This window comes from Dokdonella sp., from assembly GCF_041395345.1.
Classification (GTDB): domain Bacteria; phylum Pseudomonadota; class Gammaproteobacteria; order Xanthomonadales; family Rhodanobacteraceae; genus Dokdonella.
The window spans coordinates 57672-113879 of record NZ_JAWLAR010000008.1; the positions used below are offsets into that span (position 1 = coordinate 57672).

Sequence of the window (56208 nt, forward strand, 5' to 3'; positions counted from 1 at the left end):
TTGTACGGTTCATGGCAGGTCTTCTCCCGACTTGTGCCCGGCCGGCAAGGGCCCGATACCCGACAGCTGCTCAACCAGCCGCTGCAGCAACTCGATCTGGCGGTTCTGGGCGTCGACCAGGGAGGCCCAGTCGCGCTCGCGCATCTCGTCGAGCTTCTCATGCACTTGCATGATTTCGAGTTCGGATTTCACGTTGACTTCGTAGTCATGCTGCGCCTGCATCCGGTCCGCGGCACTCGCGCGATTCTGGCTCATCATGATGATCGGCGCCTGGACCGCGGCAACGCAGGAAAGACACAGATTGAGCAGGATGTAGGGGTACGGATCAAATGCCTTGCCTGCCAGCAGCCAGGTGTTGAGCAGCATCCACAGGACCAGGACCGAGAGAAAGACAATGATGAAGGTCCAGGTGCCGCCGACCGCCGCAACTTGATCGGAGAGGCGTTCGCCGAAGCTGAGGCTTGCATCGAATTCCCTCGCGATATTCCGCGAAACGCTACGACGCGCAATGAATCGTTCAATGACCGCACGCTCGTCGGCAGGCAGCTTCTCTATTTCCGCCTGCAGCAACTTGTGCGCGGTCTGCCGCCGATCGATTCTTGCGGCGCTGAAGCTAGCGCCGGAACGTGGCTTGTTCATCGTTGCTGGATCGCATTGCGGATGACCGTGGATCTTGGCATTGGCTCAGCTTTTCTTCGCGAACAGTTCATCGAGGTGTTGTTCAAACTCGTGATAGCCGATGCGCTCATACAGCTCTTCTCGCGTCTGCATCGTGTCGATCACGTTCTTCTGGTGGCCGTCACGTCGAATCGCCTCGTAGACGTGTTCGGCGGCCTTGTTCATGGCCCGGAATGCCGACAGCGGGTAGAGCTGGATGGCAACGCCCGCCGAGGCGAGTTCCTCGCGCGTGAACAGGGGCGTCTTGCCAAACTCGGTGATGTTGGCCAGGACGGGCACCTTCACTGCATCGACAAAGCGCTTGTAGGTCGGCAAATCATAGGCGGCCTCGGCGAAGATGCCGTCGGCTCCTGCCTCGACGCAGGCGACTGCGCGCTCGATGGCGGCATCGACGCCCTCGACCTGGATCGCATCGGTGCGCGCGATCAGGAAAAAGCCGGGATCCGTTTTGGCATCGGCGGCCGCCTTGACGCGATCAGCCATCTCCCCGGCAGTGACGATTTCCTTGCCGGGGCGGTGGCCGCAGCGCTTGGCGCCAATCTGGTCTTCGATATGACAGGCGGCCGCGCCGGCCTTGATCAACGACTTGACCGTTCGTGCGATGTTGAAGGCGCTGGGACCGAATCCGGTATCGATGTCGACCATCAATGGCAGGTCGCAGACGTCGGTGATCCGACGCACGTCGATCAACACGTCGTCCAGCGTATTGATGCCAAGGTCGGGCATGCCGAGTGAACCCGCCGCTACGCCCCCACCCGACAGGTAGATCGCGCGGTATCCGGCACGACGGGCCAGCAAGGCATGATTGGCATTGATCGCGCCGATCACCTGCAAGGGTGTTTCCTGCGAGAGGGCAGCGCGGAAACGCGTGCCGGCGGACTCGAGACTGGCCATGGAATCTCCCGGAAAACGATCATTTTAACCCACCGAAGGTCGTTGCATGGCCTGTCCTGGCCACTTCCGCTTCGCGGCGGCCGCCTGAAGCCGCCAGCGGACGGACTGCTCCGGCGTCAGACCCTGTCGGGTTCGAGCAACAGGCGAAGGGGCTCAAGCCAGGTCGCGTACGGCCGCCAGCGACCGACGCTGCGGGTATTGATCGAACTGCGCACCTGGACCGTACTCAGGGTATTGACTGCCTTGCCTGCATTCGCCGACATGTCGATGGCCTGCGGCGACCAGTCGAGGCCGCAAAATTCGTACAGCCGTTTCGATTCGGCGGCCGGATCGCTGACCAGGTCCTCGTAATTCACGTCGAGCACGAAACCCGGGTAGCAGGCATGCCAATGCCGCATCAGGCGCCGATACTGGGCGTGGAAATGCGCGACATCCTCCATCGAGTTGCTGTAGCGGACGCCATCGACGAAGTATTCGCGCAGGTTGGCAAAGCACAGGTCCATCGGATCCCGGCAGACATGAATCACCCTGGCCTGCGGCAGCGCATTGCGGATGAATCCGATGAGCTGGAAATTGCCGGGCATCTTCTCGGTCACGTAGCGGGCCGAGCCAAAGCGGGTGCGGCCTTCGGACAGGAAATTCCTGGCCACGCTCGAGTGATCCAGGCGATTGACACTGGCTACCAGCTCCGCGTCGAGCAGTTGGGAACAATAATGGTTGGCGCCGAGCCGCAATGCATTGCTCAGTCGCTGTGATTCCCCGTAGTCGAAGACTTCGGCATGCGCACCAAGGATGCGCTCGACGAGGGTCGTCCCGGAGCGATGCATGCCCACAATGAAAATGGGCACGGGCCCGTCCTCGACGCTCGCTTGCGCTTCGCGCATCGTCGGAAAGCGCTGAATGATCGCGTCGTACAGGCGCTGACGTGCCAGGCGGTTGTAGGGCAGGCGATTGCGCGTCGTCTGGCATCCCTGCGCCAGCGCCGCCCAGGCGCCGTCGACATCCCCCAGGTCGTCCATCTCCTTGAACAGCGCGAATTCGAGAAAGGCACGATCACGTGCGTCGGCGCAATGGCGCAGGCGCTCACGCAATCGGTCCACATGGTTGGATTCGACGGTCTGGCGACCCAGTTGGCTCAGTTGCCAGTGAGCCATGGCCAGCCCATGCGGCTTCCGTGCAATGGGTTCAAGCTCGTCCCGGGCAGCGCCGAAATCACCGCCGAAACCGAGCACAAGGGCGTGCGTACTTCGGCACGAGTCATTGCCGGGCGCCTTGGCGACAGCCTCGCGAGCCCAGTCGAGGGCCAGTTCCTGCGCTCCGATGGCACTCAGCATCTTTGCCGCCTCGGCCTGATCGACCGCAGCGATGGCAGGCCGATCCGGGTACTTGCCTGCCCACTCGATCATTGCGTCATGCGCAACGAACAAGCGCAGGTGGCGGAGGGTCTCGGCGACCAGCCGAGCCGGGCATTCAGCCGTACCTGCCGCCTCGACGAGGCGTCGTCGGGCTTCGCGAAACTGGCCATTGCCCAGTTCGATTCGCGCATGCAACAGCTCGGGTTCGATCTGACCCGGACTCTGCAATCGCCACTCGTCCAGAACAATCAGGGCCTCTCGCTGGCGCCCAGCCGCCAGATGGCTATCGACCCGGTTTCGGAAATCTGCGGATGTCATCGAGATGAAGTGTCTGCGTCGCCTGGCCAACCCGGCAACCCGCTTCCAGGTCTCGGGGCTCGAATGCTGCATGTTACGTGTTTGGCATGAATTTCGTTGCAGCAAGGGCCGTTGCCGGACAGCCCTCGTCGCGGGCTGCGAAAAACCGGAAGCGGGCGTTTCATGCTTCGTGCAATACTTCCGACCCGAGCTCGTTGCGCCGCAAGTCGACGGGGACGCTGCGCGAAGTCATGGCTGCCTTCCAGCACGGACATACCGGGAGTGGCACGGGGTTTTCATTGGCCAGCGAACCTGCATCCATTACGCCGTTGATCGTCGGCGTCACCAGCCATCGAAACCTTGCCGGCGGCGAGGTGGCCGCACTTCGCGAGCGCGTTCGGCACTTCTTCCTGCAACTTCGCGAAACCTTTCCCGACCTGCCGCTGGTCGTGCTGTCCGCGCTGGCCGAAGGCGGCGACCAGCTGGTCGCCCGCGAAGCGCTCGAAGCGGGCGCCCGCCTGATAGCTCCCCTGCCCCTGTCGCGTCAGTCCTACATGGAAGATTTCGACGATAGCGCAAGTCGCGATGAGTTCGTCCGTCTGTGCGAGCGCGCCGAAGTTGTCCAGCTGCCCTTGCTGGCGCGAAACTCGGCTTCAGGCGTTTCCGTACGTGGCGCCCAGCGCGATGCGCAGTATGCCGAAGCCGGGGTTTTCGTCGCCAGCCACAGTCACATCCTGCTGGCGATCTGGGACGGCCGCGATTCCGATCTGGTGGGAGGTACCGCGCAAATCGTCCGCTACTACCTCGATGGCGTTCTTCCCGGCGTCATCGAACGGCGCAGCGGTGCGAGAAGACTGCTTGATCGTGGGGACGAGAGCCTGCTCTATCACATCGCCTGTTCGCGCTCGGACAACGGGAGTCCGGTCAGGCCACCCTTGGAGACCTTGCAGGCCCTTGAAGCGCGCTGGCTGACCCAGAGTTCGATCCGCCCCTCCGCCGAAGGCATGCCAACGGAATTCCGCCAGGTCTTTCGTCGCATGGTCCAGTTCAACGCCGATGCAGACAAGTATTGCGAAGACCTGATAGGCAGGGCTGCCGATCCGGCCTCGGCAGCCAAGCAGGAAAAGCCCGCGTCGATTGATCGGCTGTTTGCCGCTGCGGACCGGCTGGCCATGCATTTCCAGCGCCGGGTGCTGCTGGTGATGCGCGGCATCCACGTGCTGGCCGCGCTGATGGGCATTGCCTTTGTCTGCTACTCCGACCTGCCGAGCGGCCTGGTCAATCAGGCAGACATGATCTACCTGTTCATCCTGCTGTTCAGTGCGGGCGTCATTCTCGACCGCCTGGCTCGCCGCCGCGAATGGCATCGCAAGTACATCGATTACCGCGCCCTTGCCGAAGGTCTGCGCGTGCAACGCTACTGGTACCGCGCCGGCGTTGCCGCGGCCGACTCGATCGCGTTCGCCCACGACAACTTCATGCAGAAGCAGGACGTGGAGCTGGGCTGGATCCGCAACGTGATGCGTGCGGCAGGGGTCACTGCACCCGATCGCGAAGGCGTCAGCGAACCCGAACTGAAAGCCGTGATCGAGGAGTGGATCGGATCACCCGATCGCGATGGTCAGCTTGGCTACTACGCGAAGCGATCGGAGGCCCGCATGCGCGTGCATCGGACCACCCACCTGATAGCGCGATTGTGCCTGTGGACCGGCATGACGCTCGCTGTCGGCCTCGCGCTTTTCCACGGACGCCTCGATGACGACCTCACCACTGCGCTCATCGCGGCGATGGGCGTGCTGGCAATCATCGCCGCTGCGCGCGAGTCGTACTCCTATCGCAAGGCCGACAAGGAGCTGATCAAGCAGTACGTATTCATGCGCAACATTTTTTCGGGCGCACGCCAGGCACTGGCCGAAGAAAAGGACAGGCGCGGACAACAGGAAATCCTGCGTGCCCTGGGCGAAGCCGCCCTTGCCGAACACGCCGAATGGGCGTTGACCCATCGCGAGCGCCCGCTCGAACACGGAAAGCTCTAGTCGACCCCCGAATTCCGATTCCCTTCCCTGTAAAAGGGCACTATCCGGCGTCGTGCCTGCTCAGGAAGGCTCGGGCCTCGAGCAGTCCCGGCAATTGCGGGTCGGCCGAATGCCAGATCGCTACCAGCTTCGAGTAGGTTTTCGCAGCCGCTTCTGCATAACCACCCGCCACTTGCGCTCGTGCCAGCCCGAGCAAGGAGAGCGCTCGGAGTGGCGCCATTTCCAGCGAGGCGCTGAATGCGGCCGCGGCTTCATCAGGCTTGTCCCGGGCCAGCAGCAATTCACCGAGCAACTCCTGCGGCGGCTTTACCGAAGGCGGCGGTCCGAAATCGAAGGCCATGCCTTGCAAGCGCTCGACCGCGGCGCGAACCCGCGCCAGCGCCACCTCGTGCTTGCCGCGCTTGAATGCTATCAGCGCCGTAAGATTGTCACGGAATATGTCCAGGTAGCCCGGCAAGGCGAGGAACTCGGGGTCAGGCTGGCTCGATGCAATGAGTTTCTCGAGGGATGCCAACGCGGACTCTGCCGCATCGAGGTCGCCACGCTGGGCCGCGGCATAACCGCTGACGAACAAGGTTTCCGCCTGTGCGTAGACATCCTGCATCTCAGGCATGGCCAGCTTGACCGCTGCTCCGTCCCAGTCGCCCGACTCGATGATGGCAGTCGCCCGCATCGTCGGCAGGGATCCAGCGTAGCGTTCGGCGAGCCGGGCTTCGCCGGCCTTGCCTTTCAGTTCGGCCAGGGCAGCCTTGCCGGTTTTCTCGCAGGAAAGCAGCATCTGGCCTGCTTCGAGGTATCGACCCTGCTGGAAGTAGCCGTATTCCAGCCACTCGCTGTAATGGCCGCAGCGCAGGACCGGTTTGCCAGTCGCTCGCGCATGCGCATAGACGACCCGTGTCGCTTCCTCGTTGGCCTGGACAAGATCATCCCAGAGGCCAAGCGCAATGAAGATATGCGAAGTCATGTGCTGGGCATGACCGGCGTCCGGTGCAATCTTCGACAGCGCGCGCGCCGCCTCGATCGCACCGTTGGCATGCTCGGGATCGTCCATGCCATGGATCCAGTAGTGCGCGGCGCCCGGATTCAGCGGGTTCTTTGCAAAGACGCGCTTCGAAATCTCGGCCGCGCGCAGGTAGTCGGGCACGTTGCGCACGCCCTGACTGCGGCCCTCCAGCGCCAGCGCGTAGAAGAGCTGGGCTTCGTTGTCTTCGGGCCAGGCCTCGGCGAGCGCCTTCATCGCCTCGTAGTAGCGGGCATCCCGGGATGGCTTGTCGCCTTCTCCCGAATACAGGATCTCGACCGCCTCCAGGTAGGCTCGCTCTCGTTCCGTCGCGGCCTTGGCGGATCTTTCCGCAGGCGTGTTGCCGAGTTTGGCAAGCGCCTTGCGGCCGGCTTCCTCATCAAGCTGGTTCCAGAGCGGATGATTGTGCGTCATCGCCTCGCCCCAGACCGCCATCACGAAATCGGGTTGCAGCGATTGCGCTTCGACGAATGCGAGAGCCGCATCCTCATATTCGAACAGATGCAGCAGCAGGGCGGCGCGCTCGAATGCTGCCTGGGCCTGTGCGGATTTCGCTGAGGTCGGAAACTCCACGGTGCCAAGGCCGGCCGTCGGTGCGTGGCCCTCCACTTCGTGCGCAGCAAGCGGTGCGATTCCGAGGCCGATCGTGATGAGAAACCAGAGCATTGCAGACCGATAGGCGTTTCCCATGATCAATCCCTCCACATGATGGACAGGCGAAATCCCGGGCCTGGCGACAGGTCGATCAACACGTCCGGCCTTCAATGCGGCGACGCCTCAGCCGCAGGCCCGCCTTGCACACCTGCTGTCGAATCAATCGGACGATTCGGTTTTCGATTCGGATCGCGAGCCGGCCAGGCGCAGGACGATGAAACCGAGGATCCCCGCAACCAGCGAACCGCCAAGGATGCCGACCTTGACTTCGCTCTGCAGCGTCGGATGGTTCGCAAACGCCAGCAAACCGATGAAAAGGCTCATCGTGAAGCCGATGCCGCAGAGCAACGCCACGCCGCACAGCTGGCTCCAGCTCGCTTCCTGCGGCAACCGCGCAAAGCCGAGCCCGATCGCAACGCTGGAAAATCCGAACACACCGATGATCTTTCCGAGCAAGAGACCGAGGGCGACACCGAGGGTCAACGGGTCGACGAGGTTGCTCACGCTGAGCCCCTCGAAGGACAGGCCGGCATTGGCAAAGCCGAACAACGGAATGATCAGGAACGGAACCACGTTGTGCAGTGAATTCTCGAGCGTGATCAGAGGCGGATCATTGAGCTCGTTCTTCATGCGCAGCGGAATCGTGAGCGCCAGCGCAACACCGGCGAGGGTGGCATGAACGCCCGAACGAAGAACCAGGAACCAGAGCAAGGCGCCGAGCAACATGTAGGGCCACAGGTTGCGCACACCGCTGCGATTCAGGACGACGAGCACGGCCAGGACACCCGCAGCCATGAGCAGGTATTGGGTGGACAACTCGTTCGTATAGAACAGCGCGATGATGATGACCGCACCGAGGTCGTCGATGATGGCCAACGCGGTCAGGAATACCTTGATCGATACCGGAACCCGCTTTCCGAGCAGGGACAGCACGCCAAGGGCGAAGGCGATATCGGTCGCGGTCGGTATGGCCCAGCCGCGCAAGGCCTCCGGATCATTGCGATTGAACGCGAAGTAGATCAATGCCGGCACGAGCATGCCACCGAGGGCGCCGATCCCCGGCAGAACACGTCGCGGCCAGCTCGACAGCTGTCCGACCAGGATTTCTCGCTTGATCTCGAGTCCGACGAGCAGGAAGAAGACGACCATCAGGCCGTCGTTGATCCAGTGCAGGACGCTCATGCCGGCGACATAGGCATGCAGGGATTCGAAGTAAAGCTCGGAAACCGGCGAATTCGCCACGATCAGGGCCAGCGCGGCAGCGGCCATCAGCACGAAGCCGCCCGCGGCTTCGCCCCGCATGAAGTCGGTCACAAGCGCTATGGGTTTGCGGATGATCGGTGTTCGAAGCATCTATCCGTGGTCCGTGGCTGGGAAATCCGGGCAGTTGTCGTACGCGCCAGCACGTCAACAGGAAGTTGAAGACTCCGGCACCGCCCACGCCCGAAGTCTCGCACAGCAGGATCCGGCCTGACGAGCCGCATCCTGCTCAAGGCGAGCGATGCTAGCTCGCGAACAACTTTTCGACGGCGGCACGCTCTTCGCGCAATTCCTTCTCTGTGGCCTCGATGCGGGCCCTGGAGAATTCATTGACGTCGATTCCCTGCACGATCGAATACTTGCCGTCCTTGATCGTGACCGGATAGCCGAAGATCACGCCCGGTTCCACACCGTAGGAGCCGTCCGACGGAATACCCATCGACACCCAATCGCCCTCGGCCGTACCGTGCGTCCAGTCGCGCATGTGGTCGATGGCAGCCGAAGCGGCCGACGCTGCGGACGATGCGCCGCGCGCCTTGATGATGGCCGCGCCACGCTGCTGCACCAGCGGAATGAACTCGTCCGCGTACCAGGACTGGTCGACGAGACTCAGAGCCGCCTTGCCCTTGACCATGGTCTGGTGGATATCCGGATACTGGGTCGAACTGTGGTTGCCCCAGATCGTGACCCTGGAGATGTCGGTATTCAGCGCGCCGGTCTTTTCCGCGAGCTGGCTGATGGCGCGGTTGTGGTCGAGTCGCACCATCGCGGTGAAGCGACCGGGATCGAGATCCGGTGCGTTCTGTTGCGCGATCAGCGCATTGGTGTTGGCCGGATTGCCGACCACAAGCACGCGCACGTCGCGCTTTGCGTGGTCGTTGATCGCCTTGCCCTGCGGGCCGAAGATCGCGCCATTGGCTTCGAGCAGGTCCTTGCGCTCCATGCCCGGTCCACGCGGGCGCGCACCAACCAGCAGGGCATAGTCGACATCCTTGAATGCGACATTTGCATCGTCGGTCGCGACGACGCCGTGAAGGGTCGGGAATGCACAGTCATTGAGTTCCATGACCACGCCATTCAGCGCCGGCAGCGCGGGCGTGATTTCGAGCAGGTGCAGGATCACCGGCTGATCCGGGCCCAGCATGTCGCCAGCGGCAATACGGAACAGAAGTGCATAGCCGATTTGACCGGCAGCACCGGTAACGGCAACTCGGACAGGAGCTTTCATTGCATCAACCTCGCAGTATGTGGGGTGGTTACTGTTTGCTGGGTGTCGGAATCAGGTCGGCGGCGGTGAGCAGTGCGCGTGCCCGTTCCGGAGAGTATCCATGCACGGTCCTGTCGCCGACCAGCAGAATCGGTACGCCGCGACCCTCAAGCATTTCGTAGGCGTACTGGCCCAAGCGGCTCGACTCGACATCGATATCGCGGAATTCGACGTTCCAGTCGGCCAGGTCAGCGCGCAACCTCTTGCAGTAGCCGCAGGTCGATGTCGACAGCATGATCACCGGATCATCTCCAATCTGCTCGCGCAGGCCGACCATGTCGACTTCCTGCGTACAGGCCGAAAGCAGGCCCAGGATCAATCCCAATGCAAGCGCGCGAATCATGCAGGACCTCGCATTCATTTCAGTTCGGCGAAGAATTCCTGGAAACGCTGCATGCCAGGCGCCAGCTGTTCGGCCGGACAGGTATAGGAAATGCGCAACGCCAACGGATCGCCGAAGGCGCTGCCCGGCACGCAGGCCAGACCCTTCGCCTCCAGCAGGACACTGCAGAAATCCACGTCGTTGTTGATCTTGATGCCGTTGTGCGACTTGCCAAAGGCACAGGAAATATTCGGGAAAGCGTAGAAGGCGCCCTGGGGACGCGGGCAGATGACCCCGGGAATGGCGGTCAGCGCGTCATAGACCTGGTCGCGCCGGGCGGAGAACTCTGCATTCTTTTCGACCGGCACATCCTGGGGACCTTCCAGGGCCGCACGCGCGGCTGCATTGACCACTTCGGGAACGTTCGTGATGTGGTTGGAGTTGAGCGTGACCACGGCATTGGCCACCGATTCCGGCCCCGCGATGAAGCCGACGCGCCAGCCCGGCATGCCGTAGGTCTTGGAAATCGAGTCGACGTGGATGACGCGATCGCGCAACTCGGGGCGCGCGTTGACGAAGTTGTGGTAGCCGACGCCGTCAAAGACCATGCGGTTGTAGATGTCGTCGCAGATCACCCAGACATCCGGGTGGCGAACCAGCACATCGGCCAGCGCGGCGATTTCCTCCTTCGTGTAGACCATGCCGGTCGGGTTCGAGGGATTGTTGAACAGGAATACCTTGGCCCCGGGCAGTGCTGCATCGAGTTGTTCCGGCGTGAGCTTGTAGTTCTGCCCGGACGGACACGGCAGCATGCGTGCCTTGGCATCGAGGATTTCGGCCAGGTCGAGATAGGTGGTCCAGTACGGCACCGGGAACACGATCACATCGCCGGCGTCGAGCAAGGCTTCGCCGAGGTTGTAGAGCATGTGCTTGGCACCGATGCCCGTCGCCAGGTTGGAACGCTGGTAACCGGTCAGGCCGCCTTCCTCGAGATGCTTGAGAAACGCGTCAAGCAGGCCATCCGGGCCGCGGTTCGAACCGTACTGCCCACTGTCCTTCTCCAGCGCATCGCGGGCCGCCTGGTAGACATGCGGGCCGGGCAGGAAATTGGGTACACCGATCGAGAAACTGATGATGTCCCGACCTGCAGCCTTGAGTTGCTTGGCTTTTTCGGCAATCAGCATGATTGCGCTGGGCTTGGCTCGACTCATTCGGGCGGCTAGACGCGGCATGAAAACCTCTTGAGCTGGATGTGGGGGGGCGATAAAAAGCACGCGATTTTAGCACAGGGATCGCAGCGGTTCGGCTGTCATCCCGACCATCCCGGGCGCGACGCCCGCCCTGCCTGCAAACAATCCTGAAATTCGATCCCGAGTGCAGCAAGCGGGTGCAATCGGTTGTAGAGTGCGCCTGATCTTCACCAGCAGAGGGCAACCCGGATGGAAATATTTGGCGGCACCAATGGCATCTTGATGACCATCATCATCGGCTTTCTGGTCGGTATCGTGGCAAAGATCCTCAAACCCGGGAAAGATCCGGGCGGGTTCATTGTCACCATCCTGCTCGGTATTGCCGGTTCCTTCATCGCCACCTTTCTCGGCAAGACGCTGGGCTGGTATCAGGCAGGACAGACGGCCGGATTCATCGGATCGGTGATCGGCGCCATCATCCTTCTGGTGCTCTACAGCCTCGCCACCAGGAAAAAGTAGTCACCAGCAAAAGAAAAACGCCGGGAAACCGGCGTTTTTTTGTTCAATTCGGGTAGAGACAGGCTGCAGCTGATGGTTGCGCATCCGACCCTGCCCGCCGGTGCTGCCCTGCTCGGCCTACTTGTTTGCATCCAGAACCGCATTCCACTTCTCGAGCTGCGGCTTGGCCTTCTCGAACACGGCGCTGGTATCGCCATCAATGGTGATCGATTCGATGGTATCGCCACCACGAATCGCATCGACCACTTTCTGGTCTTCGGGCCCGTCGACCATGCCGAAAACCGTGTGCTTGCCATCCAGCCACGGAGTCGCCACGTGGGTGATGAAGAACTGACTGCCATTGGTTCCCGGACCGGCGTTCGCCATGGACAGCACGCCGCCTGAATTGTGCTTGAGTGTAGGCACGATCTCGTCCTCGAAACGGTAGCCCGGCCCACCCGTGCCGCTGCCATTCGGACAACCGCCCTGGATCATGAAATCGGGGATGACGCGGTGGAACGTCAAGCCGTTGTAGTAGCCACGCTGCGCCAGGTTGACGAAGTTCGCCACCGTGATCGGGGCCTTGTCGCCGAACAGATTGACCCGGATCGGACCGCGCGATGTGGCAAACAGTGCAGTCAGGTGTGACGATGTATTCATTACTGGGCTCCGCTTTACGAACTGCCTAGCCTAAACGATTTCGGCGTATTCGGCAGAATGAGGTTGTCGGGAGGCAGTTCGACACCGCCAGGGCCGGCGGCGCCCTCCTCGACAGGATCCTGCACGTCCTAGTCCGACGGGACTGACGGGCTGGTAGAAAAATACCGACCGTGACCGACCGCATCGCGGATTACTCGCCAATCCCGGCGAATCCGTTCTCGATGGCAGGATTCGGGTCAAGGGGTCGACAGGGGGTCGCCAGCACCCGCGCCCGGCAAAGGTCGCCCACGGTGTCGAAATCCTGGAAAATTCAAGCGCTGGTCATGATTTACGGGCATAATATGCGGCTGCCGGTTTCCCGCGGCCCCTTACTCCCTTCCCTGTGACGGCCCATGACGAGGTCGCCCGGTATTTCGTATGTCTATTGAAAAACTCCGCAACATCGCGATCGTGGCCCATGTCGACCACGGCAAGACCACCCTGGTCGACTGCCTGCTCAAGCAATCCGGCACCTTCAGCGAACGTACCGTGCTCGCCGAACGCGTGATGGATTCGAACGATCAGGAAAAGGAACGTGGCATCACGATCCTGTCCAAGAACACCGCGATCACCTGGCGCGACAACCGCATCAACATCGTCGATACGCCGGGCCATGCCGACTTCGGCGGCGAAGTCGAACGCGTGCTGTCGATGGTCGATACCGTGCTGATCCTGGTCGACGCGATGGACGGACCGATGCCGCAGACGCGCTTCGTAACCCAGAAAGCCTTCGAGATGGGCTTCAAGCCCATCGTCGTGATCAACAAGGTCGATCGTCCCGGCGCGCGCCCGGACTGGGTACTCAACGCTACATTCGACCTGTTCGACCGCCTCGGCGCAACTGACGAGCAGCTCGATTTCCCGGTCGTCTACGCCTCTGCGCTGCACGGCTACGCCGGTCTCGATTCCGATGTGCGTTCGGGCGACATGACCCCGCTCTACGAAGCGATCATGAAGCATGTCTCGCCGCCGCAGGTCGATCCGGACGGTCCGTTCCAGATGCGCATCAGCCAGCTCGACTACAACAACTATGTCGGCCTGATCGGCATCGGCCGCATCCAGCGCGGCAAGGTGCGTACCAACATGCAGGTGGCCGTGGTCGACAAGGACGGCAAGAAGCGCAATGCGAAAGTGCTGCAGGTGCTCGGCTTCATGGGCCTGGAGCGCCGTGAGGTGGACGAAGCCGAAGCGGGCGACATCATCGCGATCAACGGCATCGAGGGGCTCAGCATTTCCGACACCATCTGCGCGCAGGATGCGCCTGAGCAGTTGCCGGTTCTGCACGTCGACGAGCCTACTATCAGCATGACCTTCCAGGTCAACAATTCGCCGTTCGCCGGGGTCAAGGAACACAGCGGCGGCAAGTTCCTGACCAGCCGCCAGATTCGCGAGCGGCTGATGCGCGAAACCCTGCACAACGTCGCCATGAAGGTCGAGGAAACCGAGGATCCGGACAAGTTCAAGGTGTCCGGCCGCGGCGAACTGCATCTGTCCGTGCTTATCGAAACGATGCGGCGCGAAGGCTACGAACTGGCCGTGTCGCGACCGGAAGTCATCATCAAGGAAGTCGATGGCGAGATGCAGGAGCCCTTCGAGCAGCTCGTCGTCGACATGGAAGAACAGTTTCAGGGCGGCGTCATGGAGCGTCTCGGCATGCGCCGCGGCAAGCTGGTCAACATGGAGCTCGATGGTCGCGGCCGCGCGCGCCTCGAATACATGATTCCGGCTCGTGGCCTGATCGGCTTCCAGACCGAGTTCCGTACCGTCACCGCCGGCACCGGCCTGCTCTTCCACGTGTTCGACCACTACGGTCCGCGCTCGGAAGGCGCCATCGCCAAGCGCAACAACGGCGTGATGATCTCGAATGGCCAGGGCCCCTCGCCTGCCTACTCGCTGATCAGCCTGCAGGAGCGCGGACGCCTGCTGATCAGCGAAGGCGACGAAATCTACGAAGGCCAGCTGGTCGGCATCCACGCCAAGGACAACGACCTCACCGTCAATGCCCTGCGCGCCAAGCAGATGACCAATGTGCGTGCCGCCGGCAAGGACGAGACCGTGCAGCTGACGCCGCCGGTGAAGATGTCGCTCGAGCAGGCGCTGGAGTTCATCGAGGACGACGAGCTGGTTGAAGTCACGCCCAAGCAGATCCGCCTGCGCAAGAAGCACCTGACCGAAAACGACCGCAAGCGCGCTTCCCGCGCCGCCTGAGTGATGGTGCCCAAAGCAATACTTGTCGCCTGGAGTGGCGGCAAGGATTGCCTTATGGCACTGGAGCGCTTGCTCGCCGATCCGCAGTGGCGGGTAACGGGGTTGCTGACCACGATGGATCGCGCTGCCGACCGCGTCGCCATGCACGATGTGCCGGTCGATCTGGTTCGTGCGCAAGCCGCTGCGCTTGGACTGCCGCTGACCGAAATGGCCATCGACTGGCCTGCTCCGAACGAGGCATACGAATCCGCCCTGGCCGCCGCGCTCGCCCATGCGCGCGCGGATTGCGCCGACCTTCGGCATGTGGCGTTTGGCGACCTGTTCCTTGCCGACCTGCGTACCTGGCGCGAGGACTCGCTGAGTCGACTTGGCTGGCAAGGTGTATTCCCGCTCTGGCACCGACCCACCCGCGAGCTGGCCGAATCATTCATCGGCCATGGCCATCGGGCGCTCGTCACGACGGTCGATCTCGAACAACTGGACGGTTCCTTCTGCGGTCGCGACTACGACAGCGAGTTCCTGGCCGACTTGCCCGCGTCGGTCGATCCCTGCGGGGAGAACGGCGAATTCCACACGTTCTGCCATGCCAGTCCCTTGTTCAGCCGGCCGCTGAAGCTGGAGATAGGCCTCTCGAGGACGAAGTCCGAGCGATTCCGCTGCATGGATTTGCGCTTGCTCTGAGCAAGGCCACCACAGGAATTGCTGCCGCTGCGAGCGGAGCGCGTGTCCTGCACGGCATGCATAGGGGATTCGCACGCATCCAGACGACGTCGCCCTTGATCCGTCTGCCATTTGCTGCCTACTCTGCGCTACCAACATTCAGTGGAGTTCGTGCATGGCCGCCATCTACCTTTGGATCAATGCGGTTCTCTACACACTGCTTGCGATCTGGTGCACGCTGATGCCGGCAAGAACCTCGCAGGCAGTCGGCTTTGTCGAGCTTTCGAACTCGGGGCAATCCGAATTTTCGGTGATCTACGGCGGCATGCAATTCGGCTTTGCCTTCCTGTTTGGCTGGGCGGCTCTGAGCGGCAACTACCGATTCGGCCTCGTCTTCGCCTTGTCGATCTACATCCCGATCCTGTTGTTCCGCATCGTCAGCCTCATGCGCTTCTGGCCGGTCTCGACGACCACGCTGGCGACCGGAGCACTGGAAGTGATACTCACCGTTGCAGCACTTCTGCTCTGGTTCAACTCTCGCAGCATCGATTGAACGGTAATCGCGAAGGATTTTTCGAAGCCCTGCGCTCTCGTCGTTGTTGCCAATCGAGCTCGAATCCCGACTCCCGAGCAGATCGAAGCTGCGCCGAATCCGATACGCAGCAATGCATTGCATCAAGCAGAATTGACATGGCGAATACGGCATGAGGCCCGCATGAAGACCTGGATCAATTTCATTGCCTTCCAAGTGGTCTGGTTCGCCGCCGTGCTCGGCGCCGCCTATGGCTATGGCTGGGCAGGTCCCGTCGCGCTCGCCGGCTTCGCGGTCTACCACCTGCGCCCGGGCGTGCGTGAACGCGGTGACGTCAAGCTGATGGTTCTCGCCCTGCTGCTTGGCTTTGTTACCGACACGCTGATGGCGGCTTCGGGATTCTCGCGCTATGCCTCGGCGATTCCAGCGCCGCCACTGGCACCGTTCTGGATCCTTTCGCTCTGGGCCGGGTTCGCCCTCACCCTGAATCATTCGATGCAGTGGTTTACCCGGCGCCCGCTTCTGGCCGCGCCGCTGGCCGCCGTGTTCGGCCCGATCTCCTACTACGGCGCAGGCCGTGCCTGGGGAGCCGTGAGCATCGCCGAGCCGATCGGACTCGCGCTGGCTGTGCTTGCAGTCTGCTGGCTGATTTCAATGTCGATACTCTGCCTCGCAGCAGAACGGTTTTCGCGACCCGACCCCGAAACATCACCGCTGACGAGGATGCCATGAGCGGATTCACTCCTGTCGCAATCGTCTGGATCGTAGCCAGCGCCATCATGGTCTGCGGCTGGCTGTACCAGCGCCGCACGCGCAACGCGGGCATCGTCGATGCCCTCTGGTCGGCCTGCATGGGGGCCAGCGCCGTCTTCTATGCCCTGACTGGCAGCGGCGCAGTTCTTCCGCGCGTGCTGGTGGGCGCCATGGGCGCCATCTGGGGCCTGCGCCTCGCCGCGTACATCTGGCACCGTGTCCTCCACGAAACCGAGGATGGCCGCTACGTCGCCCTGCGCGCACGCTGGAATGACGATCAGGGCAAGTTCCTGATCTTCTTCCTTGCCCAGGCTCTGTTCACGGCGATCTTTTCCCTGCCATTCTGGATTGCTGCGCACAATCCGGTCGCGGAATGGACGGTCTGGAGCGTTCTCGCCCTGTCGATCTGGTTCATTGCCCTGCTCGGCGAATCGATTGCCGACCGCCAACTAGCGAAATTCCGCGCGGACCCTTCGAACAAGGGCAAGACTTGCCGCCAGGGCCTGTGGCGGACATCACGCCATCCGAACTACTTCTTCGAATGGCTGCACTGGTTTGCCTATGTGGCCCTGTCCGTCGGCACGGGCGCCGGCTGGGTGGTCGCCAGCCTGATCGGACCGGCCCTGATGCTGGGTACCCTCTACTGGGTCACCGGCATTCCGTACACGGAGAAGCAGGCCCTGCGATCGCGCGGTGACGACTACCGGGAATACCAGCGCACGACCAGTCCGCTGATTCCTTGGTTTCCGCGCAGTTCCGACTCCTAACCCGGACGCGGTCCGGACGGCGGCCAACACTTCATCGATTCTTGCAGGCCACCCGAAATGCATGAAGAAGACCTGCCCACCCGCTGGGCCGAGCGCGGATTGATCCCGGACTGGCTGCTGCGCATCGGCATCCGACGTCAGTGTGCTGCTCGTCTGGCCGAGGAAAAATCCGCCGGCATCGAGGCGACCTGCGAACGCCAGCGCGCACGCATCGAGGAATTGCGTGCCAGCCCCATCGCCATCGAGACCGATGCGGCCAATACCCAGCACTACGAACTTCCGGCAGCGTTCTTCGAACACTGTCTCGGCGCGCGCCTCAAGTACAGCGCGTGCTATTGGGACGAAACCACGTCTGACCTGGACGCTGCCGAGCTGCGCATGCTCGAGCTGTACGAAGAGCGCGCGCAACTTGCCGACGGCCAGACCATTCTGGAGCTCGGCTGCGGCTGGGGCTCGCTGACACTGTGGATGGCGGCCAGGTACCCGAATGCCAGGATCACGGCCGTATCGAACTCCGCCTCGCAACGTGAGTTCATCGAGGCACGCTGTCTCGAGCGCGGCTTGAGCAACGTCAAGCTGGTCACGATCGACGTCAACCAACTCAAGCGGGAAGAAAATGAGTTCGACCGGGTCGTCTCGATAGAAATGTTCGAGCACATGCGCAACTACGAGCACCTGCTGAAACGCATCGGATCCTGGCTCAAGCCGGGAGGCAAACTCTTCGTGCACATATTCTGCAACAGGAACCTGCTCTACCCGTTCGAGACCGCAGGCGAGAAGAACTGGATGGCTCGACACTTCTTTACCGGAGGCCTGATGCCTGCCGCGGACACGCTGATGCATTTCCAGAACGATGTGACGCTTGAACAGCGCTGGCTGATTCCCGGCACGCACTATGAGAAAACCGCCAACGCCTGGCTGCGGAATCACGATCGCAATCGAGACAATATTCTGGATGTACTTGCAGGAAGCTACGGACCAGAACAGGCCAGACTCTGGAATCAGCGCTGGCGCATGTTCTGGATGGCCTGCGCGGAGTTGTTCGGTCATGCGCACGGGGCGGAATGGATGGTGGCGCACTACCGTTTCCGGCGCCCATGAACCGGCGCGGACACGTGATGTAGCGAAGTGGGGACGGCGCAATTCCGATACGCGGCATGCGACTCCCACGAAGCATGCAGGAAGAAACCCGGCCGGCGACCCTTGCGAATTCTGTGGACAGGTGCAACCAACATGCCGTCGACGCTGATACCATCGAAGCTTGAGTCCTGAACTTTCCGGGCCTGACATGACCAACAAGACGTCTTCGCTCAAACCACTGGTTCTCCTGCTTGTCCTGACCGTTTCGTTCACTGCCTGGGGCAGCCTCAGGATTTGGGGCGACGTGTCTTCAATGCCCGCCGATACCCGAGTCGAAGAACTGGCTGAAGGCCAGTGGGTATGGATCCCGGATGCGGCGCCGCAAGGTCCGATCATGGTCGTTGTCAGCCTTTCCGAACAGAGGGCACACGTCTATCGAAACGGCGTGGAGATCGGATACTCGGACGTCAGCAGCGGCAAGAAGGGGCATGAAACACCCATCGGGGTATTCACTACCCTGCAGAAGGACCGCGACCACCATTCCAGCATCTACAACAATGCATCGATGCCATACACGCAGCGTCTGACCTGGGGTGGCGTTGCATTGCACGCTGGAGGATTGCCGGGCTACCCGTCGTCGCATGGCTGCGTCCATTTGCCGACAAAGTTCGCGGAAGCATTGTTCGAGGCCAGCCCGCTCGGGATGACCGTCATCGTTTCGCGAGAAGGCGAGTCTCCAGCGCAAACCGTGCATCCACTTGAAGTCTCTCCTTCGGCAGGTGCCCTCGCGGAAAGCGACGAGCAAGAAGGCTCGGCCACTCTCGAATACGAGTTGAGTCCATGGATGTCACAGCAAGGTCCGCTTTCAATCGTCTTGAGCACTTCGGACGAATATCTGGTCGTGATGCGGAACGGCATCGAAATCGGCAAGGCGAAGGTAAGGATCAAGAATGGAGAACCTCTCAAGGGAACCCATGTCTACGTGGCGCACAAGCCGGTAGCGGGCGAAGAGACACCCGAAGGTTCGCCCCACGCGCGCTGGATGGCCGTTGCAGTAACCGGTCACGAAGAGGAAGCCGGCCAGGTGCTTTCGCCGACACAGCTCTCGAGAATTGAAATGCCCGGCCGCTTTCGACGCGAGATCCAGGGCATGATCGAGGCTGGAACCACCCTCGTGGTCACCGAGTCGGCTATCACGCCGCATTCGACGGGAATGGAACTGGCTGTGGTCAGCGACAGGAGCCCTGAAGAAACCTGATCCGGGCCAGATGTGGAATCGAAAGCGGTTTGGGCCCGCGGTAGCCGAATACAGGCCAGGGCCATCCGGCGCCATCCCGGGCTGTCGTGAAGCGCCTGATCGATGATCAAGTGCCGATTCCGTCACGTCTCCTGCACGCAAGGGCTTGAAAAGTGGCCGTTGCGCAATCAGTTCCCCGGACGCTGGCGTCCCGTTCAGGTTTGATGTGACGACCATTCGCTATTCTCTTCCGGATCCTGCCTTGACCTCAGCCATGCACAAGTTCTTCTCCAGCCTGATCCTGATTGCTGCATCCGTGGCTCATGCGCAGACCGATGACGGCCTGGTTTTGCGCTTGTCGCGACTGGCTCCCGAGGCGAATCCCAGCGTCATTTCGCTGGGCGTGCGGGCTGCGCATTGCGCGGCCAGTCACGAAAGCGAGCACGCCAGGACGGTTGCGATCATCGACTACTCCAAGCCATCCACCGAGGTGCGCATGTGGGTGTTCGACCTGGCCAGCGAGAAATTGTTGTACGCCGAGCGCGTTTCGCACGGACAGGGTTCCGGCGACAACTTCATGACGCGATATTCGAATCGCTCGGGCAGCCACCAGACCAGCATTGGTCTGTTCCGTACCGGCGATGAGTACCATGGCAAGAACGGCTACTCGATGCGCCTGCACGGGCTGGATTCCGGCTACAACGACAAGGCCTACGAACGAGCCATCGTCGTGCATGGCGCACCGTACGTAAGCGACAGCGCGGTCAAGCAGCTCGGACGCCTCGGACGCAGTTGGGGATGTCCTGCGGTTCGTCTGGAAGTCGCCAACAAGCTCATCGACGACCTCAAGGGTGGCAACTACCTGTTCGCCTACTATCCGGATGAGAAATGGCTGGCGGAGTCACCCTGGTTCGACTGCGAATCTTCCGAGGATGCCCGTCGAACCGTCCATTCCGGGCTTCTGGTGCCGGTCGACGAAGCCATCGCGGGCGAACCCGCAGAAAACGCCGCAATCATGCGTCCCAGCTCCTGAGCTGACGCATCACGAACGCGACGCGCGTATCGCACCGGCGACTATTCGGCCAGCCATTCCCTCGCTGCGGCCAGCCCGGCCTGGTCGAACACACGGACCTGACCTGGCATGGCAAAGCCGAACGACTTCACCGACCAGCGTATCCAGTCGACGTCGGTGACCACGGCAATTTTCTTCCACGAAGCAAGATGCCGAAAACCGACCTTGGCATCGTCCCACATCGCTTCGAATTCGTATTTCTCGAATTCCGGCGTGATGTGGTAAAGCAGGCCGATCTTCTGGCCACCGGCAGTCGCGGCATCGACGGCCGGCATCAACACCTTCTCGTAGTCCTCGGCGGAAACCTTTCCGGATAGCTCGAATCCGATGACATGTTCGGGAAGTCCGGCTATGAGCTTGATCATTTCGCCCTCCAATTTGTCGGGAATCGGACCGCACATCTCGTGTCCAGTGCGCTCCACGCGGTCCGTACCATTCCAAACGGCACCGTGGCACACAGGCTTTTGACAACCGCATGCACGTTTTGTTCTGACTGTGTGCAGTCGCGGGCGCGCATGTCCACATGCCTGCACAGGAAGCTCTGGCCGCGGCATTCCTGCCGCTGTCGGGTTCACCCTTGGGCGACGCGGAAACTTTCAGCGTGCGGGCGCGGTCCCTTGGTGATCCACGACAGGGGAATGCCGTCATGAAAACCTGGCTACGAAACAATCGCGGCGTACTGATATTCATCGTCTGCCTGGGTCTGTTCCGCACCGCCGTGGCTGACTGGAACCCCGTTCCGACCGGTTCCATGCGGCCTACCATCCTCGAAGGCGACGTCGTGCTCGTGAACCGTCTTGCCTATGACCTCAAGGTACCGCTGACCGATTTCTCGCTGGCCAGGCTGGGCGAACCGCAAAGAGGCGATATCGCCACTTTCAGTTCTCCGAAAGACGGTACGCGACTGATCAAGCGTATCGTCGGATTGCCCGGCGACACGATCGAGATTCGCGACAACACGCTGCTGGTGAACGGTCAACCTGCCAGTTACTCGAACCTCGATTACGTGACTGAACAACCTCGCCCCGGTGTCTATGTCAAGGCCACCCGCGTGACCGAGCAGGTGATCGGCAGCCGGCGAGAGGTTCAGTTCTTTTCGCCTGCAGGCCCGGCCTCTTCGTTTGGACCCGTGCAGGTGCCCAACGGCGAATATTTCATGATGGGCGATAACCGCAACAACAGTGAAGACTCGAGATACATCGGTTTCGTGCCTCGCGAAAACCTGATCGGGCGCGCGGGCCGCATTCTCGTATCGGCAGACATCAAACGGGACTGGAGTCCTCGCCCGGAGCGGACGTTCAGCCGGCTGAATCCCGAGTAGCGATATGCGAGGCAAAGCTTCGGCGCAATGAATGTGGCATCGGTTTTGACGATCTGCTATTAATTGCCTCGCTCGCGCTGGTCGATTCATTGCACTTCTTGCGCAACTGGTGCGCAGAGCTTTTCCTTCTGGCGATCGAGCACATGCAGGTTGGCGCGTACCAGCCTTCCTCGGTCCAGCAGCGATTGTGACGGTCCTGCACCGGAGCGATCGTTCAAAATCCAAGGGAATCGCAAACCATGAAACTCGTTATTCAAAACGCTGTTTTCGGCGGCATCGTACTGCTTGTCATGGGCTGGTCATCGACTGCGCTGGCCGACTACAAGATCACCTGCGAGAGCAAGGGCAACCGCCACAACACCTGTCGCTTGAACCAGGCCGGCTATGTGACTCTATCCAGACAATTGTCGGGATCAAGCTGCCGACAGGGGCGCGACTGGGATTACGATCGCCGCGAAATCTGGGTCGACGATGGCTGTCGGGCCGAGTTCAAGGTCCACACCTACGGCAACAGCGGCGGAAGCAGCAGTAGCAGCAACAAGACCGCAACGGCAGCAGGCGTCATCGTCGGTGCGGCTCTGCTCGGCGCGCTGATCAGCAACTCCAAGCACAAGGACGACGCAAGATATTCGGATGACAACTACTACGGCGGTCAGCACACCTCATACGTGCCGGGCTGGATGGTGGGCACGTTCGAAGGCTACAACTCGATGTATGGCGTTTCGGTCACCCTCGATATCAGTCCCGATGGCCAGGTCCTGGTCAACTCCGAAGGCAATCAGTTCAATGCATGGATCAATGATGGCCGACTGCACACGGACGATGCGGTTTTCAACCTCGACCAGGTCAACGGCGGCTTCATCACTTCACAAGTGGGTGATCGCGCCAATGAGGTCCGCTATCGACGAGTCCGCTGAGTCGGATTCAGGGTGGCGCCCCGTACGGGCGCCACACCCCCTCGATGTCACGCACGAAATCGCTGCAGCGCCGACTGGCAAGCACGGTAGCGCGACGAACACGGCAACTGTTCCTGCACAATGCTGTTCGAGTCATCCTGGCTGCGCTTGTTCCAGGCGTATTTCCTGCTGACGCATTGGCGCGGACGGTTTGGCGCTGCGTCCTTGACGGCACGGTCAGTCTGTCGACCGCAGCGGAACCCGGATCCGAGTGCACGCCTCAAACGCTGGATGACGATGCTGCCGCCCTGCCCAATCTCTGGGGAACCATGGGTGATTTCCAGGGCACGCTCTACCAGCGCGAGCAAGATGGGAAAACCGTTTACGGCACCCGCAAGCTGCCCGGCTCAAAGCCCCTGTTCGGGTTCTCGGTCGCTACACCGGCGCACTCGCCAGCGCATGCGGGGCTCGGCCAGGTCGGCCCTCCACGGCTAGATCTGTATCGCAGCGAATTCAGGGCGGCCGCACGCCGCACGGGCGTCGACGAGGCCTGGCTGCGCGCGATCGCGCATGCCGAGAGCTATTTCGACGCGAGTGCCGTATCGGAAAAAGGTGCGCGCGGTGTCATGCAACTCATGCCCGATGTCATCAGCGACTACGCGGTCGAGAATCCGCATTCGGCAAGGGATTCGATCCTGGCCGGCGCAAGTCTTCTGAAGGCGCTCGATGCGCACTATGGTGGCGATCTCGTCCGAGTCGCCGCAGCCTACAATGCAGGAATCGGCACGGTCGACGAATACGGTGGCGTTCCGCCCTACGAAGAAACTCGAATCTATGTCGCCAAGGTCACCGAACTCTATGCAAACTATCGGAAGGCGATGGGCCTGGTCGTCCGCCCCATGCATCTGATTCCGGCACAGTAGGCGTCCTCTTCAGACAGGCACGCCCCATGCACTTTGAAAACCGGGTTCGCGACGATTGCGCCGCCTGATCCGAGTTGCCTTTTGGGAGAGCGAAAGAAGGTGCTGCCATGAATCAATTCGTCTGCATCTTCCATCGTATTGGTATCGGCAAGGAAAGCCGAGCCGGGCGCGACCCAGGTCCACAGGAACATGAGCGCCGAAATCGCATCGAGGGCAGCGAACTGAAGTCGCTGCAGCCGCGACAGTGGCGCGCGCTCCGCGTTCACACCGGTTCGATCAGTTGCGGCCCTTGGTTGCGCACGTTTCCGACTGCCTTGCCAACCGGATGCCATTCGAGGTCGGGCAAGGGCGCGGCGTGGGCGATCGCCGATGCCTGTTCGCCACTGCCCTCGATCCAGCCGCGATGCAGATCCGGAGGCAGCATGAGCGGCATGCGGTCATGCAGCTTTGCAAGTTCACCTTCGGCATCCATCGTCACGATCGAATAGGTTTCAACCGGCTCGGCATCCTTCGGGCACCAGCGCTCCCACAATCCTGCGAACATCAATACCGGCGAATGCGCGGGATGAATGTAATAGGGCTGTTTCTGCTTGCCCTCGCCCGGCCATTCGTAATAGCCCGATGCCGGAACCAGGCAACGACGCGATTTCCATGCCGAGCGGAACGCCGGCTTGCTACTGGCCGTTTCGACCCGGGCATTGATCGTGTTGTAGGCGATTTTCGCATCGCGGGCCCAGGCCGGAATGAGGCCCCAGCGCATCCGGGTTGCATGCGCCTTGCCCTCGCCATCCCCGACCAGAACCCAACCGGGCTGGGTCGGCGCCATGTTGTAGGCGGGTTGCGGATCCTCCTCCGGCAAGGTCAGTTGCAGACCTCCGGAAAACTCCCAGATCTCGCGCCAGGTGTAGTAGCTCGAAAACCGACCGCACATGATCCTGTCCTCGCGCTGCGCCTCTCGAACCGGACTGGCGGCTGCAACGCCTGATTGATCGTGGCTGATAATGCCACGACAACTTCTCGCGTGCGCATGACACGGCGGGCCGGTTACACCATCTCGCGCGCTCGGTCATTGGAGCGGGAAGGAGAAAAGGGAACCTTCGATCGTCGCAACGATGATGTGATCGCCGCTGCGCACGGGCGAACCGGCGATGCCCCACTGATGCCCGCCAGTGTCAGCCAGAGGCCAGCGCGACAGCAACTTGCCGGTCTCGCGATCCAGTGTGCTCAAGCTGGCCTGGTGCTTGACGAAATAGGGCGCGCCGCCTGCTGCGCCCGCGTAGATCCGATCCCCGACGAGGAGTGGCGTGCCCCAGGTCCAGCCGCGAACATCACTGCGCCAGTGAACCTTGCCGTTGGACGGGTCAATCGCACTGACCCGGCGCAGGTCGGACGATCCGACATAGAGCACGCCATCGCTGATGACGGGTGTCGACTCGACCCAGGAGCCCCAGAAATACAGGCGCCAGACCTCCTCGCCGGTGTTCGCATCAAGTGCGAACAATCCGGCACCACGGTTGCCGATGTAGACGCGTCCGTCCTCGATCAAGGGCGTCGCGTTGACGTCGGCGCGCGTGTCGTACCGCCAGCGCTCGACGCCGCTGTTCCTGTCGAGTGCGTAGACGAAGTGATCGGCGCTGCCAAAGACAACGCGTTCCGCATCGACCGCTACCGCATTGCGAATCTTGCCATTGGTGCCGAAGCGCCACTTTCGCTGGCCGCTGGTCGCATCGATCGCATGCAGGCTGCCCTCACCCGATCCGACATAGATCACCTCGTCAGCGACGACGGGTGTGGCCGCCTGCCAGTCCCAATCGAACACGGTCGGATGTGGAAGAATGCGCGGCACTTCCGCATCGCCGAGCGCGTATCGCCACACTTGCTGGCCATTCACACGGTCCAGCTTGTAGAGATATCCGTTGTCGCTGGCGAAAAAGACGGCATCCGAAGTTACCGCCGCGCCGCCAAATATCGGAGCACCGGCAGAGAACGTCCACCTGATTTCTCCCTTGACGGTGTCCACTGCATTGAACACGCCACCTGTTCCGCCCACATAGGCAACACCATCCAGAACCGCAGGAGTCGCGAAAACCTGGCCCCCGAGGCGCGTCTGCCAGAGAGGAGCCGGACCTGTCGGCACATCCGGAATCGGCGATTCGACAGGAATGGAATTGACCCGTGTCAGCAATGCCTTGCTTTTTGGTCCGGGAAACGTGCCGGACAAGGTGTCGCCTTCAAGGGTCAGTGACAATGCGAACGGTTCCACGACTACGCGGTCGCCATCGCGAACGATCTCCGAAGTGTCCGGATAGTCAAACACGTTGGTGATGGGCTGAGTGAAGCGCATGCGCAACGTGCCCGTGTCGTCGCGCCTGAATTCGAATCCGACCTCGATGCGTTCCTTGTCGGTTCCTGCGGTTCCCCACCATTTCCCCTCGAGCGGATCCGTAGCTGCCGACGCGGCGTGCACGGAAGTCGAACGCGTGGCGAAGGCACTGATGACCAACAGCAGAAAACACCCAAGTTGAAACGACCTGGCTGAGACGCCAGGGCCCGGGGTAGCGGAAGCTGTCCGACAAGACATGACTTTTCCCCTTTCGCAAGCAGGCAAAACGGACACCCTGCTGGTGCCCGGTCGACACCGTCAATAGGACGTGCTTGATCCATGCTGTGCCGATCCCTCGGCTCTGGCCTGTGCTGGAAGTCAGAATGCAGGATGGCCCATGCGCAGCGGAAATGAACCGGGCAGTCTCCGGCCAGGCTGTCATGCCGTGCAGATGCGCAAGACCGGGCGCACGTCCTGCAGCCGCCGCACCCGTGATTCTGTGGCCGGCTGGCACGCAAGGTCCGGAGCAGTGTTGTGGCCGGGCCGTGCGGCCGAGGCCGGTTTGCAAGGACGTTACTCAATCACATCGGGAAAGACGGGAAAGGAGCAGGCATGAATCGCATTTGGTTTTCCCTGATGTCGGGCCTGTTGATTCTTGCTGCAACAGCCGGGCCGGCAAATTCAGATCAGTCGAGCGTCGACGTTGCCAGCGGCATCCAGCTATTGCCGGGCCAGTTGCAGGCCGATCGCAGCCCCGATGGCAACAGCCTCATCCTGCGTGGAGAGGAAGGACTCGTCGTAATCGATACCGGGCGTGGCAACGAGCACACCCGACAACTCATCGATCTGGTGTCCGAGTCCGGACTGCCTCTGGTCGGCGTCATCAATACCCACTGGCATCTCGATCACATCGGCGGAAACGCCCGCTTCAAGCAGCGCTGGCCCGGGCTGCACATCTATGCACACCCATCGCTCGATACCGCCCTTGGAGGCTTCCATGCGGACTATCGCAAGCAGCTCGATGCGTACCTGCCTACCCTTGCGGAGGGCTCGCCCGAGCAGCAGCGATACCAGGCCGAGATGGACTTGCTGAAGCAGGATCGCAAGCTGGCGGAAACCGACCCGTTGCGCAAATCGACGACCTTGACACTGGGCGGACGCATCCTCGAAGTCCATGTCAGCGAACACTCGGTCACCGAGGGAGACCTGTGGATATTCGATCCGCAGACCAGAACGCTGATCGCAGGCGATCTTGTCACCCTGCCTGTCCCGATGTTCGACTCGGCATGTCCGGAAGGCTGGAAGCGCACGCTGGACAAGATCGCGGCAACTCGATTCAGGCAACTGGTTCCAGGCCATGGCGCGCCGATGGGTCCCGAGAATTTTTCGACCTATCGCGAGGCATTCAACCGACTACTCGAATGCTCGGCTAGTAACACGGACAAGCAGACGTGCATCAATCAATGGTTTGCCCAGATGAAGCCAATGATCGCCCAAGCCGACGAAGCCTACGGCCGCACCCTGCTCGGCTATTACATCGACCAGTTCATCAGACCCGATGCACCGGGGAGAAAGCGCTGGTGCAGCCAGAAGGATTGATGCGGACGGCATCGATCTCACTCGAGATCGAAGCTGTGCGCAAAAATCACGTCACCCCGCCATTCGTAGGCGCCGAGATCAAACTCCGGCCCCTGCGGTCGCGGCGCTCCTTCGATATCGAACAGCGGTGCGAGCGCCGAGGTGCCGCCATCCACGGCAGCAGAGGTCGGCAGCAGATGCAGGTCGAACGGTGGTGCCGCAAACAACGCGCCGGCATTTGCGTAGACGAATTCGAGGTTGTGATCGATGGCCAGGCTGCTGCCGGCGAGCGAGAAGTCTGTCGCCAGATTGTTGCGCACGACGACATTCGAACTGGGCCGTCCATCCTTGTGCGCGTGCACCATGATCCACGGCGGACCGGGTGAACTGCTGTTGATGTCGATCATCGTGTTGTTGACGATGCGTGAATCGCGCATGCCGTAGAAGCTGATGCCATGCCAGTGATCGGTAATCACGACATTGTTCTCGACGATCCAGTCGACGAAGAAACCGTCGAAGCAACCGATGCCCTGCATGCTCGTACGCAACGGATCATTCAGGTCGGTCGAACTGATGAACACGTTGCCGCGCAACACGACGCCAGTGACCTCGCCGCTGCCGACACCGGTGGGGCCGACTGACCAGCTCTGGAACCCGTCATCGTGGTTGGAGTCGGGCGGATCGCCCACCTTGATGTTCTGCACCCGGTTGTACTCGAACAGGCCGCGATCGCCGAGTCCGCGCAAGCCGTCCGCCGAGAATCCATCAATCAGGTTTCTCTGGATGGCGGCATCCTCACCACCGACACTGATGCCAAAACGCAGGTTGCGCAATCGATTGTCGCGCACGCTGATGCGGTCGCCACCGACATCGATGCCGCTGGAAGCGAGGCTGATCCAGTCCTGTGCGCTCCAGCTCGAAGCATCGGCGACGCTGAACAGGTCACTGTCGCTCAGCTCGACATCCCAGGTCGGACCGAAATAGCTATGGTTGTTGATCCTGGCTATTGTTGTCGGCGTATGGGTCGCTGCATGCGAAGGGCTGATCGAAAGCCCGCTCAGCTTCCAGTTCTGCGCGGACTGCACCAGCAGGCTGCGCAAGCGTGGCGTTTGCCCGGGTTCCGCCGCGATCGTAATCGGGGCCGTGTTGTAGAGGTGCTGGATGGCGATATCGCCGTAATAGCCACTGCGCAAGAACACGGTGTCCCCGGCCCGGATCGGTGCGCCCGTGTTGACTGGCACAAGGGACATGCCGGCGACATAGGGAAACGAAGGCCAGTCTCGCGACTCGACAAGTCCGGCATCCAGCACGGCCTGCAGTGACTGCCAGGGCGCAGCCGCACTGCCATCACCCGCAGGACTGCCATTGACCGGATCGACAAAGAAGGAACTCGCTGCCGCCGGCAACTGTGCAGCCAGAGTCACCACTGCGAGACAGATTCGAATTGCACTGGCTGCAAGGGGTTGAATATTCATGCGTTGAGACCTGGCTGCCCAGGAGCACGATTCAATCACCGACCCGTTGTCGAGATGGTGATCAGCTTCACGATCGCGCGGCATCAGGCGTTGCATGCGCCCTGTCGAGAGTCGCAAACGGACTGGCCGCGGAATTCATGGTCTTGATTGCCGGTGGCCAGCCCCCCATCTGGATGGATCACGCAAAAGGGTCACGCTCATGAATGCGACGGCAGGTTCAAACCCCATGAAGATCGATTTTGTTTCGGACGTTTCCTGCCCATGGTGCGCGATCGGCCTGAAGTCGCTTGAGCAAGCCATCGAGCGCATCGGCGATGCCATTCAGGTCGACATGCATTTCCAGCCGTTCGAGCTGAATCCGCAGATGCCACCCGAAGGCCAGGACGTGGTCGAGCACTTGCGAGAGAAGTACGGCTCCACGCCCGAGCAGTTGGCCGCGAATCGCGAGGCGATCCGTGCGCGAGGTGCCGCGGTCGGATTCACGTTCAACCAGCGCGACCGTGTCTACAACACCTTCGATGCGCATCGCCTGCTGCACTGGGCCGGTCTTGAAGGTCGCTCTGCCGAGCTGGCGCTCAAGCATGCGCTGTTGCGTGCCTACTTCACCGACGGTGACGACGTTTCTTCGCATGCCAATCTGATTCGCATAGCGGCATCGGCAGGGCTGGATGGCGAACGTGCCAGGCGAATACTGGAATCGAACGAGTATGCAGAGGACGTGCGCAGGCAGGAGCAGAAGTATCTCGGCAGCGGCATCCATTCGGTGCCGGCCGTCATCATCAATGACCGTCACCTGATCTCAGGCGGGCAGCCGGTTGAAGTGTTCGAGAACGCATTGCGACAAATCGCTGCTGCCGGGTGATTCGCCCCGGCTCCTCCTGCCGCAACCCGGTAGCCTGAAACGCAATCACCCGGCGCGAGGCCGGGTGACTGGAAGCCGATGGAAACCGCGATTGTCAATGCTGGCCTGAACATGTATCGATCCGGTCCTTCTCCCGCCAGCGGGAGAAGGAATGGATTTGTCGGCTTTGTACTGTCTACAAGCCCAATCTCTAGTCTTGCTTCTTTTCCTTTGCCGCCGCTTCCACATCGTCGAGCATGCTCGGCTTTGTGCGAATCATTTCCGCGGCTTCTTCCGGGGTAGCCATGCGGGCAGGCTGCATGGCGCCAGCGGTGATACCTCCCTCGCCCCATGCAAAGCGCATATTGCTCTTGAAGATCCTGACGGGCTCCAGTTTGGATTCGTCCGTGACGCTTCCGTACTGGCCATACAAGCCCTTCTGGCTGTTCGCAATGTAGTAGAGATCATTGCCCACCATGGTTCCGTAGGTCGGCACTTCGAAGGCAGGATTGGCAACGTCAATCGGCATCATCTTGGTGATGCTCTTGCCATCAGCCGACAGGGTCAGCCGAATCACGCGCTGCGGCGACATGCCATTCTCGATCGCGATCAGGTTGCCGTCGTACCAGTAGAGCCCCTCGATTCCACCGAGCACCAGGCTGGAGGGGTCGTGCTCCACGGCGAAACCCGTACCGGATTTCAGGTCGGCACCGAACAAGCCGAGGGTGTAGTCCGCGAAGTAGAGCATGTTGCCGTCGTCACTCACGGCCATGCCGCGCAAGCTGGTCAGCTTCGGATTGGCGACAATGAGTTTCAGCTTGTCGCCTTCAATCGTGAAGATCTGGTTGTTCAGGCCATCCGCGGCGAACACCTGACCACCCTTGCCTACCGTGATGCTCGAGAATGCGCGCGTGCCGAGATTGGATGGCAGCAGGTACTTGTCGAGCAGCTTCCCGGTGGAAAGCTTGAACTTGAAAATGCCGGTCTTGTTGAAGTCTTCCTCGCGAAAAGCCTTGAAGTAGAGCGACGAGGTGGACGCCACGTAAAGCAGGTCTCGAGCAGGGTCCGCAGCCATGGCATATACGCTCCACAGGCCACTGCCGTCAGCCGGGCTGATGAATTCGCTCAGATTGCCTTGCATGTCGGCGAGATAGATCTTGCCGTCACGCACGCTTCCAACCAGGAATTTCTTGCGTTTCGGATCCCAGGCGATCGACTCGAACAGGGTGTCGCCCTTGGGCAGTTCGAAGGCCACGCTGCCTTCGCCGAATGGCTTCAGATTGGCCTGCAGGTTCTGCACCACGTAGGACCATGCCTCGGTTCCGGTAACCTTTTCAAAGCGTGGGTCCTCGCTGAGATCGGCACCGTAGCCCTGATCCTTCATCTTCAGCAGCAGATCGTAGGTCTTGCTCTTGTCACCCATCTCGGCGTAGGTGAGCGCCAGGGCCATGCGCAGGTCCCCGGCATCGGGGTTGAGCTTGCTCAGACGCGCCAGTGTCCAGCTGAGGCGCTGCAGGTCGCCCAGGCTCTTGTAGCCGGCCACCATGCGCTGCAAGACGGCGATCGAAGTGATCTCGTTGACGTCAGCTTCGGTGAAGGTCGTCGCATCGCGCTTGGCGGGCGCGCTTGATGCCGGCTTGTCGGCCATTGCTACCGAAACGGACAGCAGCAACAGGGCACAACAAAGCATTCGCTTGATATTCATCGGTACAACCTTGGATGCTAGCGGGATTGGAGGCGGTGAAAAGACCACGCCGTACCCGCAAAAGTTTCATGGAGCCGACAAAGATGACCGAAACAGTGACGCTTTGCAATGGAATCTGGCTGCGCCTGAAACGGCGGGGCCGCTGGGAATTCGCCGAACGAACCAACCCGGGCGGGGGCGTCATGATCATTGCCGTCACGCCCGAGGACAATGTGCTCTTCGTCGAGCAGTACCGCCCGGCGCTGGAGTGCATGACCATCGAAATGCCCGCCGGCCTGGTCGGCGACGACCCGGAAAGCTCGGCCGAGAATGCCGTGCAGGCCGCTCACCGGGAACTCATCGAGGAGACCGGCTACCGGGCCGGGAGCATGGATTTCATCATGTCCGGACCGACCTCGGCTGGCATGAGCAACGAAATACTCGCCTTCGTGCGAGCCCGGGACCTCGAGCGCGTCGACCAGGGGGGCGGCGACGAGACCGAGGACATCACGGTTCATGAGATACCACGCACCGATGCCGCACGCTGGCTGGTCGAGAAAATGGCCGATGGTTACTCGGTCGATCCGAAGATGTTTGCCGGCATGTACTTCCTTGAGCACGACATCGCAATGCCGCACGGAGCTCGAGCCTGAGCATCGCCTGCGGCCATTTTCCGGCTCAGATCGTTGCGCCGAGCAGGAACTGCCAGAGCAACAGCAGGGACATGCCGATCAGTGACGTGAGGGTCAGGATCATGCCGAAAATGCGGCCCTTGCTGGGACCGGACGAACTGGACATGCCCCAGGCATGCAGGATGCGACCGAGAATGAACACGACGCCAAACAGATGCAGGATCCAAGGCAGGGTCTGGTTCCATTCCAGGGCGAGCATCAGGATCAGCCCGATGGGAAGATATTCCGCAGCATTGGCGTGGGCCCGTACGCGCTTGGCCAGCTCGCGGTCGCCATTGTCGCCGATGCCGATGCGCTCGCCATGTCGCCTGGCGATGACCCGATATCCGAGCACGACGAGCAGCAGGGCGGACAGCGCCGCATAAAGTCCGGTGATATGCATGAGTGATCTCCGTGGAGTGGTTTAGGGCAACGCTGATCAAGTGGCACAATCGTCATGGCATTCAGAAGGTCTGCCAGCAGTGCTGCGAGGTGCAGTGAAGGCTGGTTGCCTTGGCAAGATTTGCGGTGCTGCTGGCGGGCCTTCTGAAAGCCACCAGTAGCAATACAAAACAATCGGTTGGGCGACACCTGTCTGCGCGCAGCTCATTGTTGCGCTGCCTTGAAGGACGGCCAGTCCATCTGCGCCAGCGCGCCGCGATCTGCACGCAGACAGGTATCGTGACGGCTGCGCCACTTGATCAGCGTTGCCCTAGTTCGCCGGTTCGGCAACCAGCCGGTTCCCGACCTGCCTGCCAATCAGGGTCACGACGCCGGCCGAAACCATGCGGTAGTTGATACGCAAGTCGCCAACAGCCGGATTGAGCAGATCGTTGCCGGCAATGATCCAGCCATCGCGTTCGCTGAAACTGGCGGCCAGATTGGCCGGCAGATCTCCCAGCGTGACCCGCTTGGGCAGCATCGGCACCTCCCGCGCTACCAGATCCAGATCCGGAGCGAACGCGCCGATAAAGACCCCTTCGGCAAAAAAAGCCTGCGACGCGAAAGGAAATTCGTCCGGGTTGAGGTTGCCGAGCTGTTCCTTGAACTGCGTTGCATCGATCAATTCGGGCGACCAGCTGCTCGACTGCGTACAGGCATCGGCAATACACGTTTCCTGCCACTGATACATTTCGACATGGCGAAACAGCACCACTGCATCAGCGTCACTGACACCCATTTCCTGATCGAAGGCCGGAAGCTTGAAACCCAGGCGGCCCTGGACACTGACCAGGCGGCCCTCGTTGAGCGGGTCGACAATGTCCGCCTCCACCGAAACCGGCACCTCCGGCGTTGCCGGTTTCTGCAGGATTCCATCCCAGCCGCCCATCATTGCAATGGCACCAATGGCAACCAGAACCAGAATGACGATGGCCAGCGGGACGATCCGTTCCTGTGCGCTCATGGGTGGCTTCCTAGTCCGAAGATCGCGAAAAGGCACGCATGGATCGCACCACGAAGGGAGTGCTGGCTGATTCCTGCGACCTCATCAATTGTCCGGGCTGCTTGCGCAAACGTTCAGGCCGATTTCGGGATCAAAACGGAAACGGCATCGATCTGCAACTCGGTTTCCTGTGCCGGTTTCGCGCCTTCCTTTTCCAGGTGCCCGATTTCATCGGCACTGAGCTTCTTCTCGATTAGGGTGCCGTACACCACCACCGGCCCACTCGTATTCCTGGGCACACCGAAACTGTGATCGTGCATGTTCACGCGTGCATAGCGGCCGTTCTCGCCGGTCAGGACCACCCAGCAACCCGAGTTCTGGCAGACCTCGGTTACCCGGCCACTGAATGCACCGGGCTTTCCGGCGTACTCGGAAACGTTGCCTGCGACCGCATCGATGCTGACTGCTGTCGGCATCGGATCCGGCATCGGCGTGCCGTAGACATCGCCGGCAGCGGTTTGCTCGACCGGGGCCGTGGCCATGGCCTTCTTCTGGTGCCTGTCGGCACCCTCGTCAGCGAAGGCAGGCGCGCTCAGAAGCAGGCAAAACAGAATGGCAGCTCGCATGAATCTTCTCCTGTTCACTATCGAATGCATTGTCTCAGGCGGCCAGGGACCATGCCACAACGCTGGCTCGCTCGTCGGTGGTGCTGAAGCGCCCCTTGTCGTCACGACTGACCGAAGCCATCGCGCAGCCGGAATCATGGGTGAAGAAAAGTCGCACATTGCGCGCCAGCTTGTCTTCGAGGAATGCCTTCTTCTCGTCGATCAGAAGCTCCGGATAGCGGTCATAACCCATCGTGATCGGCAAATGCACCCAGGGCCGGCCCGGGATCAGGTCCGCGCAGAAGACCACACCGCCTTGTTCGGACACGATCTCTGCCAGCATCAGGCCCGGCGTATGGCCGTTTGAAATCTCGAAGCGCACGGCATCGCCCAATGCTTTCGAACGCGGACCGTCGACGATTTCGAGCCGGCCACTGTCGATCAGCAACTGGGGCAACTCCGCAATAAACGAGGCGCGATCGCGCGGATGCGGATGCAGCGCACGCTGCCAGTGTTCGGCGCCGACCACGAAGGTCGCGTTCGGAAACAGCAGCGAAGGCGCCTGCCCTTCCTGCCATGCCGCGAGCAGCCCGCCCGCATGGTCGAAATGCAGATGCGAGAGAACCACGACATCGATGTCGGCGTGATCGAACCCGGCCTCGGCAAGCGAATCGAGCAGCACGTGGTTCGACTCGACGACGCCAAAGCGCTGCCTCAGCTTCGGCTCGAAGAACGCACCGATTCCGGTTTCAAACAACACCGTCTTGCCGTCCAGATCGTCGGCCAGCAAGGCCCGACAGGCCAGCGGTATGCCGTTGGATTCATCGGCGGCAATCCACTGCTGCCAGACCGCCTTCGGCGCGTTGCCGAACATGGCACCGCCGTCGAGTCGTTGCGAGTTTCCGATGATCGACCAGAGCTTCATGAATGATCCAGACTACTGCACCTTGCCGCTGCTCATTTCCTCGCGCGGATCCGAGCCTGCGTGAAGCTCGTTGGTCGCCCGATCCCAGCTGACCATGTTCATCAGGCCCCAGGTGCGCTCGGCATCGTTGATGATGTGCCCCATTTCCTGCAGGGCCGCCGTTTCCTCGCGCGTGAACGCGTCCGGTTCGGCCGACACCACGTCCGGAAGGTACTGGTGGTGATAGCGCGGGTTGGCCACCACCTTTTCCGGCAACTCTCCTTCGATGAAGGCCTGGATACCTTCGAATACCATTGTGATGATGCGGCTGCCGCCCGGTGTACCAATCACGCCGACGCGCTCCTTGCCGATCACGAAGCTCGGCGTCATCGACGACAGCGGGCGCCGACCCGCAGCCGGTGCATTGGCTTCCCCGCCGACCAGGCCGAACGCATTGGGCTGCCCTGGCAGCAAGGCGAAATCATCCATTTCGTTGTTGAGCACGAAACCGGTCCCGGGCACCACGAATCCCGATCCGAGGGTCAGGTTGACGGTCTTGGTCACCGAAGCCATGTTGCCCTCGGCATCGATGATCGAATAGTGCGTGGTGTGCTCGGATTCCACCGGCGGCATGTAGCCCGGCAGCATGTCGCTGGGGGTCGCCTTTTCCGGATGAATCGAGGCGCGCAGGCCGGCGGCATACAAGGGACTGAGCAGCTCGGCGACCGGCATCGTCACGTAGTCCGGATCGCCCAGGTATTCCGCGCGGTCGCGATACGCACGTCGCATCGCTTCGACACCGAGATGGACCTTGTGCACGCGATCCATCGTGGCCAGATCGTAACCGGCCAGCATGTTGAACATCTCGCCCAGCGCGATGCCGCCCGAAGACGGCGGCGGCGCGGTGACGATCTGCCAGCCGCGGTAATCCAGGGTGATCGGATCGCGTTCCTTGACCGTGTAGCTGGCCAGGTCTTCCAGCGTCCAGATACCGCCCGCCTCGCGCACGGCATCGACCATGCGCCTGGCGAAATCGCCGTGATAGAAACCCTGGTTGCCCTGGCTGGCGATCAGTTCGAGCGTGGTGGCGATGTCCGGATTCTTCCAGATGCTGCCTACCGCGGGCGCCTGGCCATTCACCAAGTACAGCGCAACCGATGCAGGCCAGCGCTCGATGACGGGCTTGCGCCGCTCGATCGAGGCATTCAGGCGCGGATAGACCGGGAAGCCTTCGCGCGCGATGCGCATGGCCGGCGCCATGGATTTCTCGAGACCGAGCTTTCCGTATTTTTCGGCCAGCCAGACATAGGCGGCCGGCTCACCGGGAATTCCGGCAGAAAGAGGCCCGTTGATCGACTTGTCGCGGTCGAGCTTGCCTTCTGCATCGGCCCAGAGCTCGCCCTTGCTGGCCGCCGGCGCGGTTTCGCGCGCATCAAGAAAGAAATTCCTGCCATCGCTGGCCCGGTGCAGCAGGAAGAACGCGCCGCCGCCGATGCCCGAGCTGGAAGGTTCGATCACGGCCAGGGTCGACCCGACCGCAATCGCGGCATCAAAGGCATTGCCGCCCGCGGCAAGCACTTCGAGCCCCGCATCGGTCGCCAGCTGGTGGGAACTCGCAACAGCCGACTTGCCCGGGCCACCGGTCAGCTTGCTCGCCACACCGGTTGCAGGCGCGAGCGTCGAGGATGCCGGCGCAGCAGCCGCCTGTTCGCCGGTTCCGGCGGGTGTTGCAGCCGTCCGCTGTTCCGTTTCAGCTCCCTGGCAGGCAACCAGGACCAGGCAGGCCGCGACAAGGACCAGGCTGAGGCAACGCCGCATTGGTCTTTGCTCGTCACCCCGGCGCGGGTTCGCAGGGACTGACGGCTTGATGAAAGATGCCTTGAATTTCATGCGCTCTCCGTGCCGGTCAATGCGGCGTACTTGGCCAGCAGTTGCTCGGGCGTTTCGGGATGTTGCGGATCAAGAATGATGCACTCGACCGGGCACACCTCGACGCATTGCGGGACATCGAAATGACCCACGCACTCGGTGCAGCTGGACGGCGCGATCTCGTAGATCTCGCGCCCCATTGCTATCGCGGTGTTCGGACAGACCGGCTCGCAGACATCACAGTTGATGCATTGATCGGTGATCTTGAGCGCCATTGCGGTGCAGGCTTGCGCGCGGCCTGAAGCCGCGCGCGGGCCGATTACTTCATCTCGGCGAACTTGTAGGTGGCGCCCGTTCTCGCCAGGGCTTCCTGGACACGATCGCTGTCGGCCTGTGTTCCGACGAACAGGACGGTAACGTCCTTGAAGGTGCCATCACCGGCATCCTGAAACGCGTCGATGATCAGGTTGGCCGTGGTGGCGGAATCCGGGCCACCGAAGGCGAGCATGTTGCCGGGCAGCACGCCGCGCGAAACCGCGAGGCTGACGTTGTCGAGCTGGTTGCTGCGATCGACCTCGGCCTTGCCGTCGGTGCCACCGGGCACGAAATACATGTACGGACGATTGCTCTTGACGCCCTGCATGTTCTGCATGACGACCGCAGCCAGGTACTTCTTCCAGTCCGCCGCCGGCGAACCTGCGGGCGGCACGGCAACGACCTCGACGGTTTCCTCGACCACCGCCGCCTGTTCGGTTTCCTTCTCGCCGCATGCCGACAGCATCAGTGTCATCGCGCAGGTGGCAAGAAAGAGGGAGAGACTCTTGTTAAGCATGGTTTTGACTCCTATCGGGGTAGGGTTGAGGATACTCTGAACAAGTCCGCCAGGGTGCGGAACTGTGCAGAATGCCCTCAGGTCCAGCGTCGGGCCAAGGCCTGCTGGACAACCGGATGGACGAATCCGGAAACATCGCCACCCAGGCGCGCGATTTCGCGCACCAGCGACGAGGAAATGAAACTGTACTGTTCGGACGGAGTAAGGAACATCGTCTCGGCCAGCGGTATCAGATGGCGATTCATGCTGGCCAGCTGGAATTCGTATTCGAAATCCGACACGGCACGCAGGCCGCGCAGGATCACCCCGGCCTCGATCTCGTTGACGAAATTGGCCAGCAGGGTCGCAAACCCACGCACCTTGACATTCTCGACCCCTGCCAGGGCCTCCCGGGCCATGTTCAGTCGCTGATCCAGGGTGAAGCACGGCCCCTTGCTCTGGCTGTCCGCAATCGCCACCACTAGCCGGTCAAACAGCGGCGCCGCCCGCATCACCAGGTCGATGTGACCATTGGTAATCGGATCGAAGGTGCCGGGATAAACCGCGACACGTGAGCGGGACGAGGGAACGGGCATTGCCCACCTGAGTAGCCGAAGTGACCCACCTAGCTTAGCGGAATCGCCCGTTTACCACGATAGAACGCGCTGCGGGCGCCAAAACGACAAGGTTTGCAACGAGAAACGGAATCAAGCGCCTCTCGACCTCACTCAAATCGCTGCTGTAGGAGGCCCGTCAGGGGCGATGCTCTGGTCCAGGAGGGCCAGCGGACCAACCGACGCATCGCCCCTGCCGGGCCTCCTACGGTCGAGCCGAAGATCGGCGCACCGCTTGAGGTCAACCGCCACCCCGCCGATACAAACCAAACTGCACCTCGCCCGCCTGCCCGTCACGGTGCCTGGCCCAATTCTCCGGCAACTCGATCGAACGTCCGCGCGGCGCCTCGACATAGATCCAGGCATTCGGCGCCAGCCAGCCATTCGCATCCAGCCGCCGCGCGGCCTCGGCCCAGAGATCCCCGGCAAACGGGGGATCCAGAAAAACCAGATCAAACGGCTTCGTCGCATGCGCCAGCCAGCCCAGCGCGTCTGCATTGACCACCGAAACCCCATCCAGCTTCAATCGCGCCAGGGTGGCCTCCAGCTGCCGGGCCTGATCGCGGTCGCGCTCGACAAACACGCACTCCCCGGCACCGCGCGAACGCGCCTCAATGCCGAGGGCACCGGTGCCGGCGAACAGATCGAGGCAACGCGCGCCCTCGATCATCGGCGAGAGCCAGTTGAACAGGGTTTCCCGAATCCGGTCGCTGGTCGGGCGCAAGCCCTCCATGTCGGCCACATCGATGCGGCTGCCACGAAGATTCCCGCCAATGATGCGGAGTTTCCCGGGACTACGGTTCCTCGCTTGCGGCATGGTCGGGCACGTTCATTCGGGGGTTCACCAACAGGGTGATAGCATGCCGCGCATCCACCCTCCTAGCCACACCCCCGATGCTCAAGTTCTGGAAAAAGAAGCCCGCTGCCGAACCCGAATCCCCGGACAAGCCTGCCGAATCAGGCCCGGACGACGATTCAGACAGCACAGGCCGCATTACGGAAGAACAACCCGCACTGCGTCCGCCGTTTACCGAAATTCCGATCGACCTCGCCATCACGGACCAGCAACCGGTCGACCCGCGCCTGCTCGCGGCAGCCGAACCGGAAGCCGGGAAGCCCGAGCCTGCCGCGAAAACCTGGCGCGATCGGCTGTCCGGCAGCGGTTTCTCGAAAGGCCTGGGCGGCCTGTTCGCGCGCAATCCGAAGCTCGATGAGAACCTGCTCGACGAACTCGAAACCTGCCTGATCAGCGCCGATGTCGGCATCACCGCATCCACCGAGATGGTCGAGGAACTGCGCGGACGCGTCGCCAAACGCGAATTCGCCGACGCCGATGCCCTGCTCGGCGCATTGCGCAAGCGTCTCGTCGAATTGCTGAAACCGGTCGAGAAGCCCCTCGACGTGAGTGGCCACAAGCCCTTCGTGCTGCTGATGGTCGGCGTCAACGGCGTCGGCAAGACCACCACGATCGGCAAGATCGCGCGCCGTCTGCTGCACCAGCAACACGAAATCATGCTGGCGGCCGGCGACACCTTCCGCGCCGCCGCGGTCGAGCAGTTGCAGACCTGGGGCCAGCGCAATGGCGTGCACGTGATCTCGCAAGGCTCCGGCGCCGACTCGGCCAGCGTCATCTTCGATGCGCTGCAGGCCGCACGCTCGCGCAAGGTCGACGTGCTCATCGCCGACACCGCCGGCCGCCTGCACACCCAATCCGGACTGATGGACGAACTCGGCAAGATCCGCCGCGTACTCGCCAAGATCGATCCCGAAGCACCGCACGAAGTGCTCATGGTCATCGACGGCACCACCGGCCAGAATGCCATCGCCCAGCTCAAGCACTTCCGCGAAGCCATCGGCGTCACCGGCCTCGTCGTGACCAAGCTCGATGGCACCGCCAAGGGTGGCGTCGTCTTCGCCCTGGCCCGCGAATTCAACCTTCCGATCCGTTTCCTCGGCCTCGGCGAAGGCGCCGAAGACCTCCGCGTCTTCAACGCCCAAGCCTTCGTCGACGGCCTGCTGCCGGCATCGCTGGCCAAAACGGACCATTGATCAACTCGAAGGCGATATTCAACCAACCCCAAACCGTTCGCCCTGTGCCTGTCGAAGGGCACTCCAGCAAGCAGCAAGCTACACCGCAATGCTTCCCTTCTCCCCCCGGGGGAAGGTGCCCGCAGGGCGGATGGGGGTACGCACTCGCATGACACATCCGGCCGTGCCGAACCCTCACCCCAACCTCTTTCCCGAGGGGAGAGGGACTGAAAAGCCCATGAATCCATTCGCCAAAAACCTCCTCGCCTGGTTCGATATCCACGGTCGCAGCAACCTGCCCTGGCAACACCCGCGCACGCCCTATCGCGTGTGGCTCAGCGAAGTGATGCTGCAGCAGACCCAGGTGCGCACCGTCATCCCCTACTTCGAGCGCTTCGTCCTCGCCCTGCCGAGCCTGGCCGATCTCGCCGCAGCACCGCAGGATCGCGTGCTCGCACTCTGGTCCGGCCTCGGCTACTACAGTCGCGCGCGCAACCTGCAGCGTTGCGCCCAGCTCTGCGTCGAACGGCACAACGGCGAGTTGCCGAACAACATGGAAGACCTGGCCGCCCTGCCCGGCATCGGTCGCTCAACCGCCGCGGCCATCCTGGCCCAGGCCCACGGCGAACCCCACGCCATCCTCGACGGCAACGTGCGTCGCGTCCTCGCGCGTTACCACGGCGTGCATGGCTGGACCGGCAACAGCGCCGTGCAAAAAGAACTCTGGAAACTGGCCGAATCGCACACCCCGCACAAGCGCGTCGCCGACTACACCCAGGCGATCATGGATCTCGGCGCCCTGGTCTGCACGCGCAGCAAGCCGCGCTGCAGCGATTGCCCATTGCAGAAAAAATGCATCGCCCATCGCGACAACCTCACCGCAACCCTGCCGCATCCAAAACCCGGCAAGCAGATCCCGACGCGCAAGCTGACCATGCTGATTGTCCGCGACAAGCTCGGCCGCATCCTGCTCGAACGCCGACCACCGACCGGCATCTGGGCGCGTCTCTGGAGCCTGCCCGAAGGCGACGACCTGGCCGAAGCCAGCCATGCCATCGCCGACCATGCATCGATGACCTCCGATCGACTGAGCCTGCTACCGGAATTCAGCCACGCCTTCAGCCACTATCGATTGAACGTCACCCCGATGCTGCTGCAGATCGAAAGCCCGGAAACCCGCGTCGCCGACACCCCCGACCGCGGCTGGTTCGCCCACCACGAACTCGCCGAATTGGGTCTGCCCGCCCCGGTGCGTAAACTGCTGGCATCACTTCCCCAGGACGTCTAGCCAGCAAGTTTCCAGGAATGATGTGACTTGAGTCTGCAGCAACATTTGGATGTTCCTTCTCCCGCTGGCGGGAGAAGGTGCCGACTGCGCCCGACAGGATCGGGCGCGAACGGCGAATGCCGGCCCGAAGGGTGAGCGCCATGGATGGCGCGAATCAGGGGGAGGACGACTGCATGGATGCAGAAGGTAGAACAGCGTCTGGAACAGCGGTCGATAGTGGGCTCCAGGTGCGACAATTTCCTCGCCCCATTTTCATCTACGCGTGAATCAAGCAACACATCAACAAACCAAAGCCGAAGGAACCCCCATCATGCGAACCGTCAACTGCGTAAAACTCGGCTTCGAAGCCGAAGGCCTCGCCTTCGCCCCCTGGCCCGGCGAACTCGGCAAGCGCATCTACGAAAACGTCTCCAAACAGGCCTGGGCCGACTGGATGACCCACCAGACCATGCTCATCAACGAAAACCGCCTCAACCCCCTCGACGCCAGCACAAGAAGCTTCCTCAGCACCGAGATGGAAAAATACTTCTTCGGCGAAGGCTCCGAAGCCCCCGCCGGCTTCATCAAACCCGCCAGCTAACCACGTTGGTTCCCTCAGGAAAAGGCGCCTCCTCGCTTCCCCGGCAGGAGCCGGCTTCAGCCGTCCCAAACGGGGACCCCCTACGGTCGCGTTGCTCTATCGCTCTTCGTAGGAGGCCCGTCAGGGGCGATGCTTTTATGCTCTTCATAGAAGCCCCGCCAAGGGCGATGCTCTTCCATCCTTCGCCGTAGGAGCAGGCTTCAGCCGTCCCAAAAAGGGACTCCTTTCGGTCGCGACACCCCTGGCTCTGCAGTTTCCTTCTCCCGCTGGCGGGAGAAGGTCCCACAGGGGGATGAGGGTGGCCGCGACACCCCTGGCTCCTACATTTCCTTCTCCCGCCGGCGGGAGACCAAACGGCAGGGTCGCCGTTTTGAGCAGCGCATGCTGCCCATAGGGCGAGCACCATGGACGGTGCGAGTTCAAGTCCCGCAGGGGGATGAGGGTGGATGAGCCCCAAAGGGGCGAATGGCCCTTAACCTACTCCTCAACCCTTCCCCTCACCCTTCGCCGCCTTCCGATCCGCCTCAAACTTCTTGTAGTCAACCGGCCGGATCTCATCAATCTTGCACTTGCCGCGTCTGATCAACACCGCATCACTCACCCGGCTGACTATCCCCGCCTTCGAACTCAACGAAAGCTGATCCGTCGACTCAAGATCAAAACACGGTGGCTCCACCGTCAACAGGTACGCCTCACTCACACGAGGCCAGACCACAACGCTGTAGCGCCCCACCACCTCCCACCGCACCAGCTTCTGCATCCGGAAACTGTCCACCGGCGCACCGGCATACTGCAGATATCTGTTCTGCTGCTCGTCCTGCTTCTCCGGCGACTGCGCAAACGCGAACGTCGTTGCCAACATGGCCAGCAAGCTAATCAGGAACTTCATGAGAGCCTCCATAGGAGATAGTGGGATCAAACACTGCCGCACAGCGCACCACGACGCCGAAGCGTAGCCAGTGCCAATCACCCTATTCAACAGTCATTTCGGCATTGCGACAGCCTATCCCGTTCTGATTCGCCAGCCAAAACGAGCTGGAATTGGCGACACATTGACCAACTCCCGCAGCTAACTTGACGAATCCTGCCCCAATCGCTCTAATACGCGCCCCTTCGCCGCGGCCTTCAGCGCCCCGGCACGCAAGCACAAGGGCCGGGTAGCTCAGTTGGTAGAGCAGGGGATTGAAAATCCCCGTGTCGGCGGTTCGATTCCGTCCCCGGCCACCATAAAATCAATGAGTTAGTGATATGGCGACGGCAAAGCTCTCGCCGAGTTTGACTCAAATCCCTACTCAGTCCCTACACCGCAAATTCGCACGAAGGCCAATGGCGCGCTGTCGATGCGGTTAGCCGTCGGAGCCAAGCTACTCACTTAGCTTGCACTACTTTGCACGGTCAGCCGGCGCTCCGAGCTTCTCGACTCCTGAGATCGGCGAAGCGCAATAATTGTCATGTGAAAAAGGCACTGAATGAATCCAAGATCATTGTTGGCCCCTGGCCTGCAAATAGCTCGGGGCGCGCACTGGCACCCTGTCAACGCTCAGGTCGATACCTCCCCCCAGATCAGCCCTGCCTGATCATATCGACGCGATATGACGAGTACTACGGTCCCTGGCCTAGCAAATGCCAGTTGCCTGCTTCAGGCCGACCTGTCTTTCAGTACAACCTTCCCATCCCGGGTATGCCAACGCTCGGTCAAATCGCACGCGGGCTCCGTCCGCATCCGGTCGAGCCATATCCGAAGCTCTCGCCTACGCTGCCGCCAATGATTCACCGATATCTGAGCGGCTTCGTACTCTCCCACTTGTATCAGCAGGATACGGAGCGGCTCTTGCAGGATCCGGATTGGTACGAGAATCCACCCCCGTAGTGCTGCAGCGATCATCCTCAGGCAGCATACGGAGTCCAAATCCAACTCATTCAGGAGTTCATATGACTGCCATCACCAAGCGCTTCACCGATGCATTGGACTACGCCCGCATTGCCCATGCCGCGCAGTTCCGCAAGGGATCAAACATCCCCGACCTCTACCACCTGCTTGGCGTTGCCAGCCTGGTCATCGAGCATGGCGGCAATGAAGATCAAGCAATTGCCGGACTGCTGCACGATGTCATCGAAGACTGCGGCGAACCGCACCGGGCACTCGTGCGCCAGCAGTTTGGTGGTGCGGTGGCCAAGATTGTGGACGATTGCACCGATGGCAGCGCAGAGCAAAAGAAGGCGCATTCAGATGCCGAGGCCAAACGCCAGGACTGGACACGCAGGAAACTGGATTATCTGAGCCATCTGGCCAAGGCCGACGATACGACCCTGCTCGTGTCCGGCTGCGACAAGCTACATAACGCCCGCGCAATTCTCGTCGACTTGGAAAACCCCGAAGTTGGCGAGGAAGTATTCAAGCGATTCACCGGCGGCAAGCAAGGAACGCTGAGCTACTACCACTCGCTGGCTGAGACGTTTACCAGAAGGAAAACGCCCATGGCACCCCAAATGGAGCAAGTCGTTGCCCGGATCCATGAGCTGGCCAAAGCATCTAAAAGGCGTGGCTTTACTGGGGACTAGAAATTACTTCCCAAGACTCACTTTCAATCAACACTGACACTTGGCGAATCTTACCCCAAACCACCATCCTTCAAGTCGACAATCTGCGCACTTTGATCTGATATCTCCGTTTACCGGGGCGAGTGATCTATCCAGCAATCAGTGTCCGGGAATGCTCGATTCGCGAATGTAAGGTCAATGGGGTATCCGTTCTTTGAAGACCGCCAAGTCCGTTCTTGTGCTTGGTTGCCGTGCTGCGAGCGCCACAGATCATTTAGACCCTGCATCGAGGTCAGCTCCATGAAATCTCGCTTACAGTGGAATCGGGCACCTTCCGGTTCAATCCTTCGAACGAGTCAGCGTGCCGTCGCAGCCATGAGGCGCTCAATGGCGATATCGAAATGGGTTTTCAGGAATGGCTGAGTCCGGGCGAGAAAGGCCCTGCCCTGACCTCCCGAGAATCAATTTCGAACCACTTCGATTCGATCCGCTGCAGGAGCATTGACTTGACGGGACAGTACTTCGGCAACCCTCCAGTTGTCCTGATTCCTGATGAGGGTGGCCGTTTCCGCTATCGCCAATTCCCGGTTGGCACGAAAGGCGCATTCCCAGGCAACAATAACCTTGAAGCCTTCATCGACCAGTTTACGAGCAGCCTCGGTATCGCGGCGCCTGTTTCCTACCAGTTTGTCCCGCCAGAATTCGATTCGCGTAGATGGGAGGCGAAAATAGCGGCACCCAACATGGGCATGCCAGAAGCAACCGTTTACAAAGACAACCACATTCCAGCGGGGAAGCAAAATATCCGGTTTGCCGGGTAGTTGAGCATGTAGCCGAAACCTGAAACCCTGGCGCCAGAGTCCTGAGCGAAGCAGAGTCTCCGGCTTGGTATTCTTGCTCCGAATCCTGGACATCATCCTGGAGCGGACTTTTGAACTCACAATGTCGGCCACAGCAGTAAATCACTCCTAGCAGACAAGGAAGAATATGCCAGCAAGCAAGACAATCAAAGTCGTAGACATCTTCGCGGGGCCGGGAGGACTCGGTGAGGGTTTTTCGAGCTTTGAAGTTGAGCGCGGGAAAGCGCGCCACCGCCCATTCCAGATCGCTGTCTCCGCAGAGATGAATCCCAAGGCTCATGAGACTTTGCTACTCAGGGCATTTTTTCGCCGTTTTGGAAGCGCTTCGGATGTGCCAGAGGAGTACTACGAAATCGTTCGCGGGCAGCGGAACCGCGAAGACCTTTCATCCGAACTGAAGAAGGAGTGGAAGGAGGCGGGTAAAGAAGCGTTGCTTCTCGAGCTTGGACCCGAGACTGACCGGCTGCACAAGGAAATACGGACACGCGTCAGCCTCGACGAACCCTGGATTTTGATTGGTGGCCCACCTTGCCAGGCATATTCATTGGCAGGACGCTCTCAGGAACAAGGGCAAGAAGGACTATGTGCCTGAAAATGACCACAGGCACTTCCTGTATCGGGAGTACTTGAAGATTCTGTCGACTTTTCGCCCCAGAATCTTTGTGATGGAAGAACGTGTCCAGGAATTCTCTCCGCGAACATTTCAGGCCAGAACTGTTCCCGACCATTCTTGGAGATCTTCATGATCCAAATCGGGTCATGGGCGGAAAAGGAGGACCGCTGTATGACATCTACCCCCTTTCTGCCGATGCGTCGGCGGAGCTTTCCCCTATGACCAAGAAAGCGATAACAGCAGATTTCTCGTTAGAGCCGAGAGTTGGGAGTACCTCAGGCAAGGCACAGAGTCATTCTGCTGGGTGTGGCCCGAGGGAGAGGGCAAGTTGCCCCGTCTCCTTTCAAGCTCAGATCAAATACCAATAGAAACCGTAATCGGTGACCTGCCCTGTAACCGCGGCGGCCTTTCCAAGTCCCCGGATTCGCGAAAGTTCTGGCTGGATGCGATGGAACTACAACGCAGAAGCGTACTTCGGGCTACCAGGTCGCCAAGGCACTTTGCAGACGTTGCGGAGGCCGTACGAAATGTTCAATTCATTCAAGAGGGAGAACAGGTCTCGACAATCAAGCCCAATGGCCGAAAGCAGATTGCCCACAAAGACTGGTACATAGATCCACGGCTGTTGATTTCCACGCAAAACTGACCCGGGGTTTTCATCGAAAACTGACCCACCCTCGGTTTGCGTAGTGTAGCTACTCGGTTGTGGATAAGTCGTTCTGGTTTGTCTTTCTTCTCCTGTTTTGGATGGACTGCTTCGCTTCGCGGTGTGGTAGCTGCGGAACTGTTCTTGAATCAGCAGGATTCGTTTTTCAGTCTCCACGATATGGCGGTGATGGGTCAGTCGGTCGAGCAAGGCAGTGGTCATCTTGGCATCGCCGAACACGCTGGCCCATTCGGTGAAGCTCAGGTTGGTGGTGATGATCGCTGTGCGTTCGTACAGGGTTGAGAGCAAGTGGAATAGCAAGGCACCGCCTGCCTGACTAAATGGTGGTGGCGAGTTCATCGAGGATGACCAGATCGGCATAGCTCAATCGCTGGGCGATCTTGCCTGGCGACCCGCGGCCTTCTCTTGTTCCAGTGTGTTGACCAGCTCAACGGTCGACAGGAAGCGCACGCGACGATGATGGTGCTGGATGAAGCTGATACCGATAGCGGTGGCCAGATGAGTCTTCTTGCCTGATCCCGGGCCACGATCAGCACCACGTTCTGCGCGCTGTCCAGGAACGCACATTCATGCAGGCGACGCACCAGCGCTTCGTCGACGTGGGCCTCAGTGAAGTCGAAGCCGACCAGATCCCGGTGTGCCGGGAAGCGCGCTGCCTTCATCACAGTTGACGGCTCTTCACTTCCCGTTCGGCACCCTCGGCGGCAAGCAACTCCGCGAGCCAGTGCTCCGGATCCAGTTCCTTTGCCCCCTGGCAGGCTTTGGCCACCAGTTCCGGCCAGGCCGAGGCCATGCCGTGCAACTTCATCTGACGCAGGCGCGCGATCAGTTCAATGGCCATGGCCGCACCTCGCGGGCTTGCGCAGATCGCAGGGCGTCGTAGCGATTCACGTTGGCCTGAGGCTCTTGGGCCAAGGTGAGTGTTGTAGCGATACTTTCCCGCCGGACCGGTTCGCTCAGTCGTGCCAGCACGTTGAGGACGTGTTCGCCATTCGGTGCGCCAGATCCAGCACCAGTTCCACCGCCACCAACACGGCCTCCAGTCCGTGTACCGGCACGGCGGCAAGCACTTGGGCCATGACTCGGTCACCGTCATCAGGTCAGCGCAACAGATGATGTTGCAGGGAGCGTAATGGTGCCGGCATCTCGGCAAACGGTGCGCCATCGCGCAGTGCGCCCGGCTTGCGCTGCACGGCGGAATGTAGTGTTGCCAGTCGTAGTGAGTCTGATAGCGCTCGAAGCAGCGGGCATCGCGCCAGCACCTTGCCCTCGGCCAGCGCAGTTCGGTGGGATAGACATGCAGGCTGATGACCCGGTGGACCGCTTCGGTGGGCACGCTGTAGCGATTGCGCTGGAAGTGGATCAGCGCCGTGGCCGAGACCCGGACCGGCTGCTCGATGTAGCCATCAAATGGCGCCGGGTTGGGCATGAACTGGGGTTGCTCGTTCTGCCAGACCTCGGCGATCGTGAGGTCCGGGCAGTCCGGATGGGTCATGACATCCCAGGCGGCACGGCACTCGCTCGTCAGCCAGGCGTTCAGATCGGCCAACGTCGGCCAGTGCCGCTGGCCGGCTTCTGTCCATAACTGACGGCGGCGATCCTGCACGTTCTTCTCGACGACACCCTTCTCTCCCAACCCGCGGCACGATTGCAGAACTCCGGTTCGAAGAGGTAGTGCCCGCACATGAAGATACAGGAAGCGCGCATTGACCGTGCGTTCCTTGCCGCGGCCGACCCGATCAACCGCCGTCTTCATGTTGTCGTAGATGCCACGACGCGGCACGCCACCAAACGCAGCAAAGGCGCGCCTATGCGCATCGAACAGCATCTCGTGGCTTTGCATCGGATAGGCGACCAGCAGGAAGGCCCGGCTCGCGGCCAACTTCGCGTGAGCGACCTCAGAGCGCCTGCGCACGCCGATGACGGCGTACTCGCAACTCAGTCGAACTGGAATGCATCGCCCGGCTCAAAGCGCAACAGCACAAACGCCGAACGATGCCGCGTGGCGCCGCCCTCGGCGTGCCAACGGCGGACCGCGGTCGCGACCCGGCCATACCCACCCGGATAGCCCCTTGTGCCTGCAAGTGTTGAAACATCACCCGTGCGGTGCGTCGATCCCGCTTGGGCCGGTGCCGGTCGGCGCTCAGCCACGCCTCAAGCTGCTCGCGGTAAGGATCAAGGATGCTCGGTGTCACCCGCGCCGGATACACCGGTTGGTCACGTCGCCCATGGCGCAACCAGCGCCTCAGAATTATTGCGAGAGATACCGTTGCGCTTGGCAATCTCGCGCAACGACAGCTTGTCGCGGAAGTACATCCGCCGAATCTTGGCCAACATGCCCACTGTGATCACTCCTGTGAGTCCCTGAGCACAAAATGATCAGGGTAGTGAAATCAGGTGGGTCAATTTTGGATGAAGTACGCCAAGTGGGTCAGTTCTGGATGGACATCGACACACTGGCACAACTGGACGAAGAATAGACAAGGTTGAAGACGGCATAGTTGTGGAGAAGAGATTGAGTTCAATCACCCCAATGTCGGCGGATTTCCGTTTGGTGGGCACAAAAAGCATATTGCGGTAGTAAAGAAGAATGCGCTATACTTCGACGGTTTCTGGCAAAACTGAAGAGCACGCCAGAGAAAGTGTTGCAGGAAACGCCCGTTCTTATAATTGACGACGAGTGTGATCAGGCCAGCGTCAATGCTGCAGCAGCTCTAAACAGGGCCGTTACGACCATCCAATCGGCTGATACAGGAAATACTTCAGGTGCTTCCACGGGTTACTTATATCGGGATATACCGCCTTTCGCCAACGTCCTGATTGATCCTTCAAGCGCGGAAGATCTGTACCCGCGACACTTCATCCATCCCCTAAGCCGTCCAAACGCATATTTCGGCGCGGTCGAGCTTTTTGGCCGGGAGAGCGATCGAGGGCGAGAATGCGGATGTCGAATCCGGATACGACATGATCAGGCTCGTTCCGGATGACGAACTGCGAAACCTCAGGCCACCTCAGAAAGCGCGATGAATTTGTTTTCGATGTGACCGAATCGCTTGGCGCTTCCATCCGGTATTTCATCCTTGCAGTTGCTGCAAGGGAAGTGCGCGGGCAAGGCGACGATCACTGTTCCACGATGCTGGTCCACACATCCATGCTGAACTCTGTTCACAGGTCAGCCAAACGTGCCATTCGCCCGCATATTGAGCGCCTGGCATATGGATTGAGGAAGAATGACCCTGCCCTGATACGTGAACTGCGTGAACAATGGGAACTGGAATGCGAACGTGTTGAAGCATCGGAGTTTGAGCTCTCCGTAGCTTCGACGATATTCGAAGCCATTTGGTTTCTGTAGCCGGATTCGATTGAGGTCATGATTGAAAACTGGAGCAGAGCTGACCACGTGACGACTATTCGCAGAGCGCAAGACGCTATCTGATAATTGGTGGAAATGTGCTCGCCAGGGGATTGACGCTGCATGGCCTGATTGTCAGCTTCTTCGTCAGGTCGACCAGCCAGTACGACACCCTCATGCAGATGGGAAGGTGGTTTGGCTACAGGAAAGGGTTTGAAGACTTGCCCAGAATCTGGATGGAAGTGGCGGTCAGGGATGCATTCTTCGACCTGGCAACTGTTGAAAGAGGAAATAAGGCAGGATGCCTCAAGATACGCGGCGGAAGATTTTACTCCCGAGCAATTTGCAGTCCGAATCAGGAAGATTCCGGGACTTGCCGTAACTGCAAGATCAGATGCGAAATGCTGTAATTGCAAAAATTGGCTATCAAGGTGTTCATCTACAGACGATCAAGTTTTTGAGGAAGGACAAGGATTGGCTTGAGGTCAACTGGAAGGCAGCGTCACGAACTGCTCGAGTCCACAGATCAACACGAACTGATCCGGGGGAAATCACATCTTCCGCGGCGTTGATGTAGGAGGCTATCAAGAAGTTTCTTTTGACCTACAACGTAGAAGAGAGCAACAGAACAATGATTGCGTCATTATTTGATTAAGTATATCTGCGAGGTTGAGGAGCACGACTCGTCATTGGCAGTCTGGAACGTCGTTGTCGTTTCGAAGTCCGATGGTCGAGCAGCCTGTTGCCGCTGGGGCCCTCTTAAGTCCGTGCGTTGCGTACGACGAAGCCCTCTCAGTCATTCAGGAGATGTCGCGTCGATAAAGGCCCTGATGTCGAGAGCCGATCTGCTGGCTGACTTGGATACATTTCCTGCCGAATTGAAATCAATGAAGTGGGATGCCATCAAAAGGAAAGACGGGACCATCGACAACCTCCACTACTCCTCCTGTATCAAAGATCCTGATCAAAACTCTGACCAGAAGACGTCAAAAGTAAGAGAACGCGCGAGCCAATGGACGCGAAGGCAGATGTCATGGGACTCGGGATTCTGTTTCCAGGTGACCCCGACACATCAAGCGAGTACATTCAGGCCGACCTGCAACCAGAAGATGTATTGGAGAATTTTGAAGGTGAAGATGCCCTTCCGCTTGAAGTGGTGGATGGGGCGTCGGATTGACTGAACCGGTTGACTCGCGCGTCGCTGAAGACCCGTCGGTAAGGGCGGCATGGTTGCTGGCAGAGACGCGCCCCATGATTCAGGATCGAATACGGGCATTTGAGTTCCTGAGCGATCCTCGAAAGGTCAGCGCCACCATTACCTCGAATGGGATGCGCGGAATCATGCTGGATCTTGGGCAATCCGAACAAGTGCGTATCAGCAAATTCTTGACAGAGTCGGCTGGCGGCGTGATTGCAGCCGAGGTCGCTACCTTCCGGGGGAATACTGGCGGAAGCCGTGCGCTTCACGTCTGGTGCAGGGACTCGCGCTGCAACGATGCGTTCGCCATGTTTTGCGAACTTCTGATTGAGCGTATCAAGAGCACTGAAGTTGGGAAATCCTTGTCAGAGTGCCATGAGGAGTTCAAACGCCTTCTCAGGGCGAACGATGATGTAGATCAAGTTGTGCTGACAGGACTGATCGGCGAACTGATCCTCTTGAGGGATGCTATCGGCAAGGACACTGGGTCCGTCAGCTATTGGGCGGGCTCCCGTGGCGAGCGCCATGACTTTCGCAACGGTGCTATTGCTATTGAGGTAAAGGCGACGCTGCGATCTGAACTGAAGGCAGCAAAGGTCCGGATATCAGACATCGATCAACTGGAGCCGCCTGAAGGCGGGAAGCTATTCCTTCACATGATCAAACTGGAGAGGGTGTCTGGAGCCGAGCTGTCAGTAGCCAGCCTTCTGGATGAGCTGGCCGGAAAGCTGGACGAAACTAACACTGACCTGCTGCACAGGAACGTTGAAGCATTGGGTTTCTCATCACCATTTGACGATACCCGCTTCTCGATTCTTTCCCGGGCAACTTTTGAAGTGCGCGAGGACTTCCCGAAGCTGACGAACTCGAGATTTGTTCGTGGTCATGTCGACTCAGGAGTTTCCGGAATCAGCTACGAGGTAAATCTGGATGCAGCGAAGGATTTCGTTGTTGCAGATAATGTGGCTATTTCTCACCTTGTCGCAGGGCAGCCAGCGTGATTGAAAGACTCTCGGAGAGGGTTGGGCCAACAGGCAGCCTGGAAGGCGAAGGTCTTGCAAACATTCTGGGCCGACCGCCATTTGACCCCCTGACTCTTGTCCTTCGGGAGGCGGGACAGAACATTTGGGATGCGAGGCTCCGTACTGAAGTGCCTCGAATGCAGGTCCGTATCCGTGAACTCTCGGACAAGCAGGCTGCAGCCTTGCGAATGGCCCTCCGGTCCGGAGACGCGAGGGAGGAAGAGCCTGCAAATTCTGACGCCCTTCAGCGCTGCCTCGCGGATCAACGCCCGATTCGTGTTCTGGAAATCTGCGACTACGGAACAAGCGGACTGGTTGGTTCTATTGATCCCCAGTCCTCAGTTAGCAACTTTGTACGCTTCTTCTTTACGATTGGATCAGCTCATTTCAAGGATGGTGACGGCGGAACCTATGGCTATGGCCGATCTTCGCTCTATCTTGCGGGGGCAGCCAGAACAATACTTGTTCATTCCCGGCTGAGTACAGAGTCCAGCGTAGAGCGTTTCATGGCTAGCCGCATCGGAAACTCCTATGATCGGCGCTCCGTGCGTGGCGACATTGCCAGGTTCACGGGACGCCACTTCTGGGGAGTGAGAAATGAGGGCGACAGGATTGCGCCACTTGAGGGCGATCAGGCGGCAGTGCTTGCGCAACAACTTGGCATGCCGCACAGGGAGTCGACGCAATCAGGCACAACGATTCTCATTCCCTGGCCAGATATTCCTGATAACCGACCAGGCGAGCGCATTGCTCAGATTCTCTTGCACAACCTCTGGCCAAAACTGGTATCCACGTCCGGCAAGAACGCAATGAGAATTGAGGTTGAGCAAGATGGTCAGCCCGTCCCGGTGCCAGACCCCAAGAATCATCCTCACTATTCGTTGTTTGCCCGTTCACTCCTAGCAGTAAGAACCAGGCTTGAATCGTCAGGCGCCACTCCAATCCACGTTCACCGTCCCAACTACACGACCGGACACATAGCTTTCGAGTCTTCCCAACGGCTTCATGGCGAGATGGCTGAGAGTGAACTGGATGACACCCCTGAGCGCACGTTCGAGTCCGGGGTGCATCATGTTGCCCTGATGCGCCCAAGTGAGCTGGTTGTTCGCTACCTGAATTTTCCGGATGTTGCTGACGGAAACGATTGGGCAGGAGTCTTCATGTGTTCGGATGATTCCGAGATCAGGAATGCTTTCGCCGCCTCCGAACCTCCAGCACACGACGATTGGGTGCCTGATCGACTTACAGGAAGTGAGGCAACCATTGTACGAGTCACCAAGAAGACCCGGATCCCTGAAGCAGTCAACCGTCGATTCGGTATCCAGTCGGGATTGACATCCTCATCAGCAGGAAATGAGCGCTCTCTCGCCAGTGCGGCAGACAAGTTTGCGAAAGGCTTTCTAAGTGGTAGCGGCACAGCGCCGGATGTCCAGTCGTCAGGTTCCGGGGGAGCCAGTAGCGGTGGCGCAAGGCTCCGACGCGCCGCAGTTCACGCTCTACGTGTAGAGGGAGAATCGACAGTAGCCACATTCAAAACAGGCCTGATAGGCGAAGGGCCCGTGAGAGTCAGGGCCACAGCAACCATCGATGGCTTGGGACGCAGTGAACTTCCTCCTGAAGTGATGCTGCCGCATGTCCTCAGATGGGTAACCCCGGAAGGCGCTGTCATAGACGGCGACGAATGCACTATCAATAGCAAGAATGATTTCTACTTCGACGTTGTGTTCATGGGTGAGTATGCGGTGGTGCCCAAGTGCGAACTGATGGACTCCTGACATGACGGCTGCAGCTGCGTTCCCACCGTATTTGACGCTTCCAGACTCGGCGATCGCTCTCGATCCCATCGATGGATGGGAGTTGATTCGCGAGGATCAAGAACCGGAAGTAATTCCGGATCGTAGTGCTCTCCCCTCCTGGGACTCCAGTTTGCGGTTTGGACTTCGACGACGATTCCAGCTGAAGGTTTCGCCGGATGAAGCACTGGGACTGGAAGGGCGGGAAGCAAAATTCAAGTTGGTAACGAGACTAAATACGGCAAGAGGTCTTGGATCCCGAATAGTGGATGAACGATCAGCCATCTTTGGCGACGAAGGTTTCATTGAAATTCTGGTTCATCCTGATAGCCGAACGCTCGCCTACGACATCAGGCTCACCACGTGGCTGGTCCTGGAGTCAGTATCAGGTCAGGCCCGGGTCGACGTCGCGCCGAAAGTTTCCGGCTCAAGACTCTGGCACGACAGTTGGCGTGCAAAGATCGAGGGAGGACGCACCAGGCTACCTTTCGAACTAACCTCATTCTCCAAGAGCTTTCCCGGCTGGAGAATGCCAGGTGCCCTCTTCCACGTGGATGTAGCTGACTATCCGGACCTGCAATTTGAGCAGGCTGTTTGTGTCTACTTGAATACAGACTACCCGGAGTTCGTGACTGCAATAGAAAAAAGCAAACCTGCGGAAACCGCCATTCTCTGGGACGGCGTTGTACGGCGGATAGTCTCGGTAGGCTTGGGCGATGAGTTTACCCGGTCATCCGAATGGCAGGACGATTCCCTTGGTGCGCAGGTCAGGACGTGGACCACAGCCATTTTTCCGGGCTACTCCATTAAATCCATTGCAGAACTTCGGCTCGAACATCCGTCGAGATTCGAAGCAATGATTCAGTCCTGGGCAGGAATTGCATCAAAACTTGCTTACGAGTTGCCGAAGTGATTCGGCGCTTCCCAAAACTCCACGCCGGTCGGGCCAAAGCAATCGTTTCCGAATGGAAGGGCCTGGATGCGGACGCACTCAAACAGCAATCGCGCACACTTCCCGAGATTGCCCGTGAGAAGTTTGCTGCTACTGGCATACGGAAAATATCCGCCGACGAGTTGGCGACATTCAGGAACCAAATCGAGGATGCGGCAACATCGGCCGGCTATCCAGCAAAGTCACTTGCTGTCCGTCAACAGGTAGACACAGCGATCGCAGTGCGACTGGCGCAAATGGACCTGCCTGAAGGCGAGATGTTGCGTCCTGAAGTATGGACATGGATCGCCGTCCATCTCATGCCACACATTGTCCATTGGCGCTTCTCCAAAGACACCGGGGAGGTTAAGGAGGAGCGCTACCTGGGTATTCTCCAACGAAATGCGCTAGGTCGACTTTGGTTGAGGGGCAAGGTATTTGACCGCGGTGAAGAGGTCGAAGATCGTTGGGGCCTGGTCGATGGAATTTCGGAGGATGCGACAGTCGCGATACTTGAGCGCACGTCAGTGGCAGGAGACTGGCGCCTTGCAAGAGTCATCGGAGAGGCGTGGCTAGACGCGAAAAGAAACGGAATGGCAGCAGATGACCTTCTAAGGGACGCAGTCATCAGGGCCCGCATCTCCTTTGCCATTACAGAGTTGGGAACCTACAACGATGAAGATCTGAAGACCACGATAGAGGAGTGTATTCACGTGGCATTGGCAAGAAAAGTGCATAGCCTGACGAATTGACCGGATACGAATGGAGGGATGATGTCAGACGTAGTGGCGTTTAGAGACGAGCTGCTTGGATTGAAAGATTCCACAGGAGCGGAAGCGCTGGAGTATCGGGAGCGGGCCTTCTCGGAACGGATTTGCGAGCTACTTGGCAATGCTGACGTAGCTGAGGATTTGGTGACCTGTATGTGGCGCGGAACAGGGACATCGGGTCGCATG

The 56208-nt window shown here is 60.3% G+C and carries 54 protein-coding genes, 1 tRNA gene and 4 pseudogenes (1 of these 59 cut by a window edge); 30 read left to right on the forward strand and 29 right to left on the reverse strand.

The window, feature by feature from the left end:
* Positions 1–9: 9 nt before the first annotated feature.
* From R3F00_RS08785 to R3F00_RS08795, 3 genes are all read right to left on the reverse strand, one after another.
* Positions 10–639, reverse strand: coding sequence for a DUF1003 domain-containing protein (locus R3F00_RS08785; RefSeq protein ID WP_371281410.1), 630 nt, complete (start codon positions 637–639; stop codon positions 10–12).
* 45 nt (positions 640–684) lie between these two features.
* On the reverse strand, positions 685–1572 hold the full coding sequence (gene prpB / locus R3F00_RS08790; protein WP_371281411.1) for a methylisocitrate lyase: 888 nt from the start codon (positions 1570–1572) through the stop codon (positions 685–687).
* Between the two features lie 116 nt (positions 1573–1688).
* Entirely contained in the window at positions 1689–3317 is a 1629-nt protein-coding gene (locus tag R3F00_RS08795) for a sulfotransferase (RefSeq protein ID WP_371281412.1), read from the reverse strand.
* Positions 3318–3331: 14 nt separating this feature from the next.
* Here R3F00_RS08795 and R3F00_RS08800 point away from each other — a divergent pair, with 14 nt between their 5' ends.
* A complete protein-coding gene (locus tag R3F00_RS08800) occupies positions 3332–5260 on the forward strand; it encodes a DUF4231 domain-containing protein (protein ID WP_371281413.1) in 1929 nt (642 codons plus the stop codon).
* 40 nt (positions 5261–5300) lie between these two features.
* On the opposite strand, the gene R3F00_RS08805 is transcribed toward R3F00_RS08800, so the two are convergent.
* The 5 genes from R3F00_RS08805 to R3F00_RS08825 form a co-directional block, all read right to left on the reverse strand.
* On the reverse strand, positions 5301–6971 hold the full coding sequence (locus R3F00_RS08805; protein WP_371281414.1) for a hypothetical protein: 1671 nt from the start codon (positions 6969–6971) through the stop codon (positions 5301–5303).
* A gap of 123 nt (positions 6972–7094) precedes the next feature.
* On the reverse strand, positions 7095–8288 hold the full coding sequence (gene nhaA, locus R3F00_RS08810; RefSeq protein WP_371281415.1) for a Na+/H+ antiporter NhaA: 1194 nt from the start codon (positions 8286–8288) through the stop codon (positions 7095–7097).
* A gap of 151 nt (positions 8289–8439) precedes the next feature.
* The gene (locus R3F00_RS08815) at positions 8440–9423 is read right to left on the reverse strand and encodes a malate dehydrogenase (protein WP_371281416.1); all 984 of its coding nucleotides are present in this window, start codon (positions 9421–9423) and stop codon (positions 8440–8442) included.
* Positions 9424–9451: 28 nt separating this feature from the next.
* Complete coding sequence (locus tag R3F00_RS08820; RefSeq protein ID WP_371281417.1) at positions 9452–9805, reverse strand: glutaredoxin family protein; 354 nt, start codon at positions 9803–9805, stop codon at positions 9452–9454.
* 14 nt (positions 9806–9819) lie between these two features.
* On the reverse strand, positions 9820–11016 hold the full coding sequence (locus R3F00_RS08825; protein ID WP_371281418.1) for a pyridoxal phosphate-dependent aminotransferase: 1197 nt from the start codon (positions 11014–11016) through the stop codon (positions 9820–9822).
* Between the two features lie 207 nt (positions 11017–11223).
* On the opposite strand from R3F00_RS08825, the gene R3F00_RS08830 reads away from it, so the two are divergent.
* Positions 11224–11493: a GlsB/YeaQ/YmgE family stress response membrane protein gene (locus R3F00_RS08830; RefSeq protein ID WP_371281419.1), complete on the forward strand. Its 270-nt coding sequence runs from the start codon at positions 11224–11226 to the stop codon at positions 11491–11493.
* A gap of 117 nt (positions 11494–11610) precedes the next feature.
* Here R3F00_RS08830 and R3F00_RS08835 read toward each other — a convergent pair whose 3' ends face one another.
* On the reverse strand, positions 11611–12132 hold the full coding sequence (locus R3F00_RS08835) for a peptidylprolyl isomerase (RefSeq protein ID WP_371281420.1): 522 nt from the start codon (positions 12130–12132) through the stop codon (positions 11611–11613).
* 417 nt (positions 12133–12549) lie between these two features.
* Here R3F00_RS08835 and typA point away from each other — a divergent pair, with 417 nt between their 5' ends.
* The 8 genes from typA to R3F00_RS08875 all read left to right on the forward strand — a co-directional run bounded on the left by typA (position 12550) and on the right by R3F00_RS08875 (position 20441).
* Positions 12550–14379 carry a translational GTPase TypA gene (gene typA / locus R3F00_RS08840; protein WP_371281421.1) on the forward strand — a complete coding sequence of 610 codons (1830 nt, stop codon included), beginning with the start codon at positions 12550–12552 and terminating at the stop codon, positions 14377–14379.
* 3 nt (positions 14380–14382) lie between these two features.
* Positions 14383–15060 carry an ATP-binding protein gene (locus R3F00_RS08845; protein WP_371281422.1) on the forward strand — a complete coding sequence of 226 codons (678 nt, stop codon included), beginning with the start codon at positions 14383–14385 and terminating at the stop codon, positions 15058–15060.
* A gap of 154 nt (positions 15061–15214) precedes the next feature.
* A complete protein-coding gene (locus tag R3F00_RS08850) occupies positions 15215–15592 on the forward strand; it encodes a DUF4345 domain-containing protein (RefSeq protein WP_371281423.1) in 378 nt (125 codons plus the stop codon).
* A gap of 162 nt (positions 15593–15754) precedes the next feature.
* Positions 15755–16303, forward strand: a complete 549-nt coding sequence (locus tag R3F00_RS08855) for a DUF2878 domain-containing protein (protein WP_371281424.1) — start codon at positions 15755–15757, stop codon at positions 16301–16303.
* The gene (locus R3F00_RS08860; protein WP_371281425.1) at positions 16300–17091 is read left to right on the forward strand and encodes a DUF1295 domain-containing protein; all 792 of its coding nucleotides are present in this window, start codon (positions 16300–16302) and stop codon (positions 17089–17091) included. Before R3F00_RS08855 ends, R3F00_RS08860 begins: the two co-directional genes overlap by 4 nt.
* A gap of 57 nt (positions 17092–17148) precedes the next feature.
* Positions 17149–18192: a cyclopropane-fatty-acyl-phospholipid synthase family protein gene (locus tag R3F00_RS08865; protein WP_371281426.1), complete on the forward strand. Its 1044-nt coding sequence runs from the start codon at positions 17149–17151 to the stop codon at positions 18190–18192.
* A 187-nt stretch (positions 18193–18379) separates the two neighbouring features.
* Positions 18380–19429 (forward strand): L,D-transpeptidase, encoded by a 1050-nt coding sequence (locus tag R3F00_RS08870; RefSeq protein WP_371281427.1) that lies wholly within the window; start codon positions 18380–18382, stop codon positions 19427–19429.
* A 241-nt stretch (positions 19430–19670) separates the two neighbouring features.
* The gene (locus R3F00_RS08875; protein ID WP_371281428.1) at positions 19671–20441 is read left to right on the forward strand and encodes a murein L,D-transpeptidase catalytic domain family protein; all 771 of its coding nucleotides are present in this window, start codon (positions 19671–19673) and stop codon (positions 20439–20441) included.
* Positions 20442–20482: 41 nt separating this feature from the next.
* Here R3F00_RS08875 and R3F00_RS08880 read toward each other — a convergent pair whose 3' ends face one another.
* Positions 20483–20845: an STAS/SEC14 domain-containing protein gene (locus R3F00_RS08880; RefSeq protein WP_371281429.1), complete on the reverse strand. Its 363-nt coding sequence runs from the start codon at positions 20843–20845 to the stop codon at positions 20483–20485.
* Between the two features lie 281 nt (positions 20846–21126).
* Between R3F00_RS08880 and lepB the strand changes: the two genes are divergently transcribed.
* The 3 genes from lepB (at position 21127) to R3F00_RS08895 (ending at position 23620) form a co-directional block, all read left to right on the forward strand.
* Entirely contained in the window at positions 21127–21801 is a 675-nt protein-coding gene (lepB, locus tag R3F00_RS08885; protein ID WP_371281430.1) for a signal peptidase I, read from the forward strand.
* Between the two features lie 239 nt (positions 21802–22040).
* Positions 22041–22718 (forward strand): DUF3011 domain-containing protein, encoded by a 678-nt coding sequence (locus R3F00_RS08890; protein ID WP_371281431.1) that lies wholly within the window; start codon positions 22041–22043, stop codon positions 22716–22718.
* A 44-nt stretch (positions 22719–22762) separates the two neighbouring features.
* Positions 22763–23620, forward strand: a complete 858-nt coding sequence (locus R3F00_RS08895; RefSeq protein ID WP_371281432.1) for a lytic transglycosylase domain-containing protein — start codon at positions 22763–22765, stop codon at positions 23618–23620.
* 262 nt (positions 23621–23882) lie between these two features.
* Here R3F00_RS08895 and R3F00_RS08900 read toward each other — a convergent pair whose 3' ends face one another.
* Positions 23883–24551 (reverse strand): SOS response-associated peptidase, encoded by a 669-nt coding sequence (locus R3F00_RS08900; RefSeq protein WP_371281433.1) that lies wholly within the window; start codon positions 24549–24551, stop codon positions 23883–23885.
* Between the two features lie 135 nt (positions 24552–24686).
* On the reverse strand, positions 24687–26123 hold the full coding sequence (locus tag R3F00_RS08905) for a PQQ-binding-like beta-propeller repeat protein (RefSeq protein ID WP_371281434.1): 1437 nt from the start codon (positions 26121–26123) through the stop codon (positions 24687–24689).
* A gap of 432 nt (positions 26124–26555) precedes the next feature.
* On the opposite strand from R3F00_RS08905, the gene R3F00_RS08910 reads away from it, so the two are divergent.
* The gene (locus tag R3F00_RS08910) at positions 26556–27542 is read left to right on the forward strand and encodes an MBL fold metallo-hydrolase (protein ID WP_371281435.1); all 987 of its coding nucleotides are present in this window, start codon (positions 26556–26558) and stop codon (positions 27540–27542) included.
* A 17-nt stretch (positions 27543–27559) separates the two neighbouring features.
* Here R3F00_RS08910 and R3F00_RS08915 read toward each other — a convergent pair whose 3' ends face one another.
* Complete coding sequence (locus tag R3F00_RS08915) at positions 27560–28996, reverse strand: choice-of-anchor Q domain-containing protein (RefSeq protein WP_371281436.1); 1437 nt, start codon at positions 28994–28996, stop codon at positions 27560–27562.
* A 226-nt stretch (positions 28997–29222) separates the two neighbouring features.
* On the opposite strand from R3F00_RS08915, the gene R3F00_RS08920 reads away from it, so the two are divergent.
* A complete protein-coding gene (locus R3F00_RS08920; protein ID WP_371281437.1) occupies positions 29223–29858 on the forward strand; it encodes a DsbA family oxidoreductase in 636 nt (211 codons plus the stop codon).
* A 190-nt stretch (positions 29859–30048) separates the two neighbouring features.
* Here the strand turns inward: R3F00_RS08920 and R3F00_RS08925 are convergent, their stop codons facing one another.
* Positions 30049–31542 carry a hypothetical protein gene (locus R3F00_RS08925; RefSeq protein ID WP_371281438.1) on the reverse strand — a complete coding sequence of 498 codons (1494 nt, stop codon included), beginning with the start codon at positions 31540–31542 and terminating at the stop codon, positions 30049–30051.
* A gap of 83 nt (positions 31543–31625) precedes the next feature.
* Here R3F00_RS08925 and R3F00_RS08930 point away from each other — a divergent pair, with 83 nt between their 5' ends.
* On the forward strand, positions 31626–32174 hold the full coding sequence (locus tag R3F00_RS08930) for an NUDIX hydrolase (protein ID WP_371281439.1): 549 nt from the start codon (positions 31626–31628) through the stop codon (positions 32172–32174).
* Between the two features lie 25 nt (positions 32175–32199).
* Here R3F00_RS08930 and R3F00_RS08935 read toward each other — a convergent pair whose 3' ends face one another.
* The 9 genes from R3F00_RS08935 to rsmD form a co-directional block, all read right to left on the reverse strand.
* A complete protein-coding gene (locus R3F00_RS08935) occupies positions 32200–32595 on the reverse strand; it encodes an MAPEG family protein (RefSeq protein ID WP_371281440.1) in 396 nt (131 codons plus the stop codon).
* 309 nt (positions 32596–32904) lie between these two features.
* Positions 32905–33597, reverse strand: a complete 693-nt coding sequence (locus tag R3F00_RS08940) for a TMEM43 family protein (protein ID WP_371281441.1) — start codon at positions 33595–33597, stop codon at positions 32905–32907.
* Positions 33598–33710: 113 nt separating this feature from the next.
* Positions 33711–34202 (reverse strand): DUF4920 domain-containing protein, encoded by a 492-nt coding sequence (locus R3F00_RS08945; RefSeq protein ID WP_371281442.1) that lies wholly within the window; start codon positions 34200–34202, stop codon positions 33711–33713.
* 34 nt (positions 34203–34236) lie between these two features.
* Positions 34237–35106, reverse strand: coding sequence for an MBL fold metallo-hydrolase (locus R3F00_RS08950; RefSeq protein ID WP_371281443.1), 870 nt, complete (start codon positions 35104–35106; stop codon positions 34237–34239).
* Between the two features lie 12 nt (positions 35107–35118).
* Complete coding sequence (ggt, locus tag R3F00_RS08955) at positions 35119–36903, reverse strand: gamma-glutamyltransferase (RefSeq protein ID WP_371281444.1); 1785 nt, start codon at positions 36901–36903, stop codon at positions 35119–35121.
* Between the two features lie 68 nt (positions 36904–36971).
* Complete coding sequence (locus R3F00_RS08960) at positions 36972–37229, reverse strand: YfhL family 4Fe-4S dicluster ferredoxin (RefSeq protein ID WP_371281445.1); 258 nt, start codon at positions 37227–37229, stop codon at positions 36972–36974.
* 44 nt (positions 37230–37273) lie between these two features.
* Positions 37274–37786 (reverse strand): hypothetical protein, encoded by a 513-nt coding sequence (locus tag R3F00_RS08965; RefSeq protein WP_371281446.1) that lies wholly within the window; start codon positions 37784–37786, stop codon positions 37274–37276.
* Between the two features lie 77 nt (positions 37787–37863).
* On the reverse strand, positions 37864–38361 hold the full coding sequence (gene coaD / locus R3F00_RS08970) for a pantetheine-phosphate adenylyltransferase (protein WP_371281447.1): 498 nt from the start codon (positions 38359–38361) through the stop codon (positions 37864–37866).
* Between the two features lie 259 nt (positions 38362–38620).
* Positions 38621–39196 (reverse strand): 16S rRNA (guanine(966)-N(2))-methyltransferase RsmD, encoded by a 576-nt coding sequence (rsmD, locus tag R3F00_RS08975; RefSeq protein ID WP_371281448.1) that lies wholly within the window; start codon positions 39194–39196, stop codon positions 38621–38623.
* 77 nt (positions 39197–39273) lie between these two features.
* Between rsmD and ftsY the strand changes: the two genes are divergently transcribed.
* The 3 genes from ftsY (at position 39274) to R3F00_RS08990 (ending at position 42275) form a co-directional block, all read left to right on the forward strand.
* The gene (gene ftsY, locus R3F00_RS08980) at positions 39274–40428 is read left to right on the forward strand and encodes a signal recognition particle-docking protein FtsY (RefSeq protein ID WP_371281449.1); all 1155 of its coding nucleotides are present in this window, start codon (positions 39274–39276) and stop codon (positions 40426–40428) included.
* Between the two features lie 217 nt (positions 40429–40645).
* Entirely contained in the window at positions 40646–41695 is a 1050-nt protein-coding gene (mutY, locus tag R3F00_RS08985) for an A/G-specific adenine glycosylase (RefSeq protein ID WP_371281450.1), read from the forward strand.
* 307 nt (positions 41696–42002) lie between these two features.
* Positions 42003–42275: an oxidative damage protection protein gene (locus tag R3F00_RS08990; RefSeq protein ID WP_371281525.1), complete on the forward strand. Its 273-nt coding sequence runs from the start codon at positions 42003–42005 to the stop codon at positions 42273–42275.
* Between the two features lie 484 nt (positions 42276–42759).
* Here R3F00_RS08990 and R3F00_RS08995 read toward each other — a convergent pair whose 3' ends face one another.
* Positions 42760–43164 (reverse strand): DUF6491 family protein, encoded by a 405-nt coding sequence (locus R3F00_RS08995; protein WP_371281451.1) that lies wholly within the window; start codon positions 43162–43164, stop codon positions 42760–42762.
* Positions 43165–43426: 262 nt separating this feature from the next.
* Here R3F00_RS08995 and R3F00_RS09000 point away from each other — a divergent pair.
* Both R3F00_RS09000 and R3F00_RS09005 read left to right on the forward strand, forming a co-directional pair.
* Positions 43427–43502 (forward strand) — tRNA-Phe (locus R3F00_RS09000).
* Positions 43503–44207: 705 nt separating this feature from the next.
* Positions 44208–44837: an HD domain-containing protein gene (locus R3F00_RS09005; RefSeq protein WP_371281452.1), complete on the forward strand. Its 630-nt coding sequence runs from the start codon at positions 44208–44210 to the stop codon at positions 44835–44837.
* A 440-nt stretch (positions 44838–45277) separates the two neighbouring features.
* Here the strand turns inward: R3F00_RS09005 and R3F00_RS09010 are convergent, their stop codons facing one another.
* Positions 45278–45733, reverse strand: coding sequence for a very short patch repair endonuclease (locus R3F00_RS09010; protein WP_371281526.1), 456 nt, complete (start codon positions 45731–45733; stop codon positions 45278–45280).
* 70 nt (positions 45734–45803) lie between these two features.
* Here R3F00_RS09010 and R3F00_RS09015 point away from each other — a divergent pair, with 70 nt between their 5' ends.
* On the forward strand, positions 45804–46268 hold the full coding sequence (locus R3F00_RS09015; RefSeq protein ID WP_371281453.1) for a hypothetical protein: 465 nt from the start codon (positions 45804–45806) through the stop codon (positions 46266–46268).
* A 475-nt stretch (positions 46269–46743) separates the two neighbouring features.
* Here R3F00_RS09015 and R3F00_RS09020 read toward each other — a convergent pair.
* The 4 genes and pseudogenes from R3F00_RS09020 to istA form a co-directional block, all read right to left on the reverse strand.
* Positions 46744–47523: pseudogene (locus R3F00_RS09020) on the reverse strand (ATP-binding protein).
* 20 nt (positions 47524–47543) lie between these two features.
* Positions 47544–47618: pseudogene (locus R3F00_RS09025) on the reverse strand (hypothetical protein); the annotation flags it as partial.
* Positions 47618–47797 (reverse strand): hypothetical protein, encoded by a 180-nt coding sequence (locus tag R3F00_RS09030; protein ID WP_371281454.1) that lies wholly within the window; start codon positions 47795–47797, stop codon positions 47618–47620. The pseudogene R3F00_RS09025 and the gene R3F00_RS09030, both read right to left, overlap by 1 nt.
* A pseudogene (istA, locus tag R3F00_RS09035) lies at positions 47782–49299 on the reverse strand (IS21 family transposase). The gene R3F00_RS09030 and the pseudogene istA overlap by 16 nt, the downstream one beginning before the upstream one ends.
* Positions 49300–49939: 640 nt before the next feature.
* Here istA and R3F00_RS09040 point away from each other — a divergent pair.
* The 8 genes and pseudogenes from R3F00_RS09040 to R3F00_RS09075 all read left to right on the forward strand — a co-directional run.
* Complete coding sequence (locus tag R3F00_RS09040) at positions 49940–50308, forward strand: Z1 domain-containing protein (protein ID WP_371281455.1); 369 nt, start codon at positions 49940–49942, stop codon at positions 50306–50308.
* Between the two features lie 65 nt (positions 50309–50373).
* Positions 50374–50718: pseudogene (locus R3F00_RS09045) on the forward strand (Z1 domain-containing protein); the annotation flags it as partial.
* Positions 50719–51320: 602 nt separating this feature from the next.
* Positions 51321–51485 (forward strand): hypothetical protein, encoded by a 165-nt coding sequence (locus R3F00_RS09050; RefSeq protein ID WP_371281456.1) that lies wholly within the window; start codon positions 51321–51323, stop codon positions 51483–51485.
* The gene (locus R3F00_RS09055; protein WP_371281457.1) at positions 51482–52507 is read left to right on the forward strand and encodes a PD-(D/E)XK motif protein; all 1026 of its coding nucleotides are present in this window, start codon (positions 51482–51484) and stop codon (positions 52505–52507) included. Before R3F00_RS09050 ends, R3F00_RS09055 begins: the two co-directional genes overlap by 4 nt.
* A 158-nt stretch (positions 52508–52665) precedes the next feature.
* Positions 52666–54303, forward strand: coding sequence for a hypothetical protein (locus R3F00_RS09060; RefSeq protein ID WP_371281458.1), 1638 nt, complete (start codon positions 52666–52668; stop codon positions 54301–54303).
* Position 54304: 1 nt separating this feature from the next.
* Positions 54305–55234 carry a hypothetical protein gene (locus tag R3F00_RS09065; RefSeq protein ID WP_371281459.1) on the forward strand — a complete coding sequence of 310 codons (930 nt, stop codon included), beginning with the start codon at positions 54305–54307 and terminating at the stop codon, positions 55232–55234.
* Positions 55231–56004: a hypothetical protein gene (locus R3F00_RS09070; RefSeq protein WP_371281460.1), complete on the forward strand. Its 774-nt coding sequence runs from the start codon at positions 55231–55233 to the stop codon at positions 56002–56004. The genes R3F00_RS09065 and R3F00_RS09070 overlap by 4 nt, the downstream gene beginning before the upstream one ends.
* 21 nt (positions 56005–56025) lie before the next feature.
* On the forward strand, positions 56026–56208 hold the 5' portion of the coding sequence (locus tag R3F00_RS09075) for a hypothetical protein (RefSeq protein WP_371281461.1). The gene runs 564 nt beyond the window's last position; the window shows 183 of its 747 coding nt (coding positions 1–183); the start codon lies at positions 56026–56028; the stop codon falls past the right edge of the window.

Bases quoted from the DNA above. Each gene is read 5' to 3' on its own strand.
- R3F00_RS08965 (WP_371281446.1), bottom strand. From the start codon at position 37,786: ATGCTTAACAAGAGTCTCTCCCTCTTTCTTGCCACCTGCGCGATGACA.
- coaD (WP_371281447.1), bottom strand. From the start codon at position 38,361: ATGCCCGTTCCCTCGTCCCGCTCACGTGTCGCGGTTTATCCCGGCACC.
- R3F00_RS08950 (WP_371281443.1), bottom strand. From the start codon at position 35,106: ATGAAGCTCTGGTCGATCATCGGAAACTCGCAACGACTCGACGGCGGT.
- R3F00_RS08830 (WP_371281419.1), top strand. From the start codon at position 11,224: ATGGAAATATTTGGCGGCACCAATGGCATCTTGATGACCATCATCATC.
- rsmD (WP_371281448.1), bottom strand. From the start codon at position 39,196: ATGCCGCAAGCGAGGAACCGTAGTCCCGGGAAACTCCGCATCATTGGC.
- ggt (WP_371281444.1), bottom strand. From the start codon at position 36,903: ATGCGGCGTTGCCTCAGCCTGGTCCTTGTCGCGGCCTGCCTGGTCCTG.
- R3F00_RS08865 (WP_371281426.1), top strand. From the start codon at position 17,149: ATGCATGAAGAAGACCTGCCCACCCGCTGGGCCGAGCGCGGATTGATC.
- R3F00_RS08850 (WP_371281423.1), top strand. From the start codon at position 15,215: ATGGCCGCCATCTACCTTTGGATCAATGCGGTTCTCTACACACTGCTT.
- R3F00_RS08845 (WP_371281422.1), top strand. From the start codon at position 14,383: ATGGTGCCCAAAGCAATACTTGTCGCCTGGAGTGGCGGCAAGGATTGC.
- R3F00_RS08925 (WP_371281438.1), bottom strand. From the start codon at position 31,542: ATGAATATCAAGCGAATGCTTTGTTGTGCCCTGTTGCTGCTGTCCGTT.
- R3F00_RS08920 (WP_371281437.1), top strand. From the start codon at position 29,223: ATGAAGATCGATTTTGTTTCGGACGTTTCCTGCCCATGGTGCGCGATC.
- R3F00_RS08805 (WP_371281414.1), bottom strand. From the start codon at position 6,971: ATGGGAAACGCCTATCGGTCTGCAATGCTCTGGTTTCTCATCACGATC.
- R3F00_RS08860 (WP_371281425.1), top strand. From the start codon at position 16,300: ATGAGCGGATTCACTCCTGTCGCAATCGTCTGGATCGTAGCCAGCGCC.
- R3F00_RS09015 (WP_371281453.1), top strand. From the start codon at position 45,804: ATGCCAGCAAGCAAGACAATCAAAGTCGTAGACATCTTCGCGGGGCCG.
- ftsY (WP_371281449.1), top strand. From the start codon at position 39,274: ATGCTCAAGTTCTGGAAAAAGAAGCCCGCTGCCGAACCCGAATCCCCG.
- R3F00_RS08880 (WP_371281429.1), bottom strand. From the start codon at position 20,845: ATGATCAAGCTCATAGCCGGACTTCCCGAACATGTCATCGGATTCGAG.
- R3F00_RS08960 (WP_371281445.1), bottom strand. From the start codon at position 37,229: ATGGCGCTCAAGATCACCGATCAATGCATCAACTGTGATGTCTGCGAG.
- R3F00_RS09065 (WP_371281459.1), top strand. From the start codon at position 54,305: ATGACGGCTGCAGCTGCGTTCCCACCGTATTTGACGCTTCCAGACTCG.
- R3F00_RS08815 (WP_371281416.1), bottom strand. From the start codon at position 9,423: ATGAAAGCTCCTGTCCGAGTTGCCGTTACCGGTGCTGCCGGTCAAATC.
- R3F00_RS08915 (WP_371281436.1), bottom strand. From the start codon at position 28,996: ATGAATATTCAACCCCTTGCAGCCAGTGCAATTCGAATCTGTCTCGCA.
- R3F00_RS08870 (WP_371281427.1), top strand. From the start codon at position 18,380: ATGACCAACAAGACGTCTTCGCTCAAACCACTGGTTCTCCTGCTTGTC.
- R3F00_RS08785 (WP_371281410.1), bottom strand. From the start codon at position 639: ATGAACAAGCCACGTTCCGGCGCTAGCTTCAGCGCCGCAAGAATCGAT.
- nhaA (WP_371281415.1), bottom strand. From the start codon at position 8,288: ATGCTTCGAACACCGATCATCCGCAAACCCATAGCGCTTGTGACCGAC.
- mutY (WP_371281450.1), top strand. From the start codon at position 40,646: ATGAATCCATTCGCCAAAAACCTCCTCGCCTGGTTCGATATCCACGGT.
- R3F00_RS09050 (WP_371281456.1), top strand. From the start codon at position 51,321: ATGGACGCGAAGGCAGATGTCATGGGACTCGGGATTCTGTTTCCAGGT.
- R3F00_RS08795 (WP_371281412.1), bottom strand. From the start codon at position 3,317: ATGCAGCATTCGAGCCCCGAGACCTGGAAGCGGGTTGCCGGGTTGGCC.
- prpB (WP_371281411.1), bottom strand. From the start codon at position 1,572: ATGGCCAGTCTCGAGTCCGCCGGCACGCGTTTCCGCGCTGCCCTCTCG.
- R3F00_RS09030 (WP_371281454.1), bottom strand. From the start codon at position 47,797: ATGGCCATTGAACTGATCGCGCGCCTGCGTCAGATGAAGTTGCACGGC.
- R3F00_RS08945 (WP_371281442.1), bottom strand. From the start codon at position 34,202: ATGCGAGCTGCCATTCTGTTTTGCCTGCTTCTGAGCGCGCCTGCCTTC.
- R3F00_RS08820 (WP_371281417.1), bottom strand. From the start codon at position 9,805: ATGATTCGCGCGCTTGCATTGGGATTGATCCTGGGCCTGCTTTCGGCC.
- R3F00_RS09040 (WP_371281455.1), top strand. From the start codon at position 49,940: ATGACGAACTGCGAAACCTCAGGCCACCTCAGAAAGCGCGATGAATTT.
- R3F00_RS08800 (WP_371281413.1), top strand. From the start codon at position 3,332: ATGAATTTCGTTGCAGCAAGGGCCGTTGCCGGACAGCCCTCGTCGCGG.
- lepB (WP_371281430.1), top strand. From the start codon at position 21,127: ATGAAAACCTGGCTACGAAACAATCGCGGCGTACTGATATTCATCGTC.
- R3F00_RS08835 (WP_371281420.1), bottom strand. From the start codon at position 12,132: ATGAATACATCGTCACACCTGACTGCACTGTTTGCCACATCGCGCGGT.
- R3F00_RS08900 (WP_371281433.1), bottom strand. From the start codon at position 24,551: ATGTGCGGTCGGTTTTCGAGCTACTACACCTGGCGCGAGATCTGGGAG.
- R3F00_RS08935 (WP_371281440.1), bottom strand. From the start codon at position 32,595: ATGCATATCACCGGACTTTATGCGGCGCTGTCCGCCCTGCTGCTCGTC.
- R3F00_RS09010 (WP_371281526.1), bottom strand. From the start codon at position 45,733: ATGATGTCCAGGATTCGGAGCAAGAATACCAAGCCGGAGACTCTGCTT.
- typA (WP_371281421.1), top strand. From the start codon at position 12,550: ATGTCTATTGAAAAACTCCGCAACATCGCGATCGTGGCCCATGTCGAC.
- R3F00_RS09005 (WP_371281452.1), top strand. From the start codon at position 44,208: ATGACTGCCATCACCAAGCGCTTCACCGATGCATTGGACTACGCCCGC.
- R3F00_RS08995 (WP_371281451.1), bottom strand. From the start codon at position 43,164: ATGAAGTTCCTGATTAGCTTGCTGGCCATGTTGGCAACGACGTTCGCG.
- R3F00_RS08930 (WP_371281439.1), top strand. From the start codon at position 31,626: ATGACCGAAACAGTGACGCTTTGCAATGGAATCTGGCTGCGCCTGAAA.
- R3F00_RS08825 (WP_371281418.1), bottom strand. From the start codon at position 11,016: ATGCCGCGTCTAGCCGCCCGAATGAGTCGAGCCAAGCCCAGCGCAATC.
- R3F00_RS08940 (WP_371281441.1), bottom strand. From the start codon at position 33,597: ATGAGCGCACAGGAACGGATCGTCCCGCTGGCCATCGTCATTCTGGTT.
- R3F00_RS08910 (WP_371281435.1), top strand. From the start codon at position 26,556: ATGAATCGCATTTGGTTTTCCCTGATGTCGGGCCTGTTGATTCTTGCT.
- R3F00_RS08895 (WP_371281432.1), top strand. From the start codon at position 22,763: ATGTCACGCACGAAATCGCTGCAGCGCCGACTGGCAAGCACGGTAGCG.
- R3F00_RS09060 (WP_371281458.1), top strand. From the start codon at position 52,666: ATGCAGGTCCGTATCCGTGAACTCTCGGACAAGCAGGCTGCAGCCTTG.
- R3F00_RS08855 (WP_371281424.1), top strand. From the start codon at position 15,755: ATGAAGACCTGGATCAATTTCATTGCCTTCCAAGTGGTCTGGTTCGCC.
- R3F00_RS08890 (WP_371281431.1), top strand. From the start codon at position 22,041: ATGAAACTCGTTATTCAAAACGCTGTTTTCGGCGGCATCGTACTGCTT.